At 72.6% G+C, this 55,667-nt stretch carries 50 protein-coding genes and 3 pseudogenes (1 of these 53 only partly in view); 20 read left to right on the top strand and 33 right to left on the bottom strand.

Going from position 1 to position 55,667, the window contains the following annotated elements:
• The 3 genes from DEH69_RS25325 to DEH69_RS25310 all read right to left on the bottom strand — a co-directional run.
• Nucleotides 1-1,117 carry the 5' portion of a vanadium-dependent haloperoxidase gene (locus DEH69_RS25325; RefSeq protein ID WP_258534948.1) on the bottom strand. The gene continues 140 nt to the left of window position 1, outside the view, so 1,117 of the gene's 1,257 nt are visible here — the first part of the coding sequence; its start codon is at nucleotides 1,115-1,117; its stop codon lies beyond the left edge, outside the window.
• Nucleotides 1,118-1,353: 236 nt separating this feature from the next.
• Nucleotides 1,354-2,580, bottom strand: a complete 1,227-nt coding sequence (locus DEH69_RS25320) for an ROK family protein (protein WP_113689284.1) — start codon at nucleotides 2,578-2,580, stop codon at nucleotides 1,354-1,356.
• Nucleotides 2,581-3,601: 1,021 nt separating this feature from the next.
• Nucleotides 3,602-4,357: an SDR family NAD(P)-dependent oxidoreductase gene (locus DEH69_RS25310; protein ID WP_113689283.1), complete on the bottom strand. Its 756-nt coding sequence runs from the start codon at nucleotides 4,355-4,357 to the stop codon at nucleotides 3,602-3,604.
• A gap of 266 nt (nucleotides 4,358-4,623) precedes the next feature.
• On the opposite strand from DEH69_RS25310, the gene DEH69_RS25305 reads away from it, so the two are divergent.
• Nucleotides 4,624-5,787 carry a lactonase family protein gene (locus DEH69_RS25305; RefSeq protein ID WP_113689282.1) on the top strand — a complete coding sequence of 388 codons (1,164 nt, stop codon included), beginning with the start codon at nucleotides 4,624-4,626 and terminating at the stop codon, nucleotides 5,785-5,787.
• Nucleotides 5,788-5,845: 58 nt separating this feature from the next.
• Here DEH69_RS25305 and DEH69_RS25300 read toward each other — a convergent pair whose 3' ends face one another.
• From DEH69_RS25300 to DEH69_RS25280, 5 genes are all read right to left on the bottom strand, one after another.
• A complete protein-coding gene (locus DEH69_RS25300) occupies nucleotides 5,846-7,324 on the bottom strand; it encodes an MFS transporter (protein ID WP_113689281.1) in 1,479 nt (492 codons plus the stop codon).
• Nucleotides 7,325-7,436: 112 nt separating this feature from the next.
• The gene (locus DEH69_RS25295; protein ID WP_258534947.1) at nucleotides 7,437-8,126 is read right to left on the bottom strand and encodes a hypothetical protein; all 690 of its coding nucleotides are present in this window, start codon (nucleotides 8,124-8,126) and stop codon (nucleotides 7,437-7,439) included.
• Nucleotides 8,113-9,747 (bottom strand): substrate-binding and VWA domain-containing protein, encoded by a 1,635-nt coding sequence (locus tag DEH69_RS25290; RefSeq protein WP_113689280.1) that lies wholly within the window; start codon nucleotides 9,745-9,747, stop codon nucleotides 8,113-8,115. Before DEH69_RS25290 ends, DEH69_RS25295 begins: the two co-directional genes overlap by 14 nt.
• The gene (locus DEH69_RS25285) at nucleotides 9,744-10,931 is read right to left on the bottom strand and encodes a toxic anion resistance protein (protein WP_113689279.1); all 1,188 of its coding nucleotides are present in this window, start codon (nucleotides 10,929-10,931) and stop codon (nucleotides 9,744-9,746) included. Before DEH69_RS25285 ends, DEH69_RS25290 begins: the two co-directional genes overlap by 4 nt.
• A 55-nt stretch (nucleotides 10,932-10,986) precedes the next feature.
• Nucleotides 10,987-12,075 carry a hypothetical protein gene (locus DEH69_RS25280; RefSeq protein ID WP_181727597.1) on the bottom strand — a complete coding sequence of 363 codons (1,089 nt, stop codon included), beginning with the start codon at nucleotides 12,073-12,075 and terminating at the stop codon, nucleotides 10,987-10,989.
• Between the two features lie 234 nt (nucleotides 12,076-12,309).
• Between DEH69_RS25280 and DEH69_RS25275 the strand changes: the two genes are divergently transcribed.
• The 3 genes and pseudogenes from DEH69_RS25275 to DEH69_RS25265 all read left to right on the top strand — a co-directional run bounded on the left by DEH69_RS25275 (nucleotide 12,310) and on the right by DEH69_RS25265 (nucleotide 14,857).
• Nucleotides 12,310-12,954, top strand: coding sequence for an ABC transporter substrate-binding protein (locus DEH69_RS25275; RefSeq protein ID WP_258534946.1), 645 nt, complete (start codon nucleotides 12,310-12,312; stop codon nucleotides 12,952-12,954).
• A 5-nt stretch (nucleotides 12,955-12,959) separates the two neighbouring features.
• Nucleotides 12,960-13,712: pseudogene (locus DEH69_RS25270) on the top strand (LLM class flavin-dependent oxidoreductase); the annotation flags it as partial.
• On the top strand, nucleotides 13,709-14,857 hold the full coding sequence (locus DEH69_RS25265) for an MsnO8 family LLM class oxidoreductase (RefSeq protein WP_113689275.1): 1,149 nt from the start codon (nucleotides 13,709-13,711) through the stop codon (nucleotides 14,855-14,857). The pseudogene DEH69_RS25270 and the gene DEH69_RS25265, both read left to right, overlap by 4 nt.
• A 66-nt stretch (nucleotides 14,858-14,923) precedes the next feature.
• Here the strand turns inward: DEH69_RS25265 and DEH69_RS25260 are convergent, their stop codons facing one another.
• A complete protein-coding gene (locus DEH69_RS25260) occupies nucleotides 14,924-17,332 on the bottom strand; it encodes an excinuclease ABC subunit UvrA (RefSeq protein WP_113689274.1) in 2,409 nt (802 codons plus the stop codon).
• Nucleotides 17,333-17,766: 434 nt separating this feature from the next.
• Between DEH69_RS25260 and DEH69_RS25255 the strand changes: the two genes are divergently transcribed.
• From DEH69_RS25255 to DEH69_RS25245, 3 genes are read left to right on the top strand one after another with little or no spacing between them, the layout of a single operon-like run.
• Nucleotides 17,767-19,437 carry an IlvD/Edd family dehydratase gene (locus DEH69_RS25255; protein ID WP_258534958.1) on the top strand — a complete coding sequence of 557 codons (1,671 nt, stop codon included), beginning with the start codon at nucleotides 17,767-17,769 and terminating at the stop codon, nucleotides 19,435-19,437.
• Nucleotides 19,424-20,518, top strand: coding sequence for a LacI family DNA-binding transcriptional regulator (locus DEH69_RS25250; protein WP_258534945.1), 1,095 nt, complete (start codon nucleotides 19,424-19,426; stop codon nucleotides 20,516-20,518). Before DEH69_RS25255 ends, DEH69_RS25250 begins: the two co-directional genes overlap by 14 nt.
• 10 nt (nucleotides 20,519-20,528) lie before the next feature.
• Nucleotides 20,529-21,014, top strand: a complete 486-nt coding sequence (locus DEH69_RS25245; protein WP_113689272.1) for a hypothetical protein — start codon at nucleotides 20,529-20,531, stop codon at nucleotides 21,012-21,014.
• A 52-nt stretch (nucleotides 21,015-21,066) separates the two neighbouring features.
• On the opposite strand, the gene DEH69_RS25240 is transcribed toward DEH69_RS25245, so the two are convergent.
• Entirely contained in the window at nucleotides 21,067-21,363 is a 297-nt protein-coding gene (locus DEH69_RS25240; RefSeq protein ID WP_113689271.1) for an alpha/beta hydrolase, read from the bottom strand.
• Between the two features lie 72 nt (nucleotides 21,364-21,435).
• On the opposite strand from DEH69_RS25240, the pseudogene DEH69_RS33120 reads away from it, so the two are divergent.
• Nucleotides 21,436-21,693, top strand: a pseudogene (locus DEH69_RS33120) (homoserine O-acetyltransferase); the annotation flags it as partial.
• Between the two features lie 63 nt (nucleotides 21,694-21,756).
• On the opposite strand, the gene DEH69_RS25230 reads toward DEH69_RS33120, so the two are convergent.
• From DEH69_RS25230 to DEH69_RS25190, 8 genes are all read right to left on the bottom strand, one after another.
• The gene (locus DEH69_RS25230) at nucleotides 21,757-22,830 is read right to left on the bottom strand and encodes a DNA topoisomerase IB (protein WP_113689270.1); all 1,074 of its coding nucleotides are present in this window, start codon (nucleotides 22,828-22,830) and stop codon (nucleotides 21,757-21,759) included.
• A gap of 644 nt (nucleotides 22,831-23,474) precedes the next feature.
• Complete coding sequence (locus DEH69_RS25220; protein WP_113689268.1) at nucleotides 23,475-24,329, bottom strand: DUF4232 domain-containing protein; 855 nt, start codon at nucleotides 24,327-24,329, stop codon at nucleotides 23,475-23,477.
• Nucleotides 24,310-24,798, bottom strand: a complete 489-nt coding sequence (locus DEH69_RS25215; protein WP_113689267.1) for an RNA polymerase sigma factor — start codon at nucleotides 24,796-24,798, stop codon at nucleotides 24,310-24,312. The genes DEH69_RS25220 and DEH69_RS25215 overlap by 20 nt, the downstream gene beginning before the upstream one ends.
• Nucleotides 24,799-24,825: 27 nt before the next feature.
• Nucleotides 24,826-26,145: a hypothetical protein gene (locus DEH69_RS25210; protein ID WP_113689266.1), complete on the bottom strand. Its 1,320-nt coding sequence runs from the start codon at nucleotides 26,143-26,145 to the stop codon at nucleotides 24,826-24,828.
• 113 nt (nucleotides 26,146-26,258) lie between these two features.
• The gene (locus DEH69_RS25205; protein WP_147255835.1) at nucleotides 26,259-28,694 is read right to left on the bottom strand and encodes a SpoIIE family protein phosphatase; all 2,436 of its coding nucleotides are present in this window, start codon (nucleotides 28,692-28,694) and stop codon (nucleotides 26,259-26,261) included.
• Between the two features lie 204 nt (nucleotides 28,695-28,898).
• A complete protein-coding gene (locus DEH69_RS25200; protein ID WP_113689264.1) occupies nucleotides 28,899-30,092 on the bottom strand; it encodes a serine hydrolase in 1,194 nt (397 codons plus the stop codon).
• Between the two features lie 106 nt (nucleotides 30,093-30,198).
• Nucleotides 30,199-30,483: a helix-turn-helix domain-containing protein gene (locus DEH69_RS25195; RefSeq protein ID WP_113689263.1), complete on the bottom strand. Its 285-nt coding sequence runs from the start codon at nucleotides 30,481-30,483 to the stop codon at nucleotides 30,199-30,201.
• Between the two features lie 20 nt (nucleotides 30,484-30,503).
• On the bottom strand, nucleotides 30,504-31,415 hold the full coding sequence (locus DEH69_RS25190) for an aldo/keto reductase (protein WP_113689262.1): 912 nt from the start codon (nucleotides 31,413-31,415) through the stop codon (nucleotides 30,504-30,506).
• Between the two features lie 156 nt (nucleotides 31,416-31,571).
• Between DEH69_RS25190 and DEH69_RS25185 the strand changes: the two genes are divergently transcribed.
• Nucleotides 31,572-32,300, top strand: coding sequence for a phosphotransferase family protein (locus tag DEH69_RS25185; RefSeq protein WP_113689340.1), 729 nt, complete (start codon nucleotides 31,572-31,574; stop codon nucleotides 32,298-32,300).
• A gap of 77 nt (nucleotides 32,301-32,377) precedes the next feature.
• Here DEH69_RS25185 and DEH69_RS25180 read toward each other — a convergent pair whose 3' ends face one another.
• The gene (locus DEH69_RS25180; protein ID WP_113689261.1) at nucleotides 32,378-33,103 is read right to left on the bottom strand and encodes a polysaccharide deacetylase family protein; all 726 of its coding nucleotides are present in this window, start codon (nucleotides 33,101-33,103) and stop codon (nucleotides 32,378-32,380) included.
• Nucleotides 33,104-33,479: 376 nt separating this feature from the next.
• Between DEH69_RS25180 and DEH69_RS25175 the strand changes: the two genes are divergently transcribed.
• Nucleotides 33,480-33,869, top strand: a complete 390-nt coding sequence (locus DEH69_RS25175) for a VOC family protein (protein ID WP_113689260.1) — start codon at nucleotides 33,480-33,482, stop codon at nucleotides 33,867-33,869.
• 59 nt (nucleotides 33,870-33,928) lie between these two features.
• Here the strand turns inward: DEH69_RS25175 and DEH69_RS25170 are convergent, their stop codons facing one another.
• The 3 genes from DEH69_RS25170 to DEH69_RS25160 all read right to left on the bottom strand — a co-directional run bounded on the left by DEH69_RS25170 (nucleotide 33,929) and on the right by DEH69_RS25160 (nucleotide 38,004).
• Nucleotides 33,929-36,160 carry a polysaccharide pyruvyl transferase family protein gene (locus DEH69_RS25170; RefSeq protein WP_113689259.1) on the bottom strand — a complete coding sequence of 744 codons (2,232 nt, stop codon included), beginning with the start codon at nucleotides 36,158-36,160 and terminating at the stop codon, nucleotides 33,929-33,931.
• Nucleotides 36,157-37,464, bottom strand: a complete 1,308-nt coding sequence (locus DEH69_RS25165) for a tetratricopeptide repeat protein (RefSeq protein ID WP_113689258.1) — start codon at nucleotides 37,462-37,464, stop codon at nucleotides 36,157-36,159. Before DEH69_RS25165 ends, DEH69_RS25170 begins: the two co-directional genes overlap by 4 nt.
• Nucleotides 37,465-37,689: 225 nt before the next feature.
• Nucleotides 37,690-38,004, bottom strand: a complete 315-nt coding sequence (locus DEH69_RS25160) for a hypothetical protein (protein WP_113689257.1) — start codon at nucleotides 38,002-38,004, stop codon at nucleotides 37,690-37,692.
• Between the two features lie 217 nt (nucleotides 38,005-38,221).
• Here DEH69_RS25160 and DEH69_RS25155 point away from each other — a divergent pair, with 217 nt between their 5' ends.
• On the top strand, nucleotides 38,222-39,532 hold the full coding sequence (locus tag DEH69_RS25155; protein ID WP_113689256.1) for a WS/DGAT domain-containing protein: 1,311 nt from the start codon (nucleotides 38,222-38,224) through the stop codon (nucleotides 39,530-39,532).
• A gap of 190 nt (nucleotides 39,533-39,722) precedes the next feature.
• Here the strand turns inward: DEH69_RS25155 and DEH69_RS25150 are convergent, their stop codons facing one another.
• Nucleotides 39,723-40,310, bottom strand: a complete 588-nt coding sequence (locus tag DEH69_RS25150; RefSeq protein ID WP_113689255.1) for a TetR/AcrR family transcriptional regulator — start codon at nucleotides 40,308-40,310, stop codon at nucleotides 39,723-39,725.
• Nucleotides 40,311-40,530: 220 nt separating this feature from the next.
• Here DEH69_RS25150 and DEH69_RS25145 point away from each other — a divergent pair, with 220 nt between their 5' ends.
• The 3 genes from DEH69_RS25145 (at nucleotide 40,531) to DEH69_RS25135 (ending at nucleotide 43,014) form a co-directional block, all read left to right on the top strand.
• Nucleotides 40,531-41,499, top strand: a complete 969-nt coding sequence (locus tag DEH69_RS25145; protein ID WP_113689254.1) for an alpha/beta fold hydrolase — start codon at nucleotides 40,531-40,533, stop codon at nucleotides 41,497-41,499.
• Nucleotides 41,500-41,537: 38 nt separating this feature from the next.
• Nucleotides 41,538-42,368, top strand: coding sequence for an SDR family NAD(P)-dependent oxidoreductase (locus DEH69_RS25140; RefSeq protein ID WP_258534944.1), 831 nt, complete (start codon nucleotides 41,538-41,540; stop codon nucleotides 42,366-42,368).
• 346 nt (nucleotides 42,369-42,714) lie between these two features.
• On the top strand, nucleotides 42,715-43,014 hold the full coding sequence (locus tag DEH69_RS25135; protein ID WP_113689253.1) for an NIPSNAP family protein: 300 nt from the start codon (nucleotides 42,715-42,717) through the stop codon (nucleotides 43,012-43,014).
• Here DEH69_RS25135 and DEH69_RS25130 read toward each other — a convergent pair whose 3' ends face one another.
• Nucleotides 43,015-43,503 (bottom strand): WD40 repeat domain-containing protein, encoded by a 489-nt coding sequence (locus DEH69_RS25130; protein ID WP_258534943.1) that lies wholly within the window; start codon nucleotides 43,501-43,503, stop codon nucleotides 43,015-43,017.
• A gap of 88 nt (nucleotides 43,504-43,591) precedes the next feature.
• Nucleotides 43,592-44,848 carry a nucleotide sugar dehydrogenase gene (locus tag DEH69_RS25125; RefSeq protein ID WP_113689252.1) on the bottom strand — a complete coding sequence of 419 codons (1,257 nt, stop codon included), beginning with the start codon at nucleotides 44,846-44,848 and terminating at the stop codon, nucleotides 43,592-43,594.
• 64 nt (nucleotides 44,849-44,912) lie between these two features.
• Between DEH69_RS25125 and DEH69_RS25120 the strand changes: the two genes are divergently transcribed.
• The gene (locus DEH69_RS25120; protein ID WP_113689251.1) at nucleotides 44,913-45,686 is read left to right on the top strand and encodes a glycosyltransferase family 2 protein; all 774 of its coding nucleotides are present in this window, start codon (nucleotides 44,913-44,915) and stop codon (nucleotides 45,684-45,686) included.
• A gap of 39 nt (nucleotides 45,687-45,725) precedes the next feature.
• Here DEH69_RS25120 and DEH69_RS25115 read toward each other — a convergent pair whose 3' ends face one another.
• The 4 genes from DEH69_RS25115 to DEH69_RS31780 all read right to left on the bottom strand — a co-directional run bounded on the left by DEH69_RS25115 (nucleotide 45,726) and on the right by DEH69_RS31780 (nucleotide 47,526).
• Nucleotides 45,726-46,661, bottom strand: a complete 936-nt coding sequence (locus tag DEH69_RS25115; protein WP_113689250.1) for a TauD/TfdA family dioxygenase — start codon at nucleotides 46,659-46,661, stop codon at nucleotides 45,726-45,728.
• A 120-nt stretch (nucleotides 46,662-46,781) separates the two neighbouring features.
• The gene (locus DEH69_RS25110) at nucleotides 46,782-47,039 is read right to left on the bottom strand and encodes a hypothetical protein (RefSeq protein WP_113689249.1); all 258 of its coding nucleotides are present in this window, start codon (nucleotides 47,037-47,039) and stop codon (nucleotides 46,782-46,784) included.
• Nucleotides 47,036-47,377, bottom strand: a complete 342-nt coding sequence (locus DEH69_RS25105) for a hypothetical protein (RefSeq protein ID WP_113689248.1) — start codon at nucleotides 47,375-47,377, stop codon at nucleotides 47,036-47,038. Before DEH69_RS25105 ends, DEH69_RS25110 begins: the two co-directional genes overlap by 4 nt.
• Complete coding sequence (locus tag DEH69_RS31780) at nucleotides 47,374-47,526, bottom strand: hypothetical protein (RefSeq protein WP_181727596.1); 153 nt, start codon at nucleotides 47,524-47,526, stop codon at nucleotides 47,374-47,376. The genes DEH69_RS25105 and DEH69_RS31780 overlap by 4 nt, the downstream gene beginning before the upstream one ends.
• 215 nt (nucleotides 47,527-47,741) lie before the next feature.
• Here DEH69_RS31780 and DEH69_RS25100 point away from each other — a divergent pair, with 215 nt between their 5' ends.
• The 3 genes from DEH69_RS25100 to DEH69_RS25090 are packed head-to-tail and all read left to right on the top strand — an operon-like array spanning nucleotide 47,742 to nucleotide 49,005.
• Nucleotides 47,742-48,575, top strand: coding sequence for a helix-turn-helix transcriptional regulator (locus DEH69_RS25100; protein WP_113689247.1), 834 nt, complete (start codon nucleotides 47,742-47,744; stop codon nucleotides 48,573-48,575).
• Nucleotides 48,565-48,774: a DUF397 domain-containing protein gene (locus DEH69_RS25095; protein WP_113689246.1), complete on the top strand. Its 210-nt coding sequence runs from the start codon at nucleotides 48,565-48,567 to the stop codon at nucleotides 48,772-48,774. The genes DEH69_RS25100 and DEH69_RS25095 overlap by 11 nt, the downstream gene beginning before the upstream one ends.
• Before the next feature lie 24 nt (nucleotides 48,775-48,798).
• Entirely contained in the window at nucleotides 48,799-49,005 is a 207-nt protein-coding gene (locus tag DEH69_RS25090; protein WP_113689245.1) for a DUF397 domain-containing protein, read from the top strand.
• Nucleotides 49,006-49,062: 57 nt separating this feature from the next.
• Here DEH69_RS25090 and DEH69_RS25085 read toward each other — a convergent pair whose 3' ends face one another.
• Nucleotides 49,063-50,664 (bottom strand): MDR family MFS transporter, encoded by a 1,602-nt coding sequence (locus tag DEH69_RS25085; RefSeq protein WP_113689244.1) that lies wholly within the window; start codon nucleotides 50,662-50,664, stop codon nucleotides 49,063-49,065.
• Between the two features lie 122 nt (nucleotides 50,665-50,786).
• A complete protein-coding gene (locus DEH69_RS25080) occupies nucleotides 50,787-51,425 on the bottom strand; it encodes a TetR/AcrR family transcriptional regulator (RefSeq protein ID WP_258534942.1) in 639 nt (212 codons plus the stop codon).
• 132 nt (nucleotides 51,426-51,557) lie between these two features.
• Between DEH69_RS25080 and DEH69_RS25075 the strand changes: the two genes are divergently transcribed.
• Together DEH69_RS25075 and DEH69_RS25070 are read left to right on the top strand one after the other, a co-directional pair.
• On the top strand, nucleotides 51,558-52,907 hold the full coding sequence (locus DEH69_RS25075; protein ID WP_220131338.1) for a Gfo/Idh/MocA family protein: 1,350 nt from the start codon (nucleotides 51,558-51,560) through the stop codon (nucleotides 52,905-52,907).
• 2 nt (nucleotides 52,908-52,909) lie between these two features.
• On the top strand, nucleotides 52,910-53,926 hold the full coding sequence (locus tag DEH69_RS25070; RefSeq protein WP_113689241.1) for a peptidyl-alpha-hydroxyglycine alpha-amidating lyase family protein: 1,017 nt from the start codon (nucleotides 52,910-52,912) through the stop codon (nucleotides 53,924-53,926).
• A 239-nt stretch (nucleotides 53,927-54,165) separates the two neighbouring features.
• Here DEH69_RS25070 and DEH69_RS25065 read toward each other — a convergent pair whose 3' ends face one another.
• Together DEH69_RS25065 and DEH69_RS25060 are read right to left on the bottom strand one after the other, a co-directional pair.
• A complete protein-coding gene (locus DEH69_RS25065; RefSeq protein ID WP_113689240.1) occupies nucleotides 54,166-54,390 on the bottom strand; it encodes a DUF397 domain-containing protein in 225 nt (74 codons plus the stop codon).
• Nucleotides 54,387-55,168: pseudogene (locus DEH69_RS25060) on the bottom strand (helix-turn-helix domain-containing protein). Before DEH69_RS25060 ends, DEH69_RS25065 begins: the two are co-directional and overlap by 4 nt.
• Nucleotides 55,169-55,667 lie beyond the last annotated feature (499 nt).

The following is a 55,667-nucleotide window of genomic DNA, read 5'->3' as shown; positions in this document are numbered from 1 at the left end:
AGCGGGTGTAGGTGCGGGTGACACCGGGCGCGGTCGGGCTCGTCAGCTCGAACGGCGCGGTCGTCGGCCCGGTCAGTGCCGTCAGCACGCCCTCGGCCGCTCCCGCGTAAGTGCCGTGCCCGCTGGGGTAGTCGGGATGGGCCGGGGTGGTGTGCAGCGGTGTCCACTCGGTGTCGCCGCCCGCGCGCAGCGCGGTGACGGGACGCCAGCGCAGATGGGCGTACTTGCTGTCGGACGTGGCGATCTGCGTGTCGACGAGGGCGACATGGAAGAGCGCGACCAGGGCGGTCCGCTCGGCGAGCGGCGCGTCGAGGCGTTCGAGTGCCGTGCGCAGCGGGGTGGTGTAGAGGGTGGCCGACGAGCCGTACCAGAAGGCGGCGGTCTCGGTCTGGAGGTCCGTGCGGACCGTGGAGTCGGCGGCTCCGAGGTCCCGCACCTCGGCGAGGTCCGCCTCGTACGCGGGCGAGCCGAGCGCGGGCGGCGCGGGCAGCCGGTACGCGTCGCCGCTCGGCAGGAGGAACGGGCGGGCGAAGCGCGTCCCGGCCTGGGTCGGGCTGGCGTGGCCTGGCGGGGTGGGCTGCCACATGCCGGGCGCGGGCTCGGGGACGGGAAACGCGACGTTCACGGACGCGGGGTCGAGGCCGTCGCCCTCCCGCTCGGCCAGCAGCGCCTCGGCCTCGGCGCGGCCCGCGGCGAGCCCGGCGTCCTCGCCGCGGCCGTCGGGCGTGCGGTCGAGGGTGAGGGCAAGCGCCGCGTCCAGCTCGGTGGCGCGGTCGGGCGCGAGGGCGCTGAGCGTGTGGTGAACGGCCCCGGCGAGCGCGGCGTTCTGGAAGGCGGCGCGGTCGCGGCCGCGCGGCGCGGAGTCGACCGCGCGGTGGGCGGCGACCCAACCGATCGCCCAGGTACGGCTGTTGGTGACCTGAGTGGGGGCACCGGAGGCGACGATCGTGTCGTTGGTGACCTCGAACCACTCAAGGGCGGTGTCGACAGCGCCGTTGGCTTCGGCCGTCCTCGCGGAGGGGGTGGGGGCGGCGCTCGCGGTGGGGGTGGCGGTGACGGCCAGCGCGGTCGCCGCCGCGACGGCGGCGGTGGCGAGCAGGCGTGCGGGTGACCTCAACGGGCGCTCCTGAGCGGGGAGTCGAAAGCCGGACGCGCGCCATCCTCGCACCGCACTGTGGCATCGACATGACGGTGTGTGACCACCGGATGTCCCTTGGGCCGGGGCGGGAACGGTGCGCGCGGGGCACGCGGGGAGGGCGTTTCAGCCGATCGGGGGAGGCGTGAACCGCCGCCCCGCCGTGCCCGGTTGACGCGGCCACTGGGGCGGCGCGGCCAGTCGCATGGCGCAGCCGGTCACGTGGCGCGGCCGACGACCATGTCGACGCGGGCCGGGGAGAGCACATGGTCGGTGGCGAGCAGCGCCGCGCCGAGGGCGGCGGCGCTGCCCCGGGTGCGGCTGGGCTCGATCAGCAGGTGCTGGGTGGCCAACGGGTGGGAGCGCAGGTAGACGGCCTCCCTGACCCCGGCGATCAGCTGGTCGCGGACCGAGGAGAGGGCGCCGCCGAGGACCACGGCCTCGGGGTTGAAGAAGTTGATGAGCCCCGACAGCACGTCGCCCACGCGGCGGCCCGCCTCGCGCACCATGCGGACGGCCTCGTGGTTCCCCGAGCGGACCAGGGCGGCGACGTCGCCGCCCGAGGTGGCAGGCGTTCCCGAGCCCGTGAGCCTGCGGGCCAGGGCCGCGCCCCCGGCGACCGCTTCGAGGCAGCCGATGTTGCCGCAGCGGCAGGGCGTGGTGTCCACGCCCACCCTGATGTGCCCGATGTCGCCCGCCGAGCCCTGCGCGCCCCTGTGGAGGCGGCCGTCGGCGATGAGGCCGCAGCCTATGCCGGTGCCGACCTTGACGAAGAGCAGGTGGCCGATGTGCGGGAAGACCAGGCGTTGTTCGGCCATGGCCATCATGTTGACGTCGTTGTCCACCAGGGCGTTGACGCCGAAGCGGTCGGCGAAGAAGCGCGGGATGGGGTACTGGTGCCAGCCCGGCATGATCGGCGGGTCCACCAGGCGCCCGGTGCGGGCCTCGACCGGGCCAGGGGCGCCCACGCCGATCGCGCGCAGCGACGAGGCGGGGCGGCCCGCCTCCTCCAGCAGCCGGGCGAGGGTGCGGGCGGCGTGGTCGAGCACCGCGTCGGGCCCCTCGGTGATGAGCAACGGGTCCTCTCTGGTGGCCAGTTCCTCGCCGCCGATGTCCAGCAGGGAGACGCGGCAGTGGGTGGCACCGAGGCCGATGCCCGCGACGAGGTGGTCGCGGGTGCGCAGCGAGAGCCGCCTCGGTAGCCGCCCTCCGGCCGACTCGCTCTCCGCGCGCTCGTCGAGGAAGCCATGGGCGACCAGGGCCTCGACACGCTGGGAGACGGTGGAGCGCGCCAGCCCGGTGAGCCGGGCGACATCGGCGCGGGTCTCGGCGGCGCCGCCGGTGACGAGGGCGAGGATGTGGCCCGGGGAGCCGAGCGACGCGGCCGTGGGGGCCGGGGCGAGGGCGGGGGCCGTGGGGCCATGTGGCGTCAGTGGTGAGGACATGACACCTCCAGGGAAACGCTTTGGCCTCTCAGAGGCGAAAGATGCTTGACGGTGGACGGAAGTGGGAAACTTTCCTGCGTTATTACCCGCGCATGACGCCTTGACCGCAGGGAACACCAGCGACCTGCGCGGCAAGCCGCTGCGGATCACGCCCACCGACGAGGGCGGCTACACCCTTCCCGAGGGCAACCTCTTCGCGCCCGGCACCGAGCGCACAGCGACTCCGGCCCCGACCGGGGCGGCCCGACGACCGAGCGGGGGCCCGATGGCCTGGTGGAGTACAACGTCATCAAGGAGCCCGGCAACTACGGCTGGCCGTTCTGCCACGGGAACAACCAGCCGTAGCGCCCTACGCCCCGGACACCGGCGAGGTCGGCGAGGTCGGCGAGAAGTTTCGACTGCGCCGCCCCGGCCAACCCCTCGCCCAACAACACGGAGCTGACCGAGCTGCCGCCCGTCGAGCCGCCGCAGGTCCGGTGCGGCTACGGCGTCTCGGAAGAGTTCCCCGAGATGGGCAAGGGCGGCTCGGCCCCGACCGTGGAGATCGACTTCCCCGTGGACGGGCAGCTCATCGAGTTCGGTGACCAGATCCCCTACCGGGTGACGGTCACCGACCCGGAGGGCGGCGAGATCGACTGCTCACGGGGCCTTGTCAACCCGGCACTCGGCCATGACGACCACGAGCACGCCACGTCCGACCTCCCGGGCTGCGAGGGCACGGTGGACACCGGCGACCTCGGCGGCCACCCCGAGGGCGCCGACCTCTCCTCCGTCGTCATCGCCCGCTGCACCGACGGGGGTGCGGGGGCGCCCCCGACGGCGAGCTGGTGGCCAGCACCCCCGGTGCACAACACGGGTGACTGGGACGCCTACGAGTCGACACAGCCGGTGCCCGTGGCGGATCTCCCGGGACGCACCGGCTGTACGCGGTGTTCAGGGCGGCCCGAAACAGCTCGTTCGACGTGGACTCGCTGCTGTTCCCGGCGGACTGACCGGCTCGGGGCCTTTCGTCCCCGCGCTGTCAGGCGCGGGGGCGGAGGCGCAGCCCCTGCATGCCGCCGTCCACGGCCAGGTCGGTGCCTGTGGTCGCGGCCGAGCGCGGGCTCGCCAGATAGGCGATGGCTCCTGCGACCTCGTCGGCGCTGACCAGGCGGCCCGTCGGCTGGCGGGCCTCCAGGGCGGCGCGCTCGGCGGCGGGGTCGTCGGCCGTGTCGAGCAGCCTGGCCACCCACGGGGTGTCCGCGGTGCCGGGGTTGACGCAGGTGACACGGATGCCGTCGTGGATGAGGTCGGCGGCGGTCGCGCGCGTCAGGGAGAGGACCGCACCCTTGGTGGCCGAGTAGAGCGCCCTGTTGGGCAGCCCCGCGGTGGCGGCGATCGAGCACGTGTTGACGATGGCCGCGTGCGCGGAGGCCCGCAGATGCGGCAGGGCGGCGCGGGTGGTGCGGACCATGCCGAGGACGTTGACCTCCCACAGGCGGCGCCACTCGTCGTCGGGGTTGTCCTCGATGGTGCCCTGGGCGCCGATGCCCGCGTTGTTGACCAGGATGTCGAGGCCGCCGAGCGCGGCGGCGGCCTCGGCGACCGCGGCGCGCACGGCGTCGTCATCGGCGACGTCGGCGCGGACGCCGATCAGGGGCTCGGGGACCTCGGGCACCAGGTCGAGGCAGGCCACGCGGGCCCCTCGCCGGGCGAGGAGGGTGGCGGCCGCCAGGCCGATGCCCGAGGCGCCGCCGGTGACGACGGCGGCGAGCCCGGCGAATTCCTGGTCGCTCACGTGAGGGTCCTCTCTCGCGCATACATAGGACCAATTTATAGTCCTCTGGACGACTCCCCGTCCAGGGGCGGATCAACGCCCCTGATCAGGGCCTCAGTTGTCGTGGGGCGGCCGTCAGGGCCGATCGAGACATGGGATGTGGGGAGCTCGTGGCCGTGGTCCGGAACTCGGCCGTGCCTCTTCCCCCGGGGGGCGCGGGGCGGTGATCCTGTACCGGCAGGACCACGGGCCCCGCTCCCCCCACCGTTCGACGAGGAGAACTCCCCATGACCCCACAGGTCTCACGCCGCACGACGCTCAGCGTGAGCGGCGCGACCGCGGGCGGCCTGCCCCTCGCCGGGGGCGCCGCGGCGAGCCCGGCTCGGGTGGACCCGTTCCGCTTCTACCTCGGCGCCTACAGCGGGGGCGACCCGGCCCATGGCATCGGGGTCGCGAGCGCCGACGAGGCCAGCGGGGCCCTGGCGCTGGAGGGGGTGGTGCCCACGGCCGACCCCTCGTTCCTCGCGCTGTCATCGGGGGCCGCGGTGCTGTACGCGGCCAACGAGACGGACGACGGCCGCGTCACCGCGTTCGCCGTGGCCGACGACGGCACGGTCGGCGCGGCGCTCGGCAGCGCGCCGAGCGGCGGCGCGCACCCATGTCACCTGGCTGTGCACCCGGCGGGTGGCCACCTGTTCACGGCCAACTACGGCTCCGGCACCGTGGGCGTGGTGGCGCTCGGCGACGACGGCGCCCTGGGCGCTGTACTCCAGGTCGTCGAGCACGCGGGCTCGGGGCCCGACCCCGACCGGCAGGAGGGCCCGCACGCCCACCAGGTGGTCCCGGTGGGGGGCGGGGAGCGGCTGCTCGCCGTGGACCTGGGCACGGACTCGGTGCACCTCTACGCGTTCGACGCCGCCGCGGGGCGCCTCACGCCCGAGGCCGAGGTGAGGCTGGCGCCGGGGTCAGGACCCCGTCACCTTGTTGTCCACCCCGGGGGCCGCACCGTCTATGTCCTGGGCGAGCTCGACTCGACGCTGACCGCGTGCGCCTATGACGCGGACGCGGGCACGCTCACCCCCGGCGCGGCCGTTCCGACGCTGCCCGAGAACGCCTCGTCCGAGGGCAACTTCCCCGCCGCGATCCTGGTCTCCTCCGACGGCAGGTTCGTCTACGCCTCCAACCGCGGCCACGACAGCGTCGCGGTCTTCTCCGTCGAGGGCGGCGACGAGGCCGCCCCCCGGCTGATCGCCACCCACCCGTGCGGGGGCGCGGGGCCGCGCCACATGGTCATGGACGCGGCCGAGATCCGCCTCTATGTCGCCAACCAGACCACCGGATCCGTCGCCGTCCTCGACCGCGACCCCGCCACGGGCGCGCTCTCCCCCGGCGTTGGCGACCTGGGGTTCGCGCGGGTCTCCTGCGTCCTGCCCGCCGCCACGGCCCCCTGACCCGCGCCGGGGACCGGGCCGCCCGCGCGCCGTTCGGCGGCCGGAGCCTGGTGCCGCGTCAGCCCTTGAGGCGGGAGAACAGCGGCGGGGAATGGTAGGCGGCGGTGCGGCCGCCGAACCACTCCTGCACCTTCGGGGCGTGCGGGCGCGCGCCGCCGGTGACATAGAGGGCGACGAGAAGCACCGCGCCCCCCGCGACGACGTACATGACGATGGCCACGGTGACCTTGAACCCGTCGGCGATGCCCTCGTCCTCCGCGAGGTGCAGCAGGACCGGCCCCACGAGGAACGCCGCCTCGGAGCGCAGGAGTTCGACGAGCGCGAAGATCGAGCCGATCGCGACCGCGGGCACCGAGAAGCCCGCGAGGAAGAGCGCCGGGGTCACGCCCGCGCCCGCGCCGAAGCCGAGGAAGACCGCGGCCACCGGCACGATGGCCGACGCGTTGCCCGGGGTGAGCGTCAGCAGGATCAGGGCGGCGACGCCGACGCTGAGCAGCCCGGTGAGCGCGAAGAGAGGCGTCCAGCGGGTGAGCACCAGGCGGCGGAAGCAGTAGGACGCCACGAGGATCCCGAGGAGTTGCGCGGTGAGCAGGGAGCCGACCTTGACGGGGCTGTAGCGCGGGACGGCGAGCAGATACGACGCGGTCAGCTCGGTGAGCGTGGTGAACGCCGCCCCCGTGACCATCGCGGCGAGGATGCCGGTGACCGGGAGGGTGTTGCTGATGGGCCTGACCGGCATCAGGGGGTTCGTGGCGCGGTACTGGCCGACGATCAGGATGACGCCGATGAGCACGCCCACGATGACCGGCAGCAGGAAGGCCAGGCTGCCGAATGTGCCGCGGGTCAGCCAGGAGACGCCGAAGAACGGCAGCGCCGTCACGGCGAGGGCCGGGGGGATCGCGAACCAGTCGAACCGCGCCCCTGGCGCGAGCGGGTCGTTGCCCTCGAAGGTCAGGAAGCCGATGAGCAGGCCGACGGCGGCGAGGACGGTGAGCGCGACGAACAGCAGCCGCCAGTCGCCCGCGTCGCCGATGAGCCCGCCCACGAGCGGCCCGAGCGTCACCATGCCGAAGAGGCCGATGCTGACGACCATGGCCGTGGTGGGCAGCTCGTGGATGTTCCTGCGGGTGATCAGCGGCGGCAGCGCGGCGACCAGCAGCATGCCGGTGCACAGGCCCTGGAGGATCAGGCCCGTGGCGAACTGGCCGATGCCCTGGGCGCTCAGCGCCACCACGGTGGCCGCGACGAAGCCGACCTCGCACACGAAGTAGACGCGCCGCCTCGGCCAGCGCTGGGTGAGGTCGGCCGCGGCGACCGCGCCGAACGCGTACCCGGCGTTGGCGAGGCCGACGGCCACCTGGAGCTCGAACGGGGTGGCCGCGAGGTCCCGCATCAGCGTGGGCGCCATCAGGGATGTGGCCGTCGTCAGGACGAGGAAGGGGCAGAGCGCCAGCAGGACGAGGGCCACCGCGGCGGGGTAGCTTCCGGCGAGCGGCACGCCGGTCAGGACTCGCGGCGAGGGGAAGGGGGACCGCATGTCGCCTCCGAGGGGGTGGCCGAACGCCCCGGTCGCGGGACGCGCCGGCTCAGCGTAAGACGCCGTGATCGCGCGATCGGGGAACTGACACGCCGTCACCCAGGTGCCGGGATCAGCCGGGCGCGGGGCCCCCGGTGAGGGGTTCGGGCGGCTCGGGACGGCCGGTCGCGGGCTCCCCCGGGGTCCTGGACTCCAGATAGGTGGTGTGGGTCCGCTGGCGGCGTTCCTGCGACTCGTGCACCGCGGCGGCGACCACGGCCAGCTCGCCGTTCAGCAGCTCGAGTTGCCGCCTGAGGTGGCGTTCGGGCGGGTCGGCCCCCGGCTGGAGCCTGGCCCACCAGCGGGTGCGCTGGTAGGCGTCGAACGCCTCGGGGATGTCGGTGCGCACGGCGCGGCCGAGGATGTGGACGGCCTCGGGGTCGGCGGCGATCTCGTCCGCGACCCAGCCGGGTTCGAGGAGGGCGGCGAGCAGCCCGTCGAGCTCGGCGGCGGGCGCGGTGGCCGCGCCTGGCACGTCGATGTCGGCGATGTAGCCGCGCAGGGCGGCGAAGTCCCCGCGGATCGCGTCCAGTTCGGCGCCCGGGCCCGCGGGGCCCGCGAACGGCGGCGGCGCGGTCCTCTCGGGCGGTGCGATCAGCGCGCCCGCGCCGTAGAGGCCCGCGACCACGAGGGGCCAGTACGCCCCTGCGAGCCCGGTGAACACCGTCGCCAGGCCGACTAGGCCGCACGCGCAGCCCGTGAGGTTCTTGCGCGACTCCAGGTAGGCCAGCGCCCGGGCCGTTCCCCCGCTACTGGTAGCCACGGATCTCCTGGAAGGCGTCGTCGAGCGAGCCGTTGACCGCGTCGAACAGCTCGCCCCCTGTCAGGTCGGCGATCCCCTGGAGCTCGGCCCGGTCGGAGTCGCCGAACAGGATGGTGAACACCGGCACATGCCGCTGGTCCTCGGCCAGCGCCGCGTGGAAGGTCTGGAAGTCGGCGGCGAGGACGTCGTCGCGGTTCTCGCCGTCCGTCATCAGCACGATGGAGGTGAACGCGTCCCGCGAGCCCTCGGCGGACAGCAGCTCGTAGGCGTCCATCAGGCTGGCGTAGATGGCGGTGTCGCCCTCGGCGGTGAGGGCGTCCACGCCCGAGCGGATCCCCGCCAGGGCGTCATCGCGGCCCTCCGCCTCGACGGTCCATGTCTCGGTGGAGACGACCGCGTCGTTGAACGGCATCAGCGTCACCTCCTCGCGGTCCCTGAACCGCTGCCCCGCGGGGTTGTCAGCGCCGGTGAGGCGGCGCAGCGCGTCCTGGAGCGCGGCCAGCCGGTCCCCGGCCATCGAGCCCGAGGTGTCCAGGACGTAGAGCGTGCGGGAGGGGCGACGCAGCTCGCCGTCGTAGGCGTCGAGCAGGCCGTCGGCGACGTCGAGCGAGCCGGGGTAGGGCAGCTCGCGGCGCTGCCCCTGGGGGATGGCGTCCGCGGGCGCGACCTCGCCGGAGACCGGGCGGCGCAGCGTCTCCTGGGTGAGGGCGTGCTGGGCGTCGGCGCCGCGCAGGTACGCGCCGAGGAGGCGCAGCGCCTCGGCGGCCTCGGGCGAGGCGGAGGAGAGGGTGGTGAGCGGGTAGCGGGCGGTGACGACGCCGTCGAGCGGGCGGACGACCTCGACGTCGGCGGTGCCCGCGCGGTCGAGGCTGAGCAGCACGGACTCGTAGTTGATCAACGCGTCCACGTCGTCGCGCTCCTGGAACGCCTCGGCGAGCCAGCCCGACGAGCCCGAGGTGAGGCGTTGCCCCGCGAAGAGCTCCCGCAGCCGCGCGGCGCTGCCCGCGACGTCGTCCGCGGTGAGCGCGGACTGGGCGCCGGAGAGCGCGGAGGTCACCGAGATCAGCGCGCTGTAGCCGGAGTTGGAGCGCGTCGGGTCGGTCATGCCGAACGTCAGGTCGCCCGCGGCGGCGGCCTGATGGACCTGGGACCAGGTGATCTCGTCGGGCTGCCAGCCCAGCCGGTCGAGGGCCCCTGGGCGCAGGCCGAGGGCGACGGGCGAGGTCATGATGGAGGTCTCGGTGAGGATGCGCCGCTCGGCCTCGGGGTGCAGCCGCAGATAGTCGTTGGTGGCGAGCCACACGGCGTCATAGGCGCCGTCGGCCTGGCCCGAGACGACCATGCGGGTGGCGTCGAGGGTGCCGACGCGGGTGATCTCGGCGCGGACGCCGGTCTCGTCGGCGGCCCTCTCCAGCAGGAACTCCATGTCGGCGAGCTCGCTGCCCGCCAGGATCCTGACCGTTTCCGCGGCGGCGACGCCGTCGCCGCCTTCGCCGTTCTCCTCGCCGTCGGAGCCTCCGGTGCAGGCCGTCGCGGCCAGCGCGAGGGCGCCGAGCAGGGCGGCGATCCGGGCGGTGACGCGGGTGGTGACGCGGGTGGTGACGCGGGTGCGCGCTCTCATGCGAGGTCCCCTTCGCGCTGGTCGGCGGCGCGGGAGCGCTCCAGGTGGCCCGCGGCGTTGCCCAGCTCGTCGGACAGGGCGCGGGCGGTGGCCGCCATGGCCTCGGTGGCCTGCGCCTTGTAGGTGTCGATGGTGTCGAGGGTGCGGTAGATCTGCTGGAACGCGGCGCGCAGCGTCTCGGCGCCCACGGCCGGGTCCGCGGCCATCTTCTGGATCTCGCCGCTCTGGGTGGCCAGCATCTCGGCGTTGCCGCGGACCAGTTCCTCGGTGGTGGTGCGCAGGGCGGTGACCTGCTCGCCGACCTTGCGCTGGTTCTCCAGGGCGGCGGAGAGCATGATGCCGATGCGCAGCGCGGTGACGGTGGTGGTGGCGGCGCGGTCGACGCCCTTGATCAGCTCCTCGTTGTTGCGGCGCACGACGTCCATGGCGAGGTAGCCCTGGGCGCAGACCGCGAGCTGGGTCAGCAGGTCCTGGTGCTTCTGGCGGACCGGGAAGAGGATGTCGGCGCGCAGCGCGGTCGCCTGGTCGGGGTCGGTGGCCTCCAGGTGCTCGACGCGGCGTTGCAGCTCGTTGTCCAGCGCCTCGGTGAGGACGGCGTACTCCTGGAGCTTGCCCATGGTGTCCCACAGCCTGGCGCGCTCGGTGTGCATGGTGGCGCTGTCGCGGCGCAGCTCGTCCTGGCCCGCCCGCAGGGTGGCCACGATCTTCTGGAGCGTGCCCTGGGCCGAGGCGTAACGCGCCAGGTGGTCGCGGAACTTGTTCCCGCCGGGCAGCCGGGACAGCAGCCTGCGCACGCCGCCCGACGACGACTCGCGCGGGTCCAAGTCCTCCACGGTGCGGCGCAGGTCGAGCAGCGACGAGGAGACGCGGGCCTGGGCGTCGGCCGCGTCGCCGCCCGCGCCGCGGGACAGCGAGCGGACGCTGCGGTCGAGCATGCGGTTGGACTGCTGGGCCGCGGCGCGCATCTCGGCCGAGCCGAGCGAGGTGACCTCGCCGACGCGGGAGGAGAACTCCGGTGAGCGCGCGTCGAGTTCGGACAGCGAGTCCACATAGCTCGCGGCGCGGCGGCTCAGCTCGTCGCGGGTGTCGGCGTCCAGCGGCACCAGCCCGGACGCCTGCTCGGCGCGGACCGGGGCGACGGGCTCGGGTGGCGTGAGGACCAGTGGGTTCTCGGTGTCGGTCATGGCTCCCCCTCGGTGAAGTCCCGCGCTCGATGAAGTCCCGCGCGGTGGTCGGCGGTCAGCCCTTGGCGCGCTCGGCCATGGCGCGCAGGACGTCGGCGGTGGGCACGGGCGCCTGCCGCACCCCGTCGAGCCCGTCCCTGAGGTAGCCGGAGTGCGCGGCGGCGGCCTCGGTGAACTCGGCGGTGGCGCCCTGTGGCCTGAAGCCGTGCCGCACGGCGAGGCGGCGCAGCTCGGGGTCGTTCGTCAGCACCTCGCCGAGGCGCCGCCCGCCCTCGGTGAGCGGCACCAGGGTGTGGTCGCTCGTCGCCGTGGTGTCCGGGTAGAGCACCACCATGTCGCCCGCGCCCGCGCCGCCGATCAGCAGCGAGGCGACCTGGGACTCGTAGGCGAGGACGAGGGGGTTGCCGATGCCGCTGACGAAGTCGCGGAACGGGCCGTCCGAACTCGACTGCTGGGTGCCCTGGACCTGCACGAGGGCGCGCAGCAGGGGCGCGGTGCGCTCGATGGCGGCGTCGTCGGCGACGACCTGCCCGTCGTTGGCGACGAAGGAGGCGGCGGCCAGGTAGAGCGCGCCCGAGTTGGAGGTGAGCGGGTCGGTGCTCGACACATAGACCGCGCCGCTGAGGCCGTCCCGGGCCTCGGCGCCTTCGAGCTCCTGCCAGGTGCGGCCCTCCTCGACGGCGGCCAGGTAGTCGGCCATCGACAGGCGCCCGACGTTGTCGCCCTCGATCGTGGCAAGACCGCCGGCGGCCAGCACCTCGGCGGCCTGGCGGTGGGCGAGCACCACGAGCGGCGAGTAGAAGGGGCGCAGCGGGGCGCCCACGTCGCCGTGGTCGGCGCGCAGCGCGTCGGCCGGGCCCTGGCTCGAGGGGAACGCGAAGTCGTAGCCCTCGAGGTCCACGTCGTCCATGGCCCACGAGCCGACGGGCTGGGCCCGCACGGTCAGCCCTTCGTCGGCGAGGGCGGCCACCACCTCGGGGTCGGCGAAGAACTCCGCCTTCTCCGAGCCGATCACGCCGCTCACCGTGGCCTGGCCGCCGCCCCCGCCGTCCCCTTCGCCGCCGGTGTCACGGCCGACGACAACCGCGGCGCCGACGCCGGCCAGCAGCAGCACTCCCAGCAGAATCCCCCATACCCGTCTCACGATGTGAAGCTTCCTCAGCCGACGCCACCACCGGGCATCGGGAAGGTGGCCGGGAGGTGAATCGCCCGTCGCGGATCTCAACGGGCGTGCGCGCGGGGCGCGTTGGCCCGATCGGGCACAGGGGGGCGGCTCGGGAGCGCAAGTCGCCAAAGCGCATACATGTGGCTACAAGTAGCCGCAACAACTCGGAGGGAGAGTGGTGCCACCCCGTGTCGAGCCCCAGGGAGTCGCATGATGGCACGCCGCCGTCTCGCCCTGCCCGCAGTCCTCCCGTTCGCCACCGGCGCGCTCGCCGCGACCGGCTGCGGCGCCTCCGAGTCCGGCACGGGCGACGGAGCGCCCGAGGCGGGGGGTGAGCTGACGTTCGCGCTCGCCTCCGACCCCGGCTGTGTCGACCCGCAGCAGCAGGGCAACAACGACGCCATCTACCCGGCGCGGCAGCTGGTCGGCTCGCTGACGGACGAGGACCCGGAGACGGGCGAGATCGTGCCAGGGCTCGCGGAGAGCTGGGAGGTGAGCGAGGACGCGCGCTCCTTCACGTTCCACCTCAGGGGCGACGCGACGTTCAGCGACGGCACGCCCGTGGACGCCGAGGCGGTGCGCGCCAACTTCGACGGCATCGTCGAGCTCGGCGCCAGGGCCGCGCTCGGCAGCGGCTATCTCGCCGGGTACGAGGGCACGGCGGTGGACGACACCCACACCGCGACGGTGACGTTCGCCGAGCCCAACGCCCAGTTCCTGCGCGCCACCACGACGTTCTCGCTCGGGCTGCTCGCCGCCATCCCGGGCGCCGCCGCCCCAGGCGCGGGGGCGGCGGGGCGGCTCACCACGTCACAGGCGGGCCCGGCACATTCGCGGACGGAGAGGCGATCACCATGACCCTGCGGTGGGAGTACCAGGCGGAGAAGTACGAGCTGCTGCGGCGGCTGTGGCGGGAGGAGGACGTCCACCGGGAGGGCGAGTTCCGCCCGCCGCTGCGGGGCGTCACCACCGTGCCGCGCCCCTACGCGGGCCCGCCCGTGGTGTGGCACGGCTCGGCGACCAGCCTGCACTCCCCCGAGCTGGCCGCCAAGCACGGCGACCCGCTCTTCGTGGCCAACGCCGTCCAGCCCAAGGCCGCCTACGCCAGGCTGCTCGCGCACTACCGCGAACGTTTCGCCGCCCGCGGGCACGACCCGGCCACCGCGTTCGTCGGCGCGGGCTCGGGCGGGCTGCTGATCGCCGACACCACGGAGAAGGCCGCCGACCTGTTCCGCGAACGGTACGAGGAGCGCGTCCGGCAGAGCTACAAGCCGCACCTGGCGGGGAAGCCCGGCTACAACACCCCGTTTCGGACCATCGAGGACGCCATCGCCAACGGGCCGCAGCTCATCGGCAGCCCCGAGCGCGTCATCGAGAAGATCCTGGAGAACCACGCCGCCTACCGCCACGACCTGCGATCGGTCACGGTGGACGCGTTCGGGCTCGGCGTCGCCGAGCAGATCGAGCAGTTGCAGCGCTTCGCCGATGAGGTGGCCCCTGTGGTGCGCCGGGAGGCCCCCACCCGGCTGTGGGCCCAGAGCCCGGCCACATCCCAGGAGGCCACATCCCAGGAGGCCACGTCTCAGGAGGCCACGTCTCAGGAGGCATCCGCATGACCTCACCGTCCGGCACCCCCCTGTCCGTGCTCGACCTCTCCCCCGTCCCCTCGGGCGCCACCGGGCGGGACGCGTTGCGCAACAGCCTCGATCTGGCGCGGCGCGCCGAGGAGTTCGGGTACCACAGGTACTGGGTCGCCGAGCACCACTTCGCCGAGGGCGTGGCGTCGTCGGCGCCCGCCGTGCTCATCGCGCTGATCGCCTCGGCGACCCGCACGATCCGGGTGGGCTCGGGCGCGGTGCCGCTCGGGTACTACGCGCCCGTGACGGTCGCCGAGCAGTTCGGGACGCTGTCCGCCGCGCACCCCGGGCGGATCGACCTGGGGCTCGGCCGTTCAGGCCCGGGGCGCGTCAAGGAGTTCAGCGCGCGGCAGACCGCGCCGGGCTCGGGACCCGTGGCGCCCAACCGCGAGGTGCGGGGGCTGATCATCCCGGCCCCCGCGCGCACCCGGTTCGGCGACCCCGCGGTGCGCGAGCGGCTGGCCGCCCAGCAGGCGCTCCTGCACGGCAGGGAGGACGCGGGGAAGGACTACCTCGCGGAGGTGCGGGAGATCCTGGACCTCATCGGCGGCTCGTTCACCACGGGCGACGACCTCGCGCTGCGCGCCCCCGCCGCCGAGGGCGCGGACGCGGAGATCTGGCTGCTTGGGTCGAGCGCGGGCGCCAGCTCGACGGCCGCCGGCGCGCTCGGCCTGCCGTTCGTGGCGAACTACCACGTCAGCCCCTCGTCCGTGCTCGAGACCGTCGACGCCTACCGCGCGGCGTTCGTCCCCACCGCCGAACGGCCGCGCCCGCACGTCATGGTGTCGGCGGATGTCGTGGTGGCACGGGAGCAGGAGACCGCGCGTCGCCTGGCGTCGCCGTACGCCCGCTGGGTGCTGTCCATACGCTCGGGCGCGGGCGCCATCCCGTTCCCGACCCCGGACGAGGCCGCCGCGTTCCCATGGACGGAAGAGCAGCGCGACCTGGTGGCCGACCGGGTGGACACCCAGATCGTCGGGGATCCCGAGACCGTGGTGGAGCGCCTGACCGCGCTGCGCGACGCGACCGGCGCCGACGAGCTGCTGATCACCACGATCGCGCACGACCACGAGGAGCGGGCGCGCTCCTACGAGCTGCTGGCCGAGGCGTGGGCGAAGGGCTGAGCCCCGCGGGGCGCCCGACAGCGCACGGCGGCCCTGAACACGTCCACAACCGCAGGAGGCACCCGCTCAAGCGCCGACGTAGGCCGCGAGGTGTTCGCCCGTGAGGGTGGAACGGGCCGCGACGAGGTCGGCGGGGGTGCCCTCGAAGACGACCAGGCCGCCGTCGTGGCCCGCGCCCGGGCCCAGGTCGACGATCCAGTCGGCGTGCGCCATGACCGCCTGGTGGTGCTCGATGACGACGACTGACGTGCCGGAGTCCACCAGCCGGTCGAGCAGCCCGAGCAGCTGCTCGACATCGGCGAGGTGCAGCCCCGTGGTCGGCTCGTCGAGGACGTAGACGCCGCCCTTCTCCCCCATGCGGGTGGCCAGCTTGAGGCGTTGCCGCTCGCCGCCCGACAGCGTGGTGAGCGGCTGGCCGAGGGTGAGATAGCCGAGCCCGACGTCGGCGAGCCGGTCGAGGATGCGGTGCGCCGCGGGGATGCGGGCCTCGCCCGCGCCGAAGAACTCCTCGGCCTCGGCCACCGGCATCGCCAGCACCTCGCTGATGTCGCGGCCCCCGAGGCGGTACTCCAGGACGGCCGCCTGGAACCGTTTCCCCTCGCACTCCTCGCACGGCGCGGCCACACCGGCCATCATCGCCAGGTCGGTGTAGATGACGCCCGCGCCGTTGCAACTCGGGCAGGCGCCCTCGGAGTTGGCGCTGAACAGCGCGGGCTTCACGCCGTTGGCCCTGGCGAACGCCTTGCGGATCGGGTCGAGCAGCCCGGTGTAGGTCGCGGGGTTGCTGCGGCGCGAGCCGCGGATCGGGCTCTGGTCGATCGCGACCACGCCGTCCCCCGAGGCGGTGACGAGCGACCCGTGCACGAGCGAGCTCTTGCCCGAGCCCGCGACGCCGGTGACCACGACGAGCACGCCGAGCGGGATGTCGACATCGATGTCGCGCAGGTTGTGGGTGGTGGCGCCGCGGATCGGGAGCGCGCCCGCGGGGGCGCGCACCGCCTTCTTGATGACGGCCCGGTCGTCGAAGTGGCGCCCGGTGAGGGTGCCGCTCCTCCTCAGCCCCTCGACGGTGCCCTCGAAGCACACGGTGCCGCCCGCCGTTCCCGCGCCCGGGCCCAGGTCCACGACGTGGTCGGCGATCGCGATCGTCTCCGGCTTGTGCTCCACGACGAGCACGGTGTTGCCCTTGTTGCGCAGCCGCAGCAGCAGGTCGTTCATCCGCTGGATGTCGTGCGGGTGCAGGCCGACGGTGGGCTCGTCGAACACATAGGTGGTGTCGGTGAGCGAGGAGCCGAGGTGGCGGATCATCTTGACGCGCTGCGCCTCGCCGCCTGACAGCGTGCCCGAGGGGCGGTCGAGCGAGAGGTAGCCGAGGCCGATCTCCACGAACGACTCCAGCGTCCGCCCCAGCGTCGCGAGCAGCGGCGCCACGCCCGGCTCGTCGAGGCCGCGGATCCAGGCGGCCAGGTCGCTGATCTGCATCGCGCAGGCGTCCGCGATGCTGATGCCCGCGATCTTCGACGAGCGGGCCGCCTCGCTGAGCCGGGTGCCTCCGCACTCGGGGCAGGCCGTGAACGTGACCGCGCGGTCCACGAACGCCCTGATGTGCGGCTGCATCGCCTCCCTGTCCTTGGACAGGAACGACTTCTGCACCTTGGGGATGAGCCCCTCGTAGGTGAGGTTCACGCCCTCGACCTTGACCTTGGTCGGCTCGCGGTGGAGGAAGTCGTTCAGCTCCTTCTCGGTGAAGTCGCGGATGGGCTTGTCGGGGTCGAGAAAGCCGGACTCGGCGTAGAGCCGCACGGTCCAGAAGCTGTCCGACTTCCAGCCGGGGATGGTGAAGGCGCCTTCGGCGATCGACTTGGAGTCGTCGTAGAGCTGGGTGAGGTCGATGTCGGAGACCGTGCCGCGACCCTCGCAGCGCGGGCACATGCCGCCGGTGCGCGTGAACGTCTGCTTCACCGTCTGCCTTGCGCCGCGCTCGACGGTGATCGCGCCGCTGGCCCTGACGGAGGGGACGTTGAACGCGAACGCGTTGGGCGAGCCGATGTGGGGCCGCCCGAGGCGGCTGAAGAGGATGCGCAGCATCGCGTTGGCGTCGGTGGCGGTGCCGACCGTGGAGCGGGGGTCGGCGCCCATCCGCTGCTGGTCGACGATGATCGCGGTGGTCAGCCCCTCCAGGACGTCCACGTCGGGGCGGGCGAGCGTCGGCATGAACCCCTGGACGAACGCGCTGTAGGTCTCGTTGATCATCCGCTGTGACTCGGCGGCGATCGTGTTGAAGACCAGGGAGCTCTTGCCCGATCCCGAGACGCCCGTGAACACCGTCAGTCGGCGCTTGGGGATCTCGACGCTGACGTCCTTGAGGTTGTTCTCGCGCGCGCCGTGCACGCGGATCACATCATGGTGGTCGGCGACGTGCGGCGACGGCGACGCCGCCCTCTCCGCCCTCTCCGCTCCCGGGGTCTCGCTCATCGTCTCTTCTCCTCTGTCGCGCCTGCGCGTACGGTGCGCTCGGGCGGGCCCTGGCCGGTGTCCGTCACGGTAGGTGAGGGCGCGGGAGGCCGCTTCTCGATTCCTGATCGGTCCCCTGCGGGGAGCTCGCGGGCGGCTCGCGGGCGGCTCGCGGGCGGCTCGCGGGCGACTACGGAGGGGCCATCGCGGCCGCGCCCACACCCGACCCCGCCCCCGAAAGTTTCGGAGCCACTTCGAGGCGCCCACGGGGCCGAGCGGGCGCGCCTCCGGGGCCGGGAACTGCCGCGACCATTGACGTAGTTCACGCCCCTCACTAGCGTGACCGGCGCCGGGAGCGGCCGAAACTTTCGTCGGGGAGAGGCGGGACCGTGGTGAGCAGCGGTGAGGGCGGGCGGCGCAGCGCGCAGTGGTTCGGCGCGGAGGGCAGGTCGGGGATGATCTACCGGTCCTGGATGCGCAACCAGGGCTTCGGGGCCGAGGTCTTCGACGGCAGGCCGGTCATCGGCATCGCGTCCACATGGTCGGAGCTGGCCCCGTGCAACGCGCATCTCGACCGGGTCGCCGAGGCGGTCAAGCGCGGGGTGTGGCAGGCGGGTGGCTTCCCGCTGGAGTTCCCCGTGATGGCGACGGGCGAGACGCTGATCAGGCCGACGGCGATGTTCTACCGCAACCTGCTCGCGCTCCAGGCCGAGGAGCTGATCCGGGCCAACCCCCTGGACGGCGTGGTGCTGCTCTCGGGCTGCGACAAGACGACGCCGGGGCTGCTCATGGGCGCGGCCAGCGTGGACCTGCCCGCCGTGATGGTGACGGGCGGGCCGATGCTCAACGGCAAGTACCGTGGCCAGGACGTGGGTTCGGGCACGCATGTGTGGAAGTTCGAGGCCGAGATGAAGGCCGGGCGGATGACCGCGGCGGAGTGCGCGGTCGCCGAGGGCTGCATGGCGCGTTCCAACGGGCACTGCATGACCATGGGCACCGCCTCCACCATGGCGTGCGTGGCCGAGGCCCTGGGCATGCAGCTGCCGGGCTCGGCGACGTGGCCCGCGGTGGACGCGCGCCGTTTCGAGGTGGCGCAGGAGGCGGGGCGGCGCATCGTGGCCATGGTCGACGAGGACCTGCGGCCGAGCGCGATCATGACCAGGGCGGCGTTCGAGAACGCGATCCGCGCCAACGCCGCGATCGGCGGCTCGACCAACGCGATCGTGCACCTGCTCGCGCTGGCCGGGCGGCTCGGCGTCGAGCTGGCGCTCGACGACTTCGACGCGCTGGCCAGGCCCGTTCCCACCGTGGTGAACCTGATGCCGTCGGGGCGCTTTTTGATGGAGGACTTCTGCTACGCGGGCGGCCTGCCCGTCGTGCTGCGCCAACTGGCCGAGGCGGGGCTGCTGAACGCGGACGCCACGACGGTCACCGGGGCGTCGATCGGGGAGAACGTCGCGGGCGCCGAGTGCTTCGACGAGGAGGTCATCACGCCGCTCGGGGCGCCGTTCCAGCCCGCGGGGACCGGCACCGCGGTGCTGCGCGGGAACCTGTGCCCCGGCGGCGCGGTGATCAAGCAGTCGGCCGCGTCGCCCGAATTGCTCACGCACCGGGGGCGCGCCGTGGTGTTCGACTCGCCCGAGGAGTACCACGCGGTGTGCGACGACCCGGAGACGGACATCGCGGCGGACGACGTGATCGTCATCAGGGGCGCGGGCCCGCGCGGCTACCCCGGCATGCCGGAGGTGGCCAACGTTCCGCTGCCCGCCAAGCTGCTCAAGGCGGGCGTCACCGACATGGTGCGGGTGTGCGACGGGCGGATGAGCGGCACGGGCTATGGCACGGTCGTCCTGCATGTCACGCCCGAGGCGGCCGTGGGCGGCCCGCTCGCCCTGGTGCGCACCGGCGACATCATCGAACTCGACGTGCCCGGGCGTTCGTTGACCCTCGATGTGCCGGACGACGAGCTGGCGCGGCGGCGTGCGGCGTGGCAGGAGCCGCCCGCCGCGGCCAACTCGGGGTACGCGTGGCTGTACACCGAGCATGTCCTCCAGGCGGACCGGGGCGCGGACTTCGGCTTCCTCGCGGGCGCGCGCGGCGCGGCGGTGCCGCGTGAGTCGCACTGAGCCCGCGCGCCCGCCCGCCGAACGGCGGGTGACGATCGCGGAGATCGCCGCCGAGGCGGGCGTCTCCGAGGCCACGGTGAGCAAGGTGCTCAACGGGCGTGACGAGGTGGCGCCCGCGACCAGGACCCGGGTGCGTGAGCTGCTTGAACGCCGCGGGTACCGGCGTCGTGGGCCGCGCCGCGCGGACCGGAGGGGGGCTTCAGGCCGTTCGAGGCTGATCGACCTGGTGATCTCCGAGCTGGATTCCCCCTGGTCCACCGAGCTGTTGCGGGGCACGGAGCGGGAGGCGCGGCGGCACGGCGCCGAGCTGGTGGTCACCGTGGCCGATGGCGGCCCCGCGGACGGCGCGTGGCTCGAACGGGTCGCGGGGCGCGGCTCGGACGGGGTGCTGCTGGTGCTCTCGCCGCCGCCGTCCGCGGCGGCGCGGCGGCTGGCGGCGCTCGGGACGCCGTTCGTCCTGGTGGACCCGGTGGGCGGGTTCGACCCCGCGGTGCCGACGGTCGGGGCCACCAACTGGGCGGGTGGGCTCGCCGCGACCGAGCACCTGATCGGGCTGGGCCACCGGCGCGTCGGGATCGTCACCGGGCCGCCCGAGCTGGTGTGCGGGCAGCAACGCCTCGACGGCTACCGCGCGGCGCTCGCCCGTGCAGGGATCGCGTTCGACCCGGCGCTGGTGCGGCACGGCGACTTCCGCCCCGAGGGCGGGGCGCGGGGGGCGGCGGCGCTGCTCGACCTGGCCGAGCCGCCGACGGCCGTGTTCGCGGGGTCCGACCTCCAGGCGAGCGGCGTCTACGCGGAGGCGCACCGCAGGGGGCTGCGCCTCCCCGACGAGCTGAGCGTGGTCGGCTTCGACGACGTGGCGCTGTGCGGCTGGGTCTCGCCCCGGCTGACGACGGTGCGCCAGCCGCTGGCCGAGATGGCGCGCGTCGCGGTGCGGACGGTGCTCGCGCCGCGTGGCGACGGGCCCGATGGCACCCCGCGCATCGAGCTGGCCACCAGCCTGGTGGTGCGCGAGAGCACCGCGCCGCCGCACCCGCCCCTCCGGGGTGGAAGCATGGGCCGCGACGGGGGCGGCTCATGAGGAGGTGGCGATGGCCTGGCGGTCGCTCGCGGTGTTCGACCTGGACGGGACGCTGACGGACACGCGCCACCGGCTGCGTTTCCTCGAACGCGCTCCCCGCGACTGGGACGCGTTCTTCGCCGCCGCGGCCGACGACCCGCCGCTGGCGCGCGGCGTCGCGCTGGCCGTCGAACACGCCGCGACGAGCGACCTGGCCTATGTCACCGGGCGGCCCGAGGGCCTGCGCGGGGCGACGCGCGACTGGCTGGGCGCCCATGGCCTGCCGCCGGGCGAGCTGCTGATGCGGCGCGACGGCGACCGCCGCCCGGCGCGCGTCACCAAGCCCGAGCTGCTGCGGCGGCTGGCGCGCGGCCGGGAGGTCGCGGTCGTGGTGGACGACGACGTGCTGGTGTGCGACGCCTACCGCCGCGCGGGCTTCCGCGTCGTGCACGCCGACTGGATGGGCACCGCGCCGACGGTCCTCGAAGAGGCCCAGGAGAACGAGGGCCGCACCTGAACCGCCGCCCTGAGCACGGGCGTTCCCCTGACCGTTTGATGTCTCATGAACGCTAGAGAACGCCGCCCGTGAGGTAGCCGGAGTCGGCGCCGAGCGGCACGCGGGGGCTGGGGCCCGCGTCGTTGAGGGAGCCCGGCAGCGGTCGCGGCCCTTGGCCCGCCTCGTCGGCGGCCACCACGCGGTAGCCGTCGAACGCCAGGCGGCGGCCCAACCGCTCGTACACGCCCGGGTGTTCGCCCCGGCCCGGCAGCACGACGACGGTGCCGCGCGGGGCGGTGCCGGGCGGGGCGGTGCCGGGCGGGGGGTTCCAGCGGTGGTCCCAGAAACGCGGAGCCGGATCGGGGGTCACGGCGTGCCTTTCGCGAAAGGTCGGGAGAGGACGAGGCGGTCGGGCGAAGGGAGCGTCCTGACCGGCGGCGACCCGGCGCGCGGGGGCCGTTACCGGGTGGCGTCGTGTCTGGACCACCACGCGGCCAAGCTGGTGCGGAGGTTCGACGCGGGCAGCTATGTGGTGCTCACCGAGGCGATGAACGCGCACGACGTGGGGCGCGGGCGCGGCGGGCTCGCCGCGGCGCTGCGCCGGGTGACGGCGCGGACGCTGGTGGCGGGCGTGGACTCCGACCGGCTGTACCCGTTCGCGCGGCAGCGGGAGCTGGCCGACGGCATCCCGGGCGCCGACCCCGCGCCCGTGCCGCACGCCGGGGTGACCTGTGCGTCGGTGACGCACGCGCTCGGGCGGGGATCAGCCGAGCGGGGGGCGCCCGGTGCGGAGCATGGTGAGGACGGCCTGCTCGACGGGGCCTTGCGTGGCGGGGGTGCCGATCACCGCGTGGGAGCCGAGGCGGTGGAGGACGGGCTCCATGGTGACGCCGTCCTCGTAGAGCTCGATGACGCGAGGGTTGATGTAGGAGGCGCGGCACACGGCCGGGGTGTTGCCGAGGTAATCGGCGACCTCGCGCACGGCGCGCGTGATGGCGCGGCGGCGGGCCGTCTCGCTCCGGGCGGCGTGGCCGGAGACGGCGAGCCCGACGGCGGCGAGCACCGTGCCGTGCCATGTGCGGAAGTCCTTGGCGGTGACGTCGACCCCGCCGAGCTCCCGCAGGTAGGCGTTGAGCTCGTCGCCCGTGACGTCGTGCCAGGCGCGGTCGCGCCAGTACGCCAGCAGCCGCTCGCCGCCGCCGCGGCGGCGCTTGAGCGCGGTGACGGCGCGGCACACCTCGGGGTCGATCACCGCCTGGTCCTGCTGCCGCCCGTGCTTGCCCGGGTAGGTGAACGTGACGCGGCTCGGACCGCAGCGGACGTGGCCGCGCAGCAGGGTGGTCAGCCCGTAGGTCTGGTGCCGATCGGTGTAACGCTCGCTGCCGATGCGGAAGAAGCCCATGTCGAGCAGGCGCATGGCGCTGCCGAGCACGCGCTCCGCGGTCAGGCCGCGCTGGCCGAGATGGCCGCCAGCCGCCTCGCGGATGCGGGGCAGCGCCTCGGCGACGTCGAGCACATGGGCGTGCTTGGCCCGCTCCTGCTCGGCGCGGAACTGCGCGTGGTACAGGTACTGGCGGCGGCCCGCGGCGTCGGTGCCGACGGCCTGGAGGTGGCCGTTGGGGTGGGCGCAGATCCACACGTCGCGCCAGGCGGGCGGGATGACCAGGGCCTTGATGCGTTCGAGCGCCGCCGCGTCCCGCAGCGTGCGCCCCGCGGCGTCCAGGTAGCGGAAGCCGCGCCCGTGGTGCCTGCGCAGGAAGCCGGGGTCGGTGGGGCGGGTGTGCCGCAGCCTGGTCGGCCGGGCGCGGGGCGCCGAGGTGTCTGCGGGCTCATGCATGGGGAAGCCGCTCCCAGCACACGTTCGAGAGGGGGAACGCCATGGGGTCGCCGCCGCGGCGGCCTGCCCACCGTAGTCGGCGCGGCCGCGGGGCGCGTACCTGACACGCGGACGCGGCCGACGCGCCGCGGCTCGGCGGCGGAACTTGGGCCGTGCGGGCGCTGTCGGCGCGGGGCGCGCTGCGCGCCTCGGTGGGCGCGGCGGACGTCGACCGGCTGCTCACGGTCCGGTGGGCTGGCCCTTCGGCACGCGTCGCCCGCGTTCCTGCCGCGGCTCGCCGCGCCTCCCGGGCTGGTGCGCGGCGTGGTCGCCACCCCCGAGTTCGAGGTGCGCGAGGTGGCCGATGGGCGCCCGCTGATGACGCTGCCGCCCGAGCGCGAACCCCCGGGGGAACGGCTCGCGCGGCACGGCGTCCGCCACCTACGGTCGCGGCTGCGCCCGTTCGGCGAACGGTCCCGGCCAGCGACGAGAGCTGCCGTTTACCGGGACGGCCGGTCACCCGACGCCCCCTCCCCCGTAGGTGCCATCACTGACCCGCACCCCACCACACCAGACACCCGGCCGACGGCGAACGGGAGGACGTCCAGCCATGAGCCGCCCCACGGCACAACCCGCGCGGGAAGCGGGAAGCGCGAGGCGCGCCCCTATGCGGGCGCCTCGTAGACGACGGTGACCGCGAGCAGCGCGACGCCGTCGTTCGCGCAGGCCGTCAGCCCGTCGAACGGCAGGAACAGGGCCTCGGTCTCGTCCGGGGGGAAGACCCGCAGGCCACCGGCGGGTTCGGGCTCGCAGTCCTCGGCCGGGTAGTTCTCCGCGGTGCCCACCCTGAGGTCGGCGAGCGCGGCCTCGCCCGGCGCCAGCTCGACCGGGACGGCCTGGCCGCGCTCCTCGCCACGCCGCGCCGGTGCCCCGACCCGCTCGCCCCCGCCCTCCGCGCTGGTCAGCGAGACGCCGGGGTAGCCGACCAGCGCGCACGTCACCTCGCCCTCGTTGGTGAACTCCAGCGGGATGGTGAGCGAGCCCGCCGCGCCGTCGGGCTGCCCCGCGGCCAGGGCGAGCGCGGCGCTCGCGCACGCGGGGGTGGCCGGGGGCGAGCCCTCGGCCGATGGGGCGCCCTCGGTGGTCGGCGGCGGCTGTTCGTCATCGGGCACAGGATCGGTCGGCGCGGTGGGCTCGGCGGGGGCGGACTCCTCGGGCTCGGCGGGGGCGGTCGTTCCCGCCGTGTCGCGGTCCCGCTCGGGCGCGGGCCCACCGTCGGCCACGGGCGGGCCCGGCGCCTCGTCGCCCCCGCGGGTCAGGCCGAGCAGCGCGGCCGAGCCCGCGACGCACACCGCGGCGGCCACGCCCGCGGCCGCCACCCCGCGGCGGCGCCGCGCCGCGGCGCGGCGACGGGCCTCGGCGAACGCGCCGGGCGGCGGTGCCAGCGGGGACACCGGCGCACCGAAGACCTCGGTGAGCTCGGACGGCTCGGGGCCGCCCTCATGGCGTGGTGATGTCATGCAACCCCCTCAGGGCGCTCCGCAGTCGTTGTCGGGCTTGGTGAAGGTCGCTCTTGACGGTGCCGGGCCTGCGGCGGAGGACCGAGGCGATCTCGTCCACCGGCAGCCCGGCGTAGTAGTACAGAAGAACCGGCACGCGCAGCCGCTCGGGCAGCGACTCCACCAGGGAGCGCACATCCATGCCCTGGTCGGCGGCCGGGGCGTGCTCGCGGCTTTCGGCGCTCAGGTGCCGGGTGGTGCGGCGTTCGCGCTCGCGGGTGCGCCAGTGGTCCTTGACCAGGTTGGCGGCCACGCTGAACAGGTATGACTCGGGGCTGCGCACGGTGCCCCAGCGGGACCAGAGCCGGGTGAACGCCTCGGACGCGATGTCGTGCGCCACCGCGTCGCCGTCCACGAGGCCGCGGCACCAGCCCGCGAGCCGGGGATAGAAGTCCTCGAAGAGCCGCTCCGCCTCGCGCTCCCCGCTCATATCTCCGCCCTCATGACCGAACCCCCGCTATCCCGTCACCACCGTCTCCCATCCCGCCATGGGACTCTCGCCCACCGCAAGGCCCTGGAGGTTGGCGACGACCTGGGGATCCTGGACCTCGAGCCAGTCACAGAGCTGGCGGAACGAGACGAAGCGCACGTCGGGGCGGCTCGCCATCTCGCGCAGCGCGTCTTCCACCGCGTCCATGTAGATGCCGCCGTTCCACTGCTCGAAGTGATTGCCGATGAACAGTGGCGCGCGATTGGAATCGTATGCCCGCTCGAACCCGGCGACGAACGCGCCCCTCGCCTCCTCGCGCCACGTGGCGTGGAGCGCGGGGTCGCCGTCGGTGGCGCCGCCCGACTGGTTGGCGAGCATGCTGTAGTCCATCGACAGCACCTCGAAGTCGTGCCCGGGGAACGGAACGGTCTGGAGCGGGAAGTCCCACGGTCCCTCGGCGCTGCGCACCGGCCAGGTCTGAAGGCCGCCGGGCGAGCTGGCGTCGTAGCGCCAGCCCAGCTCGGCGGCGACGGGCAGGAGCGCGGACTGGCCGAGCAGGCAGGGCGTTCGGCCGCCGACCAGCTCCTCGCGGTAGTCGAACGGCAGCGGGTCGAGGTCGTCGAAGCCGGTGTGGGTGCGCCACTCGGTGACGAACGCGACGGCCTGGTCGATCTCGTCGCGCCAGTCGTCCGCGGTCCAGTGCTCGACCGAGCCCGCGCCCCCGCAGAAGTGGCCATTGAAGTGGGTGCCTATCTCGTGCCCTTCGAGCCACGCGGTGCGCAGCCTGACGATCGTCTCGCGGATGTGGTCGTCGGTGAGGTAGCCGATGTCCGAGGCGCCGACGGGGTTGTTCGGGGGCACGTAACGCCGCGCCCGCGCCTCGGGCAGCAGATAGAGCCCCGAGAGGAAGAACGTCATGGCCGCGCCGAGGTCGCGGGCCAGGTCGAGGAAGCGGTCGAACTGGCCGTCCCCGAGCGCCGCAGCGCCGTCCCACGAGACGACCACGAACTGCGGCGGCCGTTCGCCCCTGGCCAGCCGCTCCGGCTCGGGCTGGTGCGGCTGGGGCCCGGTGTCGGCGGTCGAACCGTCGCCGATGAGGCGGGGGTTGTCGACGCTCGGTCCCGGCTCTGGCTCTGGCTCGGGCCCTGGCTCGGGGCCCGGGCTCGGCTCGGGGTCGCCGCCGCCAGGCCGGTCCGCGGCGTTGGCCGAGCCCTCCGTGCCCCTGAGGTAGCGGGTCAGCGCGTAGCCGCCGCCCGCGCCGATGACGCCGAGGGCGCCAAGGCGCAGGACGGTTCTGCGGCCGGTCGCCCGGTGCCGTTCTTCGTCGTGGTGCCGAGGGGAACCCATGAGGCGGCTCGCTTTCTGTCGCACGGCGCGCGGTGGAGACCGCGACACCGCATCGACCCGGCGGCCGCCCCATCGGTTGTCACAGCTGTGCAACAGGCCGAAGGGGGCGCGCCTCACTCCCCCTCGAAGGGCTGCTCGGTCCAGATCGTCTTGCCGCTCGGGGTGTAGCGGCTGCCCCAGCGGTGGGCCAGCTGCGCGACCAGGAAGAGGCCGCGACCCCCCTCGTCCGTCGAACGCGGGCTGCGCAGGTGCGGCTGCGTCTCGCTGGGGTCGGACACCTCGACGATCAGCGTCTCGTCGCGGATGAGCCGCAGGCCGACCGGCCCCCCGGCCCAGCGGATCGCGTTGGTCACCAGCTCGCTGACGATCAGCTCCGTCGAGAACGCGTTGGCCGCGAGCCCCCACTCCGTCAGCTGCCGCGTGACCGCGACGCGCGCGTCGCCCACCACCGCGGGGTCCGCGGGGTACGTCCACGACGCCACCATGCCGTCGGGCAGCGCCTGCACGCGCGCGACGAGCAGCACGACGTCGTTCGCCGGGGAGCGGGCCGGTTGCAGCGCGTCGAGCACCGCCTGCCCGATCTCCGCGGGCAAGCCATCGGCGCCGTGCCCCGCCAGGATGTCCCTCAGCCGCTCGATGCGCTGCTCGGACGTCTCCGCGGGGACGCCATGGCGCGGCTCCCCCGTCGGCTCGGCCACCAGCTCGTCGTTGAACATCACCAGCGTGCTCCCCGGCGCCAGGCTCAGCCGCGCCAGCTCGAACGGGGCCGCGCCGACGCCGAGCACGGGGCCCGGCTTGAGCGGCGCGGGCTCGGGCCGCTCGCCGGGGAGCACGATCATCGGCGGCTGCCGCCCGGCCGCCGCCATCTCGCACTCGCGGGTCACCGGGTCGTACACGCAGTACAGGCACGTGGCGCCGACCGCGCCCGCGCTGCCCTCGACGTGCGGCTCCACGTCCGCGAGCCTGATGGCCAGGTCGTCCAGGCGCGTCAGCAGCTCGTCGGGCGCCAGGTCGAGGTCGGCGAGCGTCTGCACGGCGGTGCGCAGCCGCCCCATCGTGGCCGCCGCCGCGAGGCCGTGCCCGGCCACGTCGCCCACCACGAACGCCACGCGCGCCGACGACAGCGGGATGACGTCATACCACGTGCCGCCGAGCCCGGCCGCCGTCCCCGCGGGCACATAACTCCCGGACGTCTGCGCCGCCTTGAGGTCGAAGACCGGCTGCGGCAGCAGGTTGCGCTGAAGCGTCTCCACCGTTCTGCGCTCCCGCAGGTACCGGCGCGCGTTGTCCAGGCCGAGCGAGGCGCGCGACCCCACCTCCTCGGCCGTGTCCGCGTCCTCGCGCTCGAACGGGCCCGAGCGCGAGTAGCGCCACAGCGCCACCACCCCAAGCGCCAGGCCCCTGGCCCGCAGCGACACGACCATGAGCGACCCCGGCTCGGGCGGCACCAGCGAACGCCCCTCCACCGCGGTCGCCGACGCGCCCCCCGTGGTCCGCACCCACAGGTCCTCGCGACGCGGCTCGAGCGTCGCGGGCCTCTCGTAGCGGCCGATGCCCCGCGCGTGCTCGACGCGGAAGGACGCCCCCACCGGGATCACCTCGTCGGGCCACCGCCCGCGCGCCGACGCCCCCGCCACCCGCCGTGTCGGCACGCCGAACGTCACCTGCCCGGGCTCGTCCCCCTCCAGGACCGCCTCGGACAAGTCGACGGCCACCAGGTCGGCGAAGTCGGGGACGAGGACGCGCGCCAACTCGTCGGCCTCCTTGGCCACATCGAGCGAGACGCCGATGCGCTGCGCCGCCGAGTGCAGCAGCGCGACCCGCCGCCTGGAGCGGTGTTGCTCGGTCACATCAGCGAACACGCTGGCCACGCCGATCAGTTGCCCCCGGCCGCCGTCCAGGGGCAGCGACGAGAGCGACAGCACCCGCTCGCGTTCGGGCGTCCGCTTCAGGCGGGCCGACTGCTCGTAGTTGACCTGGGGCTCCCCGGTGGCCGCCACGCCGCGCAGGCGTTCCAGGATGGCGTCCGCGTCCTCGGGGACGATCAGCTCGTCGAGCGGCTGCGGCAGCGGGCGTTCCACCATGGGCTCGCCGTGCGGGGGGAACGCGCCGGACGGCAAGCTCAGGCGCGTGACGCGCAGGTCCGCGTCGTGGATGACCATGCCGATGTTCGCCTGCGAGAACAGCGACCGCACCACCGCCTCGTCCTCGTCCTCCCGGCACGCGGCCGACTCCGCCGCCATCATCACCACGTGCCGAGCCCCGTTCCCCTCGGGCACCGCGAGCACGTCGAGCCGCACCCGTATCGTGCGCCCGTCGGGGCGGCTCAGCTCGGCGGTGAGCGGGTCGAAGCGCCCGGCGAGCGTCTGCCACGGGGCGGGCGCGCGCACCACCTCGTCCAGGGGGCGGCCGTGCAGCCGGGACGGCGGACGCCCCGTCAGGGTCTCCGTGCCCGGCGTGGTCGCCAGCACCTCGCCGTCCACGCCGAGCACGAGCACGACAAGGCCGCTGCCTGGCACGGGCGGGGACGGGGGCGAGGGAGTACTCACGTCCTCACTGTCGCGGACCCGAGGGGCGTCGGCGACGCCGCCCGGCGCATTCGGGTGACCTGAGTCCCCGCGGACGCGCGCCCAGTGGGTCTCGAACGCCTCCCGGTCCATCGGGTCGTCCGCGGTGAACGCCGCCCTCCGCTCACGACGCGTGGCGCGCCATGACCCTATGGTGATCGTCCCCGGTTCGCGGGGCGGGCGCGTTCACTCGCACAGGGCGTGGTCGATCAGGGCGCGGGTGGCGGTGTCCTGCTCCGTCTGGCGCTCGTCAAGGCTCATCGTGAAAACGGCGGCCGACGCGGCGGCCGAGCCGTCGTCGGTGACGGCGCCCTCGGAGATCGTGCCGAACGACGTGCCGCCGTGGAACCACAGCCCCTCGTCACCGCCGCAGCGTGGCGCCCACGCGATGCCGAGCCCGTAGCCCGTGCCAGGGCCGCCGAACTCCTCGGCGGGCACGGTGCGTTTCATCTCGGCCAGCTGCTCGGGCTCGAGCAGGGTGCCGTCCATGAGCGCCCTGAGGAACGTGTTCATGTCGGCGGTGGTGCTGATGATGCCGCCGTCGGGGCCACCGCCCACGGCCAGCGTCGTCTCGGTCAGCTCCTCGCGGCCGGGGAAGCGGGTGTATCCGGCGGCGGTGGGGTGCGGCACATAGGCGGACGTGCCGGGCGTGAGGGTGTGGTCGAGCCCGAGCGGCTCGATGACGCGCTCGTGGATCTCGCGCTCCCAGGAGTTGCCCGTGGCCGCCTCGATGATCAGGCCCGCGAGCAGGTAGTTGGTGTTGGAGTAGCCCCAACGGGTCTCCCCCGCCGGGTCGTCGGCGTCGGGCAGCCAGCGCGGGGGCTCGGTCAGGGCGAGGGCCACCAACTCCTGGTCGCTCCGCTCGGCGAACCGGCTCTCCAGGTAGGCGTCGGGGGTGAGTTCGCCGGGGTCGGCGAAGAGGACCTCGGTGTAGTCGGGCAGGCCGCTGGTCTGCCTGAGGAGGTTGTCGAGGGTGATGCGCGCGCCGTCGTTGCCGTTGCCCCGCACCAGCCCGGGCAGCCAGCGCTCCACCGTGTCGTCGAGGCCGAGCCTGCCCTCGGCGACGAGCTGGAGGGCGACGACGGCGGTGAACGTCTTGGTGTCGCTGCCCACGCGGTAGTACGCGTCGTGGGGCACGGGCGCGTCGTCGTCGAGGTCGGCGACCCCGGCGCGCGCCCTGGCGTTGCGGCCCTCCTCGTCCTCGGCGGCGGCGATGACGCCCGTCGCGCCCGTGGCGTGGACGGCCTCGGCGTCGCGCTTCAGCTCGGAGCCGCTGACCGTGCCCGTCCCCCCTGACGCCGTCTCGGTCACCAGGGCGGTGAGGACGAGCGCCCCCGCGGCAAGTCCCGCCCGAGTCCAGGTCGTTCCCCGTATCCCCATGTCCCCTCGCCCCTTACGCATCGGTTGCCTGTGACGCTACGGAGTCGGGGGGATCGTATGCCATCCGGTACTCGGGCCTCTCGGGGGTGGGGGCAGCCCCACCCCCTTACGCGGTCAGCGCGCGCTCCTCGTCGCCCGGCGCCGCTGGCTCGTCGGCGCACGCGGCGGCCAGCTCGTCGAGCGAGACGCCGAGGGCCGCGGCCAGGGCCGCCACCGTGAAGAACGCGGGCGTCGGCGCCCGCCCCGTCTCGATCTTCCGCAGCGTCTCCGCCGACACCCCGGCCGCCGCGGCGACCTCCACCATGCTGCGCTCGCCCCTGGCACGGCGCAGCAAGGCGCCGAAGCGCTCGCCGCGTTGCCGCTCCCACGGGGTCAGAGGAGTCCTCACCATGAACGTGATACTAAGACCGGTCACCGCCCTGGGGCGCCGGTTCCGTGCCCCAGTGAGGCGATCCGCGCCAGCTCGTCGCCGGTGAGCCGCAGCGCGCCCGCGGCGACGTTCTCCGCCAGGTGGCCGGGGTCGCCGGTGCCGGGGATGGCCAGGACGTGCGGGCCCTGGTGCAGGGTCCACGCCAGCCGCACCTGCGCGGGGCTTACGCCCCGCGCGGCCGCGACGGCGGCCACGCCCGGGTGCTCCTCCGCGCCAGCCCCGGCCTCGCGGCCCGCGCCCGCGATCGCGAAGAACGGCACGAACGCGACGCCCTGCTCGCCGCAGGCGCGCAGCACCGCGTGCTGCTCGGCGGGCGCGTGGACGCCGTACGCGTTCTGCACGCACACGACCGGGGCGATCGCGCGGGCCTCGGCGAGCTGTTCCACGCCGACGTTGGAGAGGCCGAGGTGGCGGATCAGGCCCGCGTCGCGCAGCTCGGCCAGCGCGCCGAAGTGGTCGCAGACCGGCCCATCGCCGACGCTCGGCGGGAGGCGGAGGTTGACGAGGTCGAGGTGGTCGCGGCCCAACTGCCGGAGGTTTTCCTCCACCTGCCCGCGCAGCTGGTCGGGCGAGGCCCACCACCACTGTCCCGAGGTGTCCCTCGCGGGCCAGACCTTGGTGGCGATGACCAGCCCGTCGGGGTAGGGCGCGAGGGCGGTGTTGATCAGCTCGTTGGCGGAGCGGAGCGGCGAGAAGTAGAACGCGGCGGTGTCGATGTGGTTCACGCCGAGCTCGACCGCGCGGCGGAGCACGGCGATCGCCCGCTCCCGGTCGCTCGGCCCGCCGTCGGCGCGCGAGGTCAGGCGCATCGCGCCAAACCCCATGCGGCGGACGGTGAGGTCGCCCAGGGTCCACGTTCCGGCGGCGTCCGCCGTGACGGTCTCGGAGGTCATGCCGGGATTCTGACACCCGGCTCGGGGGCGGGAGGGGGCGGCGCCAGCGGCGTCACCTCGCGCGCGATAAATCTCCGCGACATCGGTGGCGATCCCGCGACAATGGCCGACGTGGACGAGGTCGACGTGGAAGAGGTCGACGTGGAAGAGGTCGACGTGGAAGAGGTCAAGGTCGTCGTCGCCCATGACGAGCGCGCGACGCTCCGCGTCGGAGATGTGTTTCTGAAGGTCGACGCCGATCAGGCGCGTATCGACGTCGAGGTTGAGGCGATGGCCCTGGCGCCGATCCCGACTCCGGAGGTCTTGTGGCGCAAGCCGCCCGTGCTCGCGCTGGCCGCCCTCCCGGGGGCGGCGCTCGGCCGCCTCGCCGAGCCGTCGCCCGCGTCGTCGGCGGCGTGGGCCGCGGCGGGTGCCGCCGTGCGGAGGCTGCACGACGCGCCGTTGCCGCCATGGCCCGGTCGAAGCCTCGAGAAGTTCGCGTCGCACCTCGACGGCGAGTGCGCGTGGCTCGTCGCGAACGGCGTCATCCCCGCCGACGTGGTCAGGCGCAACCGCCGGGTCGCCGAGGCCGCGCTCCGGCCGTGGACGCCGGTGTTCGCGCACGGCGACCTTCAGATCACCCATGTGTTCGTCGAGGGTGACGAGATCACCGGCGTGATCGACTGGTCCGAGGCGGGCCAGGGCGATGCCCTGTTCGACCTCGCCACCCTGACGCTCGGGCACCCGGAGCGCCTTGACGACGTCGTCGCTGGCTACGGCGCCGACGTCGACCTCGAAGTGATCCGCGCGTGGTGGTCGTTGCGAAGCCTGAGCGCGGTCCGCTGGCTGGCCGAGCACGGCTTCGACCCGGCGCCCGAGATCGCCGTGCTGAGATCCGTGAGGTGAGGCGGCGGGAGCCCGCTGGCTTTCCGCACCGGGCCGGTCGGTGGCCGCCGTCGCCGGGCCGCCCGCGGCGCACCGCGCTAGCGAGGCGCGGCGGGCAGGTCGAACCGCCAGCTCTGCGCCTTGAGTTCGGGGATCACCCGGTCCACGGCGGTCACGGTCGCGCTCCGGTCGCCGCCTCCGTCGTGCATCAGCACGACGGCCCCCGGGGTCACGCCACTGCGCAGCCGCTGCGCCAACTGGTCGGCGGTGGCGGGCTCCCAGTCGTTGATGGCCAGGCGCCAGCCGAGTGGCTGCATGCCAAGGCTGGCGGCCACCTGCGGGGTCTGCCCCCAACTGCCGTTCGGCGCACGGAAGTAGGGGATCTGGGCGCCCGGCACGGCCTGCCGGATGGCGGCGCTCGTCTGCTCGAGGTCCGCGCGGATCCGGTCGGGCGTCCAGGAGCCCATGTCGCTGTGGTACATCGAGTGGTTGCACAGGGTGTGCCCGTCCGCGGCGATCTGCTGGACCAGCCCGGGGTTCTGCCGGACGTGGTCGCCCCACAGGCAGAACACGGCCGTGACGTCGTGCCGCCGCAGCACCTCGAGGAGGCGCGGGGTGTCGGCGGGGTTCGGCCCGTCGTCGAACGTGAACGCGACCGACTGCCCGCCGCCGCGCGTCGAGTCGACGATGGTGGCGTCGGCCGCCCCGCTGGCCCGCGCGGGCGGCGCCGTGGCGGTCAGCGTGGCGGCCAGGCACAGCCCGAGCCCGATCAACGACGCCAGCCCGCGTCGGCGTCCCCCTTGGCGACCGCTGTTCCTCCGCATGCCCGATCACGCATCCCTTCTCCCTTTCTCCGGCCTCGACCGTCGCACGCGCCGCGAACGCCGGTCATCAGACAGGCGAACGGCAAAACGGCCCCCGCGATCCGCCACTCGTGCGCCAGCGGCGCGGCGCGTGCCGCAGCGCCCATCCGCCGATGTCCTCAGGGCGCTCGGGAGGCGTTCGAGACGATCACGCGGGGGCGCGTGGCCTCCCACCCCCTGGCCGCCACCCCTCCCTCGTAGGTGCCCATCGGTGACCCGCACTCACCGCGAAATGAGCCACCGCGGCAGACGGCAAACACCACCGGACCCTCCGTGGCCGCCGCTGTCGCCGCACTCGCCGTCGCGAAGCCAGTGCAGCAAAGTACGTTCGGGGCCCATGACCGACGACGCGCGACGGCCCCGCATCGGCCGCCCCTCCACCGTTCTCGACTCCCCCGACGCCCGCGCGCTGGCGCGCTTCTACGAGCGGCTGCTGGGGTGGGACGTGATCGCCGACGAGCCTGACTGGGCGCAGCTGGCCGAGCCTGGCGGGCCGGGGCGGCTGTCGTTCCAGACGGAGGGCGCCTACGAGCGGCCGCAGTGGCCCACGCGCCCTGGACGGCCGCAGATCGGGATGCATCTCGACCTCGAGGTCGACGACTTGGAGCGCGCCGTGGCGCACGCGGAGGCGGTGGGCGCCGTGCTCGCGCCGTTCCAGCCGCGGCCGGACGTGCGGGTGTGCCTCGACCCCGCGGGGCATCCGTTCTGCCTGTGGGTGCGCGACTGACGGGCGCGCCACGGAGCGGGTCCGCGGTCCAGCACGGCACGCCCCCGCCCGGGCGGGACCTAGCCGAAGATCTTCCGCAGCTCGGCGATGTTCTCCTGCGTGACGTCCCACAGGGCCCGCTGGCGGTCGTGGACGTCCGCCACCGCCGCGTCGTGGTCGGCGAGCAGCATCTCGGCGCGCTCGGCGAGCCGCGTGCCCAGGTGGCGTTCGTGGACCGAGACGCCCCACTCGGGCCGTTCGATGTCCGAGAGGAAGTACGCCAGCTTCGGGTGCGACACCAGGCTGAGGATGGGCGTTCCGCAGCCGAACGGGATCATGCCCGCGTGGCCGCGCATGCCGATGACCAGGCGCGTGCGGGCGTAGAGGTCCCGCAGCTCGTCGTTGGTCGCGTCGTACAGCGGCTCGACCGGGAGCGTCAGGCCGTGCTCGCGGCGCAGGTCGTTGACGAACTTCTCGTCGGTCGGCATGTGCGCGGCGTATCTGACCTCGGCGTGCTTGCCCAACGACCGCACCGCCGTGGCCATCTCGGCCAGGAAGTGCCCGTAGTCGTGGCCGAAGCGCAGCCCGGCGCGGTCGTACGCGCAGTTGACGAGCACCGTGTCGTCGCGCCGCTCCGGGTCGCTCCAGCCGGGGGTCAGGCGCCGGGTGACGGTGGTCGGGCACGGCTGGTAGAGCACGCGGTCGCGCAGCTCGGGCGGCAGCAGCTCCCTGACGCGCTCGACGGAGCCGCGGTTGCGCAGGCCGAAGAACGCCGACGAGCGGACCAGCGCGCGCAGCGACTCGGCGAACCGCTCGCGGCGGTAGACCTGGCCGTCGAAGATGTTGTAGCCGACCGCGAACACCGCGATGGGCACGGTGATCCGCTCCAGCGTGGCGTCGGCGACGTTCCACTGCCACGTGCTGTTGCCGTTGGGCGCGGTGTCGGGCAGGAAGAGGCCGCCGCCGCCGATGACCAGGCCGCGGCGGGCGTTGACGCGTTCGAGCGCCCGCTCGTCGAACAGCCGGTGGACGTGGACCGACAGCCAGCGGCGCGGGCCCGTGTCGGTGTCGAGGCACATGCGCACGGCCTCGGGGAGGACCTTGTCGCCCGCGTTCTCGTTGCCGTCGGCGAACAGGGCGACGTGCGCGTACTGTTCGGCGGCGGGCGCCGCGGCCGCTTCGGCCTCGTCGCGGCGCAGCGCGGCGGGCAGGGTCCGCTCGTGCCAGGCGCGGCACGTGCCGTCGGTGGGGTCGGCGTCGAGGCCCTGGCGCGCGTAGTCGTGGGCGGCGTGCTCGTCGCCGCGCAGCCACGCCAGGCGGGCCAGCTGGCCGAAGTTCCGGGCGGCGATGTCGGGCGCGGCGGTGGCGAGCAGCATGTGCCGCTCGGCCTCCTCGTAGCGCGAGAGGGCCATCAACGAGGCGCCGAGCGTCTGGTGGCAGCGCGGGCGGTCCACGTCGCGGCCCGCGACGGGCGCGAGCACGGCGACGGCCTCGTCGTAGCGGCCCTGCTGGCGGTGGACCTCGGCCACGGCGCGGGCCAGGTCGACGCGGGGCTGGCGTTCGAGCAGCGGCACCGCGCAGTGCAGCAGCAGGTCGGGGTGCTTGGCCCCTGGCAGCGCGCAGTAGGCGGCGCGGAAGGCGTCGTCGTCGAGCTCGTAGGGGCGCCTGGCCTCGTCGGCGGGGCCGTAGCCTGGGCGCCCCTCCTGCCCGGTGAACCGCAGGATGGCGACGCCTTCGGGAACGGGCGCGTCGTCGAAGAGGCGGTGGGCGAGGAAGTCGTGGCGGGCGTCGACGCGTTCGAGCACGCCCTTGAGCGCGCTGTCGAGGGAGCCGCCGCCGAGCGCGCCGCCGTCGAGGCGGCCGAGCAGCCCTTCGTCGAGGGCGGCGGTCTGGATGACCAGCAGCCCGTCGTCGAGCAGGACCCGCCGGTCGTCGGCCGGGTCCTCGGGGAGCAGCTGGGGAACGGCGCCCACGCCGTCGCGCATGCGCAGCAGCTCGCCCAGGTCGCCGAGCACGACCATGCCGGTGTCAAGGGCGATCACCGTGTCGTAGTCGGTGACGCGCAGGACGTCGAGGCGGCCCGCGGCGCGGCGCGGGATCAGGCGCGGGTGGAGGCGGCGGGCCGGGTCGAACGCCTCGTCGGGCAGCCCGGGGTGGAGGACCAGGAAGTCCTCGCACACCGCGGGGTTGGTCAGGGCCAGGCTGCGCAGCAGCACCAGCAGCCCGGGCAGCCGCCCCTCGTCGGCGTAGGCGGCGAACGCGATGCGGCGCTTGCCGGTCACCGCGCGTCGGTCGTCAACGGCACGGGTCATCGCAGGGCGGTCCTCGTCTCGGTGCTGGCGTTCTTCCGCGCGTGGGCGGTGACCCACTCGTTCTCCTCGGGGCGCAGCTGGCCCGTTCCCACGAGGCCGATCAGGTCGATGCGGGGGTTGACGTCGAGGAAGTCGAGCAGGCGCAGCACGGTGAACGCGGTGCTGCCGCCGCGAGGCCAGTCGCCGTCGCCGACCAGGGCGGGGTCGTGGAGGGGGCGGCGCAGCGAGGCGTCGCCGATGTGGCGCTGGGCGCCGGGGGCGAGGCGCTTGCGCAGCGAGCGGCGCCACGCGTCGGCGGGGTCTCCGAAGACGAGCCGGGTGGGGACCTCGCGGGTCCAGCGGGGTCCCTCCCACGGGGTGGGCCCGCGCAGGGTGACGGCGTGCACGTCGGTGCGCTCGCCGGTGGTGGGGGCGTCGACGCGGTAGGAGTCGCAGCGGATGACGACGTCGTACGCGTCGATCTCCGCGCCGAGGCCCGCCCCGGCCCCCGGCCCGAGCGCCCCGAGCGCGTCGGCGGACGCGACGAGGCACACGGCCTTTCCGGCGATCATGTTCCGGAAGGGACCGGCGCCGAGCGGCGCCGCGTCGCCCACGAGCGGGTCGGGCACGCGGCCCTCGGCGGTGAGGCGGCGGTAGGTGGCGTAGAGCTGGATGAGCCGCCGGGTGGCGGGGTCGGGCGCGCGGGTGGCGCCGTGCGCGTCGAGGTGGGCGAGGCGGGCCTTGACCTGGTCGGCGAACGCGGTGCGCAGCTCGGCGGGCGTGTGTCCCTCGGGGGTGGCCAGGGCCGTGGGGGCGCCGGGGAAGAGGCGGGCGGCCTCGTCGAGGCACGAGCGGGTCTCGTCGAGGATGTCCCGGCGCAGCACGATGTCCTGGCTCTCGGTGTAGGACTGCCGCAGGTCGAGGTGGCGGTCGTACGCCTCGATGGCATCGCCGTGGCGGCCGAGGGCTTCCAGGACGAGGCCGCGCAGCCGCCAGGCGCCCTTGGAGCGGCCCCGCAGCTCGACCGCGGTGTCGGCGAGGGTGAGGGCGAGGCCCAACTCGGCGGCGCCGCCGCCTGGTTCGCCCGCTTCGAAGGCTCGGTTCCCGGCGGCGAGCAGGGCGTCGAACGTCTCGGCCGATGACGCGGGCCTCGCGGTGGTCAGGGTGCCGATGGCGGCGGCGAGCCGCACCCGCCGTGCCTCGGGCCTGCCGTCGAGCCCGGCGAGGTAGTCGGCGGCGGCGCGGACGGCCGCGGCAAGCAACTCCTCCTGCCGTCCGGCGCTTCTGCGTCTCGCCCCGAACAGCCCGGACAGGGTCTTCGTCATCCTCGGTGCTCCACCTTCCCTGGAAAGGGCCGACTGTGCCCCACGGCCACCGGCCGTATGCAACCACGAGATGTATAGCCGATGAACTGTCGCCCGCGTCGCGCGTGGGTCGGTTTTCCGGCGGGCAGGCGGCCCTGTTTCGGGCGCTGTTGGGCGGCTGTGGGGCAGGCGCGGAAACAGGCGTCGCGCCGGGCACGGGGCCCGGCGCGACGGTGAACGGGTGGGTCACTCGGTGGCGGCCTGTCCGAAACCGACCCGGAACAGCTGGCCCGGCAGGTCGTTGACGACATACGACTCGCCGTCGGCCGCGGCGCCGAACGCCGTGACCTGGGTGGGCATCTCGCCGATGACCGCGTCGCTGTAGCTGCCGTCGGCCTCGGGGTCGCCGTTGCCGTCGCCGATGCTCCAGTAGAGGAAGCCGTCGGAGCCGAAGGCGAGTTGGCCGCCTCGGGGGCGGACGCGGCGCCCGCGGTCAGGGCGGGCGCGGCCAGCGGGGCGATCGCGGTGAGCGAGACGGCCAGCAGGAGGCGGCCGGTCCATGGGCGTCGTTGCATGTCAGCTCCAGAAGATGTGGGGGTCCTCGGCCCGCGGCGCGGTGAAGGCGATGCCATCTGTCAACCGGCGTGGCCGAGGGTGGAGTTGAGTAGCGGGCGGCGTGCGGGACGCTACCGGCTCCCCACCGTGGGCGCCAGGGCATGTGCGGGGCATGGCGGCGTCCCGTGGGTGGTAGGGACCCGGGGTGGTAGGGAAGAGCCTGGTGAACGCCCCCGCTGCGCGCGCCCGGCGCGCCCCGCGCGCCGTGATGACGCCAGCCGAGGGGTCGATGGTCGCCTTCGAGGACCGGGCGGGGGTGCCCGCGACGATCGCCGCCGCGCTGTCCTTCGACGGGCCGTGCCCCGATGTCGCCGAGTTGGGCGCGCGGGTGGACGAGCGTTGGTCGCCGCTGGCCGCGCTGCACCGCGTGATCGCGCCGCGCGCCGATGGCCGCCCCCGGCGCCCCTATGCGTGGAACGCGCCCGCCCCCGCGCCCGCCCCCGCCGCCGCTGCCGCGCGCCCGCGCGTCGTGGCGGCGGCGCCCGGGGGTCTTGCCGCGCATGTGGGCGCGCTGCTCGAAGAGCCGCTGCCGCCTGGCGGGCCGCTGTGGGGGCTCGATCTGCTCCCGGGTGACAGCGGGTTCACACTGGTGTTGCGCGCCCATCACGCCCTGCTCGACGGGGCGTCGGTCGGCACGCTGCTGCGCGCGCTGAGCGACACCCCCGAGGCGCCCGCTCCCCCGCCCGGCGCTCCGCCGCTGCCACCGGGGCGGTGGGCGCGGGCGCGGGCGGCGCTCGGCTCGGTGGGTGCGGCGTTCCCACCGGGGCGGGCGCTGGGTTTCAACGGCCGTGTGGACCAGGCCCGTTCGGTGGCGTGGGCGGGGGTGCCCATGGCGGAGTTCGAGGCGGCGCGCGCGGCGCTGCCGGGGGCGAGGGCCACGGTCAACGACGTGTTCCTCGCGGCCGTCGCTGGCGCCGTGCGCCGGGTGGTGACCGAGGGGACGGGAGCGGGGGTGCGGGCGATGGTCCCCGTGAACCTGCGCGGGCCCGAGCGCCACGACGAGATCGGCACGGTGATCGGCGGCGCGCGGCTCGCCCTGCCGGTGGCGTCGGCCGATCCGGTGGCCCGCCTGCGGGCGGTGCACGGCGCGATGGCGCGCGCCAAACGCCGTTACGGGCCAGGGGGGTTGACGCGGCTGATCGACGTGCTTGCCGTTCCGGCGCCCGGCGCGGCGGGGGCGCTGACCGGTCGTCTGCTGGGCTCGCCCGCCCTGTGGAACGTGCTGTGCTCCAACATCCGCCTCAACGACGCCCCGTTGGCGGTGGCGGGGCGGCGGCTGCGCGAGGCGTTCGTCGCGACGTGCCTGCCGCCCCGGATGGGCTTTGTCGCGGTGCTGACGCGCTACGCCGACGCCTGCACCGTGGCGTTCACGAGCGACGGGGCGCACCGCGAGCGTGCGGCGCCGCTGGCCGAGGCGGTCCGCGAGGAGGTCGCCGCGCTGGCCTCGGGAGCCCTCCCGGGGGCGGGGGGCTAACGTCCGGGGTGTGCTCTCCACCCTCGGGTGATGGCTGTCCGTCTCCCCGCTGCTCCTGTGGGACGCCCCGTACGGGCGGGTGGGCCTGACCCTCTTCGTACTCGCGGCGCTCGGGCTGCTCGGCGGCGGCTGTGGACCGGCCTGGGGCGGGGCGTTCACGGGTTGGCGGACGTGGGAGCCGGGGAGCCCGTCACCCCGATACGCGCAGACCACGAACGAGAAGCCCGATCATGTGGCGGGGGTTGTACCGGGCGTCCGCCTCGTGCCCGACGCAGAGATTCCCGATGCCGCGCATCAGCTCGTAGGCGTCCACCCCGGGCGTGATCTGGCCGGAGCGCTCCGCGGCGGCCAGCAGGTCCGCGCACACGGGGACGAGCCTGTCGAGGAAGTAGGCGTGCAGGCGCTGGAATCCGGCGTCGTCCGAGCCCAGCGCGTCGGCGAGGCCGTGCTTGGTGATGACGAAGTCGACGAACCGGTCCACCCACTCGAGGAGCGCGTCAAAGGGCGAAGCCGTCTCGGCGAGCAGCCGCTGACCGGCGTCCACACACGTCTCCACCTGGTGCCCGTACACCGCGACGACCAGATCGGTGCGCGTCGGGAAGTGCCGGTAGATGGTCCCCAGCCCGACGCCCGCCTCCGCCGCGATCGCGCGGATCGGCGCGTCGACGCCCGACGTCGCGAAGACGGTGGCCGCCGCGTCGAGGAGCCTTCGCTCGTTCCGTCGGGCGTCGACGCGCCGAGCGCGACGCGGGGGCGTCGCCGGGTCCTGTTCTGTCATCCGGATAGTCCCTGAGAGGCGGAGCACCGATCCGGTACGAGTGTAGTCGGCCGGAACGCCCAGGTCACCGCCGCTTAGGGCCGCACCCAGGGTCGTTGACATTCCGGAACACGGTTCCGTATCGTCTTAGATGGAACGTTGATCCGCTAAGCGGGGCCGTGCGTCGGCCTCGCTGTGCCGACGGCGTCGACCGAATCCGTTCACGAGAGGGAGCACCGTCATGCCCCACACCGGCTACACCAGCTACACCAGCGCCCCCGTCCCCGCGTCACCGGTGCTCTCCCTCGCGCCGGTGACGCTGCCGACCCCGGGCCGCGCCGTCGATCTTCAGCTCCGGGTCTCGGCCCCGATGTCCGGCGGGGACCTCCCCATCGTCCTGCTGTCGCACGGGCACGGACCGTCGAACTTCCTGTCCTCGCTGCACGGCTACGGGCCGCTGAGGGACTTCCTTGCCGCGCGTGGCTTCGTGGTGCTCCAGCCCACGCACCTGGACTCGGCAGCGCTCGGCCTGCGCGAAGCCGACGATCCCGAGGCGCCGCTGTACTGGCGCTCGCGCGCCACGGACATGTCGTTCGTCCTCGACCACCTCGACGATGTCGAGGAGGCGCTGCCCTCGCTGCGAGGACGCGTCGACCGGACCAGGATCGCGGTCGTCGGGCACTCGATGGGCGGATACACGGCGAGCCTGCTGCTCGGCACCCGCGGCGTCGACCCGACGGACGGATCGCCGCTCGACCTCACCGAGCCACGCGTCACGGCGGGCGTCCTGATGTCCGCGCCCGGGCGTGGTGGCGACTCACTGAGCGAGTACGCCAAGGAGCACTATCCGGTCTTCCTGGACACCGACTTCTCGCTCATGAGGACGCCCACGCTCGTCATCGCGGGCGCCGAAGACGTCTCGCGCCACCTGAACGTTCGCGGGCCCGAGTGGTACACGGACCCCTACGCGCTCTCACCCGGCCGCAAGGCGCTGCTTCAGCTCTTCGGCGCGGGCCACGCCCTCGGAGGCGTGTCCGGCTACGACGCCGCCGAAGCGACGGACGAGAACCCCGAGTTGGCCGACGCCGCCCTATGGCTCACATGGGCGTTCCTGCGCACGGAGCTGGGCCTGGACGAGCACGCCTGGGACTTCGCGAGCAAGGCCCTCACGTCCGCACCCACCCCGCTCGGGCGCGTCGAGACCAGGTGAGCGGCACGACGCGCCCGCGGGACGAGAGGAACAACGCAGTGCCGAACGACACCACCCCCTTGAACACCCCCGTGGACAACCCCGTGGACAACCCCGCGGACAACCCCGCGGACAACCCCGCGGACGACCGCCCCCACGACGCGACCGGTCCCCTCGTGGCAACCGCCCTGATCACCGCCGCCGCACGCGGAATCGGCGAGGAGGTCGCCCGGCAGCTGGCCAGGCTCGGAACGCGCGTGGTCGTCACCGCGCGAGACCCCGCCGACGCGGCGGCCGCGGCCGAACGCATCGACGGAGCCGAGGCCATGCCCGTGGGAGTGGACATCGCCGACCAGGCGTCGGTCGACACCGCGGCACGGGTGTTCGCCGCCCGTTGGGGACACCTCGACATCCTGATCAACAACGCGGCCGCTCACCCCGACAGGGACGAGACGCCGTCGCGGGCGGACCTCGCGGCGGCCACGGACGCTCTGCGTGTGACGCTCTTCGGAACGTGGCGGATGACACAGGCGTTCCTGCCCCTGCTGCGCCGGTCGAGCCACCCCAGGATCGTCAACGTCAGCTCGGGCGCGGGATCGCACACCGACGAACAGTACGGCTTTCCCGTGTTCGGCGGCGCGGCGGCGAGCCACGCGATCGGCAAGGCGGCGCTGAACGCGTTCACCGCCGCCCTCGCGGCCGAGCTGTCCGACACTCCCGTGATCGTGAACGCGGTCTGCCCCGGTGTGACGGCGACGGTGCCGGGCGCCGAAGCCTTTGGCGCGCGCCCGGTCGAGGAGAGCGCGCCGGGCGTCGTCTGGGCCGCGACCCTGCCCGACGACGGCCCGCGGGGCGGCTTCTTCCACGACGCCAAGCCTCTCGGCTGGTGAACACGGCCCGGCTCCGCCGCCCCACGGCGGCACACCGCGACCGGCCCCGAGCCGCCTCGCTCGCGCGGGAGCTGTCGGCGGGCGGGCGGCCGGTTGCGGTGTGCGGTGTGCGGCACGGGGCAGTCGCAGGGCCCTGATCTGCTCGACCGGCGCGGTCGCGGCAGCGTGCACGGTGCTCGATGCGCCGGGCGAAGCGTGCACGGTGCCCGGGCGGCCGAGCCGCTGGCCCGGAGCCCGACACGTGGCCTCAGGTCGCACGGCCAAAAGGGGTCGTCCTTGGCTTCTACCGCCACCACACCCCCGCGCGTAGGCTCGTTCCGAGAGTCATGAGCCAGGAAGGACTCGCATGCCCAGGACCACACAGCTGCGCACCTACACCGTTCGGGAAGGCATGCTCGACGAGTGGGTGGAGCGGTGGCGCGGGGAGATCGTGCCGCTGCGGCTGGCGTTGGGCTTCACCATCGACGGCGCCTGGGTGGACCGCCAGCGGAACCAGTTCGTGTGGCTCATCTCCTACGACGGCCCCGAGACGTTCGAGGAGCGCAACGCGCTCTACTGGGCCTCGCCCGAACGAGAAGCCATGGACCTCGAACCGGACGAGTACTTGGTCCACACGGACGACCGCACGGTGGAATCGCAGATGTGATCACGGCCCCAGCGGCAACATGTGATGCCGCCGCTCGTCTTCGCTCAGAACGCGAGAGACCCGCCCACGCGCGAGAGCTTCGAGGCGTTCGAAGTCGGGCTCCGCGAGCCAGATCCGGGCGGTGCCGTCGAAGGAGGCGGTGAGGAGTCGAGTACCGTCGTGGGACCAGGCGACCGAGGTCACCTTGTCCTGATGCACACCGACGACAGCGGCCTCTTCGCCGGTACTGGCCGCCCAGACACGCACCGTTCGGTCATCGGATCCCGTGGCGATGAATCGCCCGTCCGGTGACCAGGCGACCGCGCGGATGCGTCCCTCATGCCCCTTGAGTACGTCGATGCGGCGACCGGTTGCGACGTCCCACACGGCGCCCGTCCAGTCGCCCGAGGCCGTCGCGACACGCGCTTCGTCCGGTGACCAGGCCACGTCGTCAACATAGTTGTCGTGCCCGCGAAGCACCACCATCACCGGGCGGCGCAACGCGGTCACCGGCCCGTTGAGCCCGGAGCACCGAACCGAGCTGGGCCGAGCCGGGCCGAGCCGGGCCCAGCAAGGATCGGCACGTCAGGGCCGGTGCCTACAACACATCGACGTTCGCGCCGGACAACCGGTTTCGGCAGTCGAGCACATACGGCGCGCGCTCAAGGATCGTCTCGTAGTCGAACTCCGCGTGATCCGTGAGCAGGACAACGGCGTCGGAGGCCGCGATCTCCTCCGCAGTCGCTTCTACTCGGATGAGGCGTTGGTCGATGCGGATGTCATCGACGACATGCGGGTCTGCGCCGCGCACTTCAGCGCCGAAGTCGAGCAGCAGTTCAGCGACACGCGCCGACGGCGACTCGCGGGCGTCGGAGGTGTTGGCCTTGTAGGCCAGGCCGAGCAGCAGGACACGAGATCCGCTGACGGCCATGCGACGCCTGTTGAAAGCCTCCATGAGCCGCCGGACCACGTAGTCGGGCATGTGCTTGTTCACGTCGTTGGCGAGGTCCACGAACCGGAACGAGACGCCGACCGCGCGTTCGACCTTCCAGGACAGAAAGGACGGGTCGATGGGCAGGCAGTGTCCGCCGACACCCGGGCCGGGAGTGAACCGCATGTAGCCGAAGGGCTTGGACGCGGCTGCGTCGATCGCGTCCCAGACGTTCACGCCGAGCGGCTTGGCGAGCATGGCTATCTCGTTGACCAGCGCGATGTTGACGTGCCGGAAGGTATTCTCGATCAGCTTCGTCAGCTCGGCCACTCTCGTCCCGGAGACCGGAACCGTGGTCTCTACCAAGCCGTCGTAGAAGTCCTTCACCACGTCGAGCGATGCGGCATCGATGCCGGATACCACCTTGGGCGTCTTGTCGAACGGCCACGCCCTGTTTCCCGGATCGATGCGCTCGGGGCTGTAACCGGCGTGAAAGTCCGTGCCACCGATCAGGCCGGACGACTTCTCCAGGATCGGTAACACCAGCTCCTCGGTGGTACCGGGGTAGGTCGTGGACTCCAGCACCACGGTCGTGTCGGGGCGCAGGTGCGCGCCCAAGGTGTGGGCACAGGACTCGACATAGGTCAGATCGGGCACACCGTCCAGCAGAGGCGTCGGTACGGTGATGATCGCCATGTCGAACCCGGCCAGCTCGGTGGCGTCGGCGGTCACGGAGTAGGCCCCGGAGTCCAGCACTGCACGGAGCCGCGCGGACGCCACATCCTCCACATACGACTGGCCAGCGGCGATCTGCTGAACGCGAAGCGGGTCCACGTCGTAGGCCACGACGCGGTGGCCCACCTCTGCGGCGCGCACGGCCAACGGCAGCCCCACGTAGCCCTGCCCAGCGACTACAACGTGCATGACAGCTCCTACGATTCCAGTGATTGAATAGGCCGTCGTCTTTGGCCTAGCAAGGAGAAGCACTGTGCCCCTGGTGTCTGTCGTGATGCCCGTATACAACTCGGCGGCCACGCTCGGTACCTCGATTCGGTCGGTACTCACACAGACCCACAGCGATCTGGAGCTTCTGGTCACGGACGACAAGTCCTCCGATGGCTCCATGGACCTACTCATGGACTTCGCCCGGGACGACAAACGTGTCCTGCCGGACTCGGCACCCGAACGGGGCGGTGCGGGGCGGGCACGCAACCTCGCTATCACACGGGCTCGGGGGGATTACATCGCCTTTCTCGACAGTGACGACATGTGGCTCCCGGACAAGATTGAGCGGCAAATTGAATTCGCCGCGACGGCTCATACACCTCTGACGTTCACCTCCTACTACAAGGTGGACGCCGACTACGATGGCGAGAGCACCGATTTTGTGCCGAATGGGCGTGTGGTCCGAGCGCGAGAACAGGTGGACTATCGCGCCATGCTGGTTCAGGACCATATCGGCGCGCTCACTGCCATGTATGACCGGACCGTCCTCGGCACGAGGTTGATGCCGGAGATGCCTAAGCGACAGGACTACGCTCTGTGGCTGTCCATCATGCGTGACGGCATTGACGCCCGGGGCCTTCCCGAGCCGCTGGCGGTATACAGGGCCGGTCGCGCGGGATCGCTTTCGTCAAACAAGTTGTCGCTTGTCCCCTACAACTGGTCGCTGTACCGCGAACACGAACGGCTGTCGGTTCCCCGGTCAACGCGGGCGCTGGTCGGAGCGGTATGGCACTCGCTGCGCAAGTCGCGGATCTAGGACTGTCAGCGAGGCCCGGCAGCCGTTCGTATTCGCCACCTACGAGGCGATCGGTTCCGTGGGGCCCGTGTCGCGCAGGAACAGTTGGAGCAATAAGCGGCGGTCCTCGGGCCGAACGTTGTGCTGACCGTCGCCGAGCGGTTCACGGCCGTGCACCCAGCGGTGCTGGTTCACGATGAGGACGTCACCGCGCTGGAGCGTAAAGGAGATCTGCCCGGCGACCAGCTGGTCCGCGAGTTCCCTGGCCGCCTGGGCGTGTGCCTCATCAAGTCCGGATTCCGCGAGCATCTTGGCGGTGAACCGAACGAATCCGAGATTCGCGGGCTCGCCGTCCAGAATGGGGAACGGCTTGTACTCATCGCCAGCGTCCGACAGATCAAAGAACGATCCGTAGCTGTACGCAGCGTCGGCCAGGAGGGTGCGGCTTGAGGGCGACAAGCGCGATACGGCCGCGCGAGCATCAGAGAGGATGCTCGCGCCAGCACCCATCGGGTCAGGCCGGACGCACAGCAGCGTCGTGTAATCCGGGGGCTGAGTCGCATTGACCAAGTCCATGTGAAACGCGTTGTACCCAATGCCGGTGGACATGCCGGGGTTGGCGTTGAGGTTGGTCCCGATCTCCTTCCACAGCGGCCACCGCTGGAAAGGCTGAAAGGGGATCGCTACCTCGGCGAGAATCGCCGTTGCCAAGCGCAGGAACTCGTCCCCGATTCCCAGTGCCTGAGCGATGCCCCGGAGACGCACCACGGCGTATCCGCCGGTCGTTTCGTTCAACGTCGAGCGAAGGCGGTTCCTGATCTCATCGAACAGCGGAGCCGAACCCAGTTGGGTCCGGTACCGCTCCACCGTGGAAGGCTCCAGGAAGGTGCCCTTCATGCTCCAGACAGGAAGCGTCCTTCCGATCTCGATGAGGCCTTGTTCCACCTCTCTCGGCAGGTCGACGAAGCTGTCCCAGCCACTCGTGATCTCAGGCATCGTGCTGTTCCTTTCTATGGATTCGCTTCGCCCGGCTGGACGCGATCAAGCCCGCCGCAGGGGCCCGCGGTCTCCTCAACCGGCTGCGCCACCCCTGACCGACCCCGCGGGCCTCTTGTCTCAACGCCGCGTTCCCTCGTAACGCCTGGCGCGCGGCGCGATGAACCCCGGGAGTTGGGATATGTGGCGGCTGGCCCACAGGACCGTGAAGCAGCCCATGTGGAACGTCTCGCCGCTGGTGAAGTGCAGCAGCTTGCCGCCGCTCGCCAGGGCCGACATGTCGCACACCGTGAACGCCGAGCCGCCAATGGTGAGTTGATCACCCCGCTTGACCGTGGCGGCGGTCACCTCGATCGCCACCATCCCGCTCCGGCTCATCGCGCCACCACCGCCAGACCGATCGCGACCACGAGCGCGCAGCCGACGACGACCTGGGCCACGATCTCGCCCTTGGTGGGCACCGCGTGGGCGTGGGCCGGGAGTCGGCTCACCCAGAACGTGCGCGAGCGCATTCCGGGGACGTCCGTGCGCAGCGCGGTCATCGCCGTGGACTTCCGGACGGAAAGCGACTCCCCCGTCACGAACGTGATCCCGAACTCGCCGTCGCCCAAGGACGCGTGATCCAACACCACGAACGGGCGTTCGCCGATCGTCAGAACATCACCTCGCCGTATGGACGCACCGTCCACCTCGATCCGCTGGATCTGCCCCGTCACTTCCGCCTCAGCTCCTCAAGGTGCGCGTCGATCTGCTTGTTCAACTCCGCCCAGCGCGCGGCCAGTTCTTCCGACGACGTGGGGGGCGGCGGCAACTCGCCCTCCCCCGTTCCGCTGTCGGGTGGCGGCACCGGGTCCTGCGTGTTCATGGGGGTGTTCACCTCACGCTGTTCGCCTCGATCGGGCATCGCCCGTGGCTTCGGGCGGCCGGGAGCGCGCACAGAGGACACATACCGTTACGGTGAAGGTGCTGTCCGTGTGGCTCGGGTACAGCATGGCCTTCCGACCAGGCAGGGTGCACGCCATGGGTGTCACCAGTTGGGTCGGGTGTCCAGTGAGTAGACGTCTAGAGGGGGCGTGCACAGTGGAGTTGACCAGCGAAGACGCCGAACTGTCGCCGGACGCACGGCTCGGCCGTCGGGTCCGCAGCCTGCGCGAGGGAAAGGGTTTGTCCCTGCGGCAGTTGTCCGAGAAGGTCGGGGGGTACTCGCATAGCTACCTCGGCCGCGTGGAGTTGGGAAAGCAGCCCGCGTCCGCGGGGTTGATCGCGCGGCTGGACACCTATTTCGAGACGGATGGAGTTCTCGCCGAGCTGCACGGCCTGGCCCAGGACGTTCTCGTCGCGCGGTACAGCCGCCACTTCGTCAGGAAGGAGCGTGACTCTCTCCGGATCCAGGTATTCACGAGCAGTGTCATTCCTGGGCTGCTTCAGACCAAGGAATACGCGCACGAGCTGTTCCGCACGGGACTACCCGCCTCATCGGCGGACCAACTGAGCGTCAAGGTGGATGCCCGGCTGAACCGTCAGGGGATCTTTGACCGAGACGAACCGCCCTACTACTGGGCGATCATGGACGAAGCATCGCTCAGGCGCCCCACCCGGGACAAGGGCATCATGAAACGGCAGTTGGAGCATATCCTTGCCTTCTCGGAACGCTCGCGCGTCACGGTCCAGGTGCTTCCGTTCGACCAGGGGTTCCATCCCATGCTCGGCGGCAGCCTCACCCTCCTGACCCTCAAGGACGGAGGCAGGGCTGCCCTGGTCGAGAGCTTCGATTCGGGGGACGTAGTAGAATCACCACGGCAGATCGTCGACCTTGTGCAGCGCTTCGACATCGCGTGCGCAATGGCGCTCCCGGATCATGAGTCTGCCGATCTCATGCGACGTTATTTGGAGGAGTACACCCATGGCGGCTAACCGCGCTCCGCTGAACTGGCGCAAGTCCAGCTACAGCGGCTCCGAGAACGGCGCCTGCGTCGAGGTTGCTGACGGCATTCCTCACGTCGTCCCCGTCCGCGACTCAAAAACCAAGAACACGGCGGAGCTTTCCTTCTCCACCGCGTCCTGGCACCGCTTCATCACCGCCGTCACGGCAGGAACCCTGCCCACCGCATAGCCCTCAATCTGGAGGAGTACAGCGATGACAGCAAGCACTCCGCCAACTTGGCGCAAGTCCAGCTACAGCGGCTCGGACAATGGCGCCTGCGTCGAGGTTGCTGACGGCATTCCTCACGTCGTCCCCGTCCGCGACTCAAAGACCAAGAACGCGGCGGAGCTTTCCTTCTCCACCGCGTCCTGGCACCGCTTCGTCACCGCCGTGACGACGGGTACCCTGCCCACCGCATAGGCGTCAACCCAGCTGTCAACTGCCCGGCCCACCGCGACGGTGGGCCGGGCTGGCCCGTCACGGCGCCTTGGTGATCGCCGGGGCGGCGCCCTTCGCGTCCTTCGCGTCCTTCGGCTCGTCGTCGTCCGCGGCGGCGGCCGCCGCCTCCTCCGCGAGGCGCTGGTCGCCGCTCGTCGTCTTGAGCGGCTTCTCCTTGATGAAGAGGACCACCAGGAACGCGACGGCCGCGCAGGGCGTGGCGATGAGGAACAGCTCGGCGGTCGCCGTAGCGTAGGCGTTCTCGATGACCTGGCGGATCGGGTCCGGCAGGATCGAGATGTCGGGGACCGCGCCATGGCCCGCGGGGGCGTCGCCGCCCTCGCCTCCGCCGCCGGGGAGGTTGGCCTCCATCTCGCTGGCCACCCGGTTGGCGAGCACGGCGCCGAGCACGCTGGTGCCGATCGTTCCGCCCATGCTGCGGAAGAACGACAGCACCGAGGTGGCCGCGCCCAGGTCGGCGGCGGGCACGTCGTTCTGCGCGGCAAGGACGAGGTTCTGCATCAACAGGCCGACGCCGATGCCGAGGATGGCCATGTAGAGGCTGAGCAGGAAGAAGCTGGTGTCGGCGTTGATCGTGGCGAGCAGGGCGAGGCCGATCGTCATCGTGGCGCCACCGATGACCAGGTGCCGCTTCCAGAAGCCGGTCTTGGTGATGATCTGGCCCGCGACGGTGGAGGACACCAGGAGGCCGAGGATCATCGGCAGGCTCATCAGGCCCGCCACCGTGGGCGACTTGCCCAGCGAGATCTGGAAGAACTGCGACAGGAAGATCGTGCCGCCGAACATCGCGACGCCGACAAGGAAGCTGGCGGCAGTGGTCAGCGAGACGGTGGCGTTGCGGAAGATGCCGAGCGGGATGACCGGCTCGGGGACGCGGGCCTCCACGATCACGGCGAAGACGAGCAGGAGCGCGCCGCCGCCCGCGAGGGCGGCCGTCTGCCACGACAGCCAGTCGAACTCGTTCCCGGCGAAGGAGATCCAGATGAGGACCGTCGAGACGCCCGCGACGATGAGGAAGGCGCCCAGGTAGTCGATCTTCACGTCGCGGCGCAACGTCGGCAGCGACAGGGTGCGTTGGAGCAGCACGATCGCGGCGAGCGCGAACGGGACACCGATGAAGAAGCACCAGCGCCAGCCGAGCCACGACGTGTCGACCATGACGCCGCCGACGAGCGGGCCCGCGACCGTTCCCACAGCGAAGACGGCGCCGAAGATGCCCGCGTACTTGCCGAGTTGGCGGGGTGGGATGACGGCGGCCATGACGACCTGGACGAGGGCGGTCAGGCCGCCAGCGCCGATGCCCTGGACGACACGGCTGAAGATCAGCAGCTCGACGCCCTGCGAGAAGCCAGCCAGCAGGGAGCCCACCACGAACATGCCGAGGGAGAGCTGGAGGAGCAGCTTCTTGTTGTAGAGGTCGGCCAGCTTGCCCCAGAGCGGCACCGTGGCGGTCATCGCCAGCAGCTCCGAGGTGACGACCCAGGTGTAGGAGGACTGGCTCGCGCCGAGGTCGGTGATGATGCGGGGCAGCGCGTTGGCCACCACCGTGCCCGCGAGGATGGCGACGAACATGCCCGCCATCAGGCCGGACATCGCCTGGAGTATCTGCCGTTGGGTCATGGCCGGAGGCGCGGGGTCCCTTGCCTCCGCGGCCTCGGATGCCTCGGTTGTGGTCACAGCGTCCTTCTCGTGTGTTCCGTTGTTCCGTGGTGACAGCGGTGGTGAACGGGCGGGCCTGGTGATCAGGCGCCGGTCGGTGGGTCGGGCAGGCCCGCCGCGAGATGGGCGCAGACCCTGCGGAAGACGGCCGGTATCGGCTCGTCGCCGGTGTGGCGGCTCCAGTGCTCGATGGCGACGCGGACGGCCGTCCCGGCCACGGCGGCGAGCAGGTGGGGGTAGAGGCCGGGGCCCTCCCCGTCCTCGCCCGCGCCGTCCGGGGGCGGGCCCAGGCGGCGGGCGATCGCGGCGGCCATCGCCAGCTCGTCGGCCATGTGCGCGCCCAGGCTGCGGGCCAGCAAGTGGGGTGCGCGATTGAGGACTTCGGCGCGCAGCGCCCACACGTCCTGCCGCGCCCCCACGTGCGCCAGCTCGTCGGCAAGCGCCTCGATGACGGCGTCGAGCGCCGAGAGGGCGGGAGGCGCGGCCTCGACGGCGTCCCGCACCCGCTGCGCGATCTCCGCGTCGATCATCGTGAACGCGTCGTCGCGGCTGTCGAAGTAGTTAAAGAAGGTCCGGGGCGAGACGCCGACCGCGTGGCTGATCGCCTCGACCGTGACGTGCTCGACGCCGTGGTCGGCGGCGAGCCTGAGGGCCGCCTCCGAGAGGGCGGCCTTGGTGGCCCTCTTCTTGCGCTCGCGCAGGCTCAGGGGGGCGTCGGTCACGCATTGCAGTGTATGCAAATCTGGAGAGAACTCAAATTCCTTATCGCACAGAATTGCGCAAGAAGCTTCACCAACGCACGGTGTGCTCCGTAGAGTGCTCACCGACTGTGTGCACAAGGAGAGGAACGCCCGTTGACCACACCGGAGAAGCACGGGGACGGCCGCACGCGCTACGCGGTCGTCGGCACCGGGAGCAGGGCGCAGAGCTATGTCAGGGCGCTGTGCGGCGCACACCGCGACGTCGCCGACCTGGTCGCGCTGCTCGACCCCAACCCCGGGCGCCTCGCCTACCACCGCGAGCTGATCCGAGGGCTCGGCACCGGAGTGCGCACCCCGGCCGCGTACGACGGCGGCGAGCTGGAGCGGATGATCGAGGAACGCGGCGTCCAGCGGGTCGTGGTGACCTCCCCCGACCACACCCACGCCGACGTCATCGCGCGCTCGCTGCGGGCGGGCGCCGATGTGATCACCGAGAAGCCGCTGACCACGGACGCGGCGGGGGTGGCGCTGATCACCAAGGCCCTGGACGAGACGGGCCGCGACCTGGTCGTCACGTTCAACTACCGTTACTCGCCCAGGAACAGCGCGCTGCGCGAGCTGATCGCCTCGGGCGCCGTCGGGCGGGTGACCGGCGTGCAGTTCGAGTGGGTCCTCGACACCCAGCACGGCGCCGACTACTTCCGCCGCTGGCACCGCGACAAGGCGAACTCGGGCGGGCTGCTGGTGCACAAGGCGTCCCACCACTTCGATCTCGTCAACTGGTGGATCGATGACGCTCCGCGACGGGTGTACGCCTCGGGCGCGCTGAAGTTCTACGGGGCGCGCAACGCCGCCGAGCGCGGGTTGACCGACCGCCCGGCGCGCGGAACGACCGATCGCGCCGGGGAGGATCCGTTCCTGCTCGACCTGCGCCTCCACGAGGAGCTGCGCGGGCTCTATCTGGACAACGAGCACCACGACGGGTACCTGCGCGACCTGGACGTCTTCGGCGAGGGCATCACCATCGAGGACAACCTCGCCCTCGTGGTGGACTACGCGGGCGGCCCCACGTTGAGCTACGGCCTCAACGCCCACAGCCCGTGGGAGGGTTACCGGGTCGCGGTCAACGGCACCGAGGGGCGCGCGGAGCTCGAGGTCGTGGAGCGCGCCGCGGTGATCACGGGCGGGGGCCGCGCGGCGGCCGTCGACCCGTCGATGGCCAAGGACGCCGCGGCGGAAGGGGCCCGCCACGACGGCGAGCGGCTGGTGCTCCAGCGGCACTGGGAGCCCGCGCGGGAGATACCGATCCCCGAGGCCGAGGGCGGCCACGGGGGCGGGGACGCGGTGCTGTTCCGCGCGCTGTTCAGGGGCGGCGATGCGGACCCACTGGGCCGCGCGGCCGGGGTGGTGGACGGCATCAGGGCCGTCGCGGTCGGCATCGCGGGCAACGAGTCGCTGGCCACGGGGCGCGCGGTGGACATCGCGGACGCCGGGGAAGAGTGAGGATGGCCGTCGGACCCGCGACCGCCGAGACCGTATACGAGCCGGTGCCCTACTGGGCGAAGATCCCGCACGGGATCTGGCTCAAGGAGGCCACGTCCGTCGCCGTCGACTCCCAGGACCGCGTCTATGTCTTCAACCGGGGCAACATGCCCGTGCTGGTCTTCGACCGGGACGGGAACGTCGTGGACATGTGGGGCAACGAGACGCCGTTCGCCGGGACCGAGCTGTTCGAGGACCCGTACGGCAACCTGATGCCGCGCTGGAAAGGCTGCCGCTTCGCGCGCGCCCACGCCATCACCGTGGACCGCGAGGACCATCTGTGGCTGGTCGACGACCTGGGCAACCGGGTCACCAAGACCGACCGGCACGGCGCCGCGCTGCTGACCCTGGGCAGCGGGAAGCCGAGCGGCTTCCAGAGCGGCGAGCCGTTCAACAGGCCGACGGATGTGGCGATCTCGCCGGTGACCGGGGATGTCTTCGTCACCGACGGCTACCGTAACTCGCGCGTCCACCGCTTCGACGCCGAGGGCCGCCATGTGGCGTCATGGGGCGAACCCGGCGCGGATCCGGGGCAGTTCAGCCTGCCGCACAACGTCGCCATGTTCGGCGACGACGCGGTGATCGTGTGCGACAGGGAGAACCACCGCGTGCAGGTCTTCTCCCTCGACGGGGACTTCCTCGCCACCTGGCACGCCCACAAGGCGGTCGCCGTCTGCGCGGGCCGGGGCGAGGACACGAACGTCTATGTCGCCGAGCAGGGCCCGCCGCCCGTGCAGCACGGCGTCCCCAACCTGGGCCACCGGATCCGGGTCATGGATCGCGAGGGCCGCAGGGTCGCCTCCCTCGGCGCGGACCTGCCGGGCGAGGAGCCGGACCGCTTCAACTGGCTGCACAGCGTGGCCGTCGACTCCGAGGGCAGCGTCTACGCCGCCGAGGTCTCCTATGTGGAGGTCGGCAGCAAGGAGACGCCGCCGCGCGAGATGGTCAGCCTGCGAAAGTGGCGCCGCGCACGGGGGTGACCCCCGGTGGGGGCCGGGCGGCGTCAGTCGAGGCAGAACTCGTTGCCCTCGGGGTCTCCGAACGCTCAGTTCTAGAGGTTCTAGGAGTGAGCCCGGATGGCAGCATCTCCCCAGGTCATGGGCGGTGCGCCTTCCCATGGCCCCCGCGCTTACGGGTTCCAAGGGTCGTGAAAGCCCCGCCTCGCACGCCTTGACTGGCACCGGGGCGGGGCCATGTGTGTTCCTATGCACCTCAGCAATTAGGTAGCGTCGAACTCGCCGTCTATGAGAGCAGAGAGGAATCCTGACCAGCCACCCGCCGAAAATACCAATGCGGGGCCTTGCGGCGCCTTGCTGTCTCGCACTGGGAGAAATTCAGGGATTCCGTCAGCAACCTCAATGCAGTCTTGGTTCTCTGAACCGCTGTAGCTCGACTTTCGCCACGAGGTAAGAGCGGAAGCGTTAGGGATACGGTTCAATGTCATTTGCCGTACTCTTTCAGGTAGCCACGAATCACTTCGAGGGATTCAGGTTCAGAGAACGCCTTTGAGCACGCCATTTCGAATATCTGGACAAGCTCGACGACCTTCTTGGGCGATTCTACTGGGTGCCCAGTCTTGAAGCTCTCCACTAGGCCGACCTCCGCGCCGTTCTTCAGTGACAGTAGGGTGAGGCTTCCCCCCAGCATCGAGTGAAGTCCCTGTTCAAACGGGAGGACTTGAATAGTGATGTTGGGCTTCTTCACCACTTGCACCAGATGGTCAATCTGCCTCGCCATGCAGCCTTGTCAGGTGTGGGGCGTCTTAGGGCTGCTTCATCCATGATTGCCCAATAAAGCGGCGGTTCTGGCGCATCGAAAATGCGCTTACGCTTCATTCGGGCATCAGCTCGCGACTGAAGCTCATCCTCGGGCTCGCTGATCCGCCCCGACCGGAATAGTTCGCGGGCATATTCCTCAGTTTGGAGCAGTCCTGGAATGATGCTGCTTGTGAAAACACGAATTCGGATGGCATCCTTCTCCTTGCCCACCACAGCCCGGCTGTAGTCGGCAATAAGCGAGTCTTGCGCCATTTCGAGAAGATCCGCGAAGAGATCCCCGGTGCCGAAATACGAGTCAAGCGCATCGGCTAGGGCTTCGGAAGGCAGCTGTTCGCCGTGCTCCACCCTGCTGATATACGAGTGTGGATAACCCACTTGATCGGCAAGCGCCCTTAGCGACAGTTCGGCGTTCGTTCGAAAACGGCTGAGAGTCTTCCCCAGCATGGCGCGCGGGGTAACCTTGCCATCTGCGTCGTTGAGTTCCATCGCTCGAACCTACCTCCAACTCCCTGTACACTGCGGCGGTTTGGTACCAGCCAGGGCGTGTACCAAGGGCCCCTCGCCGGTAATGCTGGTAAGTGCTCGGTCCGTTGGGGACCGAGTCTGAGCGCCCGCCCCTTGCCGGGTGCAGCGAAACCGGGTCCCCGATGTCCCTTGAGTCCCGGCAGGGGGCGGGTTACCCCACAAGAGCACAGGCCACACGCAGAGAACCCCCGCGACGCGGCTCGCGATTGGCGCACTCGTTCAGGTCGGCACCGTGGGTGTGCAACGCAGCATCGTCATCAGTCCGTTGACTCCCGGCGATGCCAACAAGCTTGTTCGAGCGCTTGATTCATGCGAACAGACACAACCGGCTCCCCGAAGGGAGTTGAGGCCGTGATTGAGAGTTGCAAGCACCCGGAGTTGGAGAAGTGGGACGACGTCCAGATTACCTGGCCAAGGA

This window comes from Streptomyces sp. PT12 (assembly GCF_003311645.1).
In the GTDB taxonomy this organism is placed as follows: domain Bacteria; phylum Actinomycetota; class Actinomycetes; order Streptomycetales; family Streptomycetaceae; genus Streptomyces.
This window is presented reverse-complemented; position numbering and strand designations above follow the sequence as displayed.

Bases quoted from the DNA above. Each gene is read 5' to 3' on its own strand.
- DEH69_RS25320 (WP_113689284.1), bottom strand. From the start codon at position 2,580: ATGTCCTCACCACTGACGCCACATGGCCCCACGGCCCCCGCCCTCGCC.
- DEH69_RS25305 (WP_113689282.1), top strand. From the start codon at position 4,624: ATGACCCCACAGGTCTCACGCCGCACGACGCTCAGCGTGAGCGGCGCG.
- DEH69_RS25300 (WP_113689281.1), bottom strand. From the start codon at position 7,324: ATGCGGTCCCCCTTCCCCTCGCCGCGAGTCCTGACCGGCGTGCCGCTC.
- DEH69_RS25290 (WP_113689280.1), bottom strand. From the start codon at position 9,747: ATGAGAGCGCGCACCCGCGTCACCACCCGCGTCACCACCCGCGTCACC.
- DEH69_RS25285 (WP_113689279.1), bottom strand. From the start codon at position 10,931: ATGACCGACACCGAGAACCCACTGGTCCTCACGCCACCCGAGCCCGTC.
- DEH69_RS25275 (WP_258534946.1), top strand. From the start codon at position 12,310: ATGGCACGCCGCCGTCTCGCCCTGCCCGCAGTCCTCCCGTTCGCCACC.
- DEH69_RS25265 (WP_113689275.1), top strand. From the start codon at position 13,709: ATGACCTCACCGTCCGGCACCCCCCTGTCCGTGCTCGACCTCTCCCCC.
- DEH69_RS25260 (WP_113689274.1), bottom strand. From the start codon at position 17,332: ATGAGCGAGACCCCGGGAGCGGAGAGGGCGGAGAGGGCGGCGTCGCCG.
- DEH69_RS25255 (WP_258534958.1), top strand. From the start codon at position 17,767: ATGATCTACCGGTCCTGGATGCGCAACCAGGGCTTCGGGGCCGAGGTC.
- DEH69_RS25245 (WP_113689272.1), top strand. From the start codon at position 20,529: ATGGCCTGGCGGTCGCTCGCGGTGTTCGACCTGGACGGGACGCTGACG.
- DEH69_RS25230 (WP_113689270.1), bottom strand. From the start codon at position 22,830: ATGCATGAGCCCGCAGACACCTCGGCGCCCCGCGCCCGGCCGACCAGG.
- DEH69_RS25220 (WP_113689268.1), bottom strand. From the start codon at position 24,329: ATGACATCACCACGCCATGAGGGCGGCCCCGAGCCGTCCGAGCTCACC.
- DEH69_RS25215 (WP_113689267.1), bottom strand. From the start codon at position 24,798: ATGAGCGGGGAGCGCGAGGCGGAGCGGCTCTTCGAGGACTTCTATCCC.
- DEH69_RS25210 (WP_113689266.1), bottom strand. From the start codon at position 26,145: ATGGGTTCCCCTCGGCACCACGACGAAGAACGGCACCGGGCGACCGGC.
- DEH69_RS25200 (WP_113689264.1), bottom strand. From the start codon at position 30,092: ATGGGGATACGGGGAACGACCTGGACTCGGGCGGGACTTGCCGCGGGG.
- DEH69_RS25195 (WP_113689263.1), bottom strand. From the start codon at position 30,483: ATGGTGAGGACTCCTCTGACCCCGTGGGAGCGGCAACGCGGCGAGCGC.
- DEH69_RS25190 (WP_113689262.1), bottom strand. From the start codon at position 31,415: ATGACCTCCGAGACCGTCACGGCGGACGCCGCCGGAACGTGGACCCTG.
- DEH69_RS25180 (WP_113689261.1), bottom strand. From the start codon at position 33,103: ATGCGGAGGAACAGCGGTCGCCAAGGGGGACGCCGACGCGGGCTGGCG.
- DEH69_RS25175 (WP_113689260.1), top strand. From the start codon at position 33,480: ATGACCGACGACGCGCGACGGCCCCGCATCGGCCGCCCCTCCACCGTT.
- DEH69_RS25170 (WP_113689259.1), bottom strand. From the start codon at position 36,160: ATGACCCGTGCCGTTGACGACCGACGCGCGGTGACCGGCAAGCGCCGC.
- DEH69_RS25165 (WP_113689258.1), bottom strand. From the start codon at position 37,464: ATGACGAAGACCCTGTCCGGGCTGTTCGGGGCGAGACGCAGAAGCGCC.
- DEH69_RS25160 (WP_113689257.1), bottom strand. From the start codon at position 38,004: ATGGACCGGCCGCCTCCTGCTGGCCGTCTCGCTCACCGCGATCGCCCC.
- DEH69_RS25150 (WP_113689255.1), bottom strand. From the start codon at position 40,310: ATGACAGAACAGGACCCGGCGACGCCCCCGCGTCGCGCTCGGCGCGTC.
- DEH69_RS25145 (WP_113689254.1), top strand. From the start codon at position 40,531: ATGCCCCACACCGGCTACACCAGCTACACCAGCGCCCCCGTCCCCGCG.
- DEH69_RS25135 (WP_113689253.1), top strand. From the start codon at position 42,715: ATGCCCAGGACCACACAGCTGCGCACCTACACCGTTCGGGAAGGCATG.
- DEH69_RS25125 (WP_113689252.1), bottom strand. From the start codon at position 44,848: ATGCACGTTGTAGTCGCTGGGCAGGGCTACGTGGGGCTGCCGTTGGCC.
- DEH69_RS25115 (WP_113689250.1), bottom strand. From the start codon at position 46,661: ATGCCTGAGATCACGAGTGGCTGGGACAGCTTCGTCGACCTGCCGAGA.
- DEH69_RS25110 (WP_113689249.1), bottom strand. From the start codon at position 47,039: ATGAGCCGGAGCGGGATGGTGGCGATCGAGGTGACCGCCGCCACGGTC.
- DEH69_RS31780 (WP_181727596.1), bottom strand. From the start codon at position 47,526: ATGAACACGCAGGACCCGGTGCCGCCACCCGACAGCGGAACGGGGGAG.
- DEH69_RS25095 (WP_113689246.1), top strand. From the start codon at position 48,565: ATGGCGGCTAACCGCGCTCCGCTGAACTGGCGCAAGTCCAGCTACAGC.
- DEH69_RS25090 (WP_113689245.1), top strand. From the start codon at position 48,799: ATGACAGCAAGCACTCCGCCAACTTGGCGCAAGTCCAGCTACAGCGGC.
- DEH69_RS25085 (WP_113689244.1), bottom strand. From the start codon at position 50,664: ATGACCCAACGGCAGATACTCCAGGCGATGTCCGGCCTGATGGCGGGC.
- DEH69_RS25070 (WP_113689241.1), top strand. From the start codon at position 52,910: ATGGCCGTCGGACCCGCGACCGCCGAGACCGTATACGAGCCGGTGCCC.
- DEH69_RS25065 (WP_113689240.1), bottom strand. From the start codon at position 54,390: ATGACATTGAACCGTATCCCTAACGCTTCCGCTCTTACCTCGTGGCGA.